52 protein-coding genes, 2 tRNA genes and 2 pseudogenes are annotated in these 56,585 nt (G+C 73.0%); 39 read left to right on the top strand and 17 right to left on the bottom strand.

Features of this window, described 5'->3' with window-relative positions:
* Positions 1-51: 51 nt before the first annotated feature.
* The gene (locus AB0A94_RS28250; protein WP_217135124.1) at positions 52-507 is read right to left on the bottom strand and encodes a DUF6643 family protein; all 456 of its coding nucleotides are present in this window, start codon (positions 505-507) and stop codon (positions 52-54) included.
* 296 nt (positions 508-803) lie between these two features.
* Here AB0A94_RS28250 and AB0A94_RS28255 point away from each other — a divergent pair, with 296 nt between their 5' ends.
* A complete protein-coding gene (locus AB0A94_RS28255) occupies positions 804-2,069 on the top strand; it encodes a TerD family protein (protein ID WP_361748720.1) in 1,266 nt (421 codons plus the stop codon).
* 17 nt (positions 2,070-2,086) lie between these two features.
* Here AB0A94_RS28255 and AB0A94_RS28260 read toward each other — a convergent pair whose 3' ends face one another.
* A complete protein-coding gene (locus tag AB0A94_RS28260; RefSeq protein WP_361748721.1) occupies positions 2,087-3,304 on the bottom strand; it encodes a glycosyltransferase in 1,218 nt (405 codons plus the stop codon).
* A gap of 16 nt (positions 3,305-3,320) precedes the next feature.
* Between AB0A94_RS28260 and AB0A94_RS28265 the strand changes: the two genes are divergently transcribed.
* Positions 3,321-4,115, top strand: coding sequence for an aspartate/glutamate racemase family protein (locus tag AB0A94_RS28265; RefSeq protein WP_361748723.1), 795 nt, complete (start codon positions 3,321-3,323; stop codon positions 4,113-4,115).
* 49 nt (positions 4,116-4,164) lie between these two features.
* Positions 4,165-4,710, top strand: coding sequence for a hypothetical protein (locus AB0A94_RS28270; protein ID WP_361748724.1), 546 nt, complete (start codon positions 4,165-4,167; stop codon positions 4,708-4,710).
* 164 nt (positions 4,711-4,874) lie between these two features.
* Here the strand turns inward: AB0A94_RS28270 and AB0A94_RS28275 are convergent, their stop codons facing one another.
* The gene (locus AB0A94_RS28275) at positions 4,875-5,921 is read right to left on the bottom strand and encodes an O-antigen ligase family protein (RefSeq protein ID WP_361748725.1); all 1,047 of its coding nucleotides are present in this window, start codon (positions 5,919-5,921) and stop codon (positions 4,875-4,877) included.
* Positions 5,922-6,194: 273 nt separating this feature from the next.
* Between AB0A94_RS28275 and lnt the strand changes: the two genes are divergently transcribed.
* From lnt to AB0A94_RS28295, 4 genes are all read left to right on the top strand, one after another.
* Positions 6,195-7,808 (top strand): apolipoprotein N-acyltransferase, encoded by a 1,614-nt coding sequence (gene lnt / locus AB0A94_RS28280; RefSeq protein ID WP_361748726.1) that lies wholly within the window; start codon positions 6,195-6,197, stop codon positions 7,806-7,808.
* 65 nt (positions 7,809-7,873) lie between these two features.
* Positions 7,874-8,353 carry an NUDIX domain-containing protein gene (locus AB0A94_RS28285; RefSeq protein WP_361748727.1) on the top strand — a complete coding sequence of 160 codons (480 nt, stop codon included), beginning with the start codon at positions 7,874-7,876 and terminating at the stop codon, positions 8,351-8,353.
* A 54-nt stretch (positions 8,354-8,407) separates the two neighbouring features.
* Entirely contained in the window at positions 8,408-9,208 is an 801-nt protein-coding gene (locus AB0A94_RS28290) for a 3-hydroxybutyrate dehydrogenase (RefSeq protein WP_361748728.1), read from the top strand.
* Positions 9,209-9,295: 87 nt separating this feature from the next.
* Complete coding sequence (locus AB0A94_RS28295) at positions 9,296-11,296, top strand: GAF domain-containing protein (RefSeq protein ID WP_361748729.1); 2,001 nt, start codon at positions 9,296-9,298, stop codon at positions 11,294-11,296.
* Positions 11,297-11,339: 43 nt separating this feature from the next.
* Here the strand turns inward: AB0A94_RS28295 and AB0A94_RS28300 are convergent, their stop codons facing one another.
* Positions 11,340-12,719, bottom strand: a complete 1,380-nt coding sequence (locus AB0A94_RS28300; protein WP_361748730.1) for an MFS transporter — start codon at positions 12,717-12,719, stop codon at positions 11,340-11,342.
* 237 nt (positions 12,720-12,956) lie between these two features.
* Positions 12,957-14,255 carry a nucleotide disphospho-sugar-binding domain-containing protein gene (locus AB0A94_RS28305; protein WP_361748731.1) on the bottom strand — a complete coding sequence of 433 codons (1,299 nt, stop codon included), beginning with the start codon at positions 14,253-14,255 and terminating at the stop codon, positions 12,957-12,959.
* Between the two features lie 801 nt (positions 14,256-15,056).
* Between AB0A94_RS28305 and AB0A94_RS28310 the strand changes: the two genes are divergently transcribed.
* Positions 15,057-15,971 (top strand): phosphopantetheine-binding protein, encoded by a 915-nt coding sequence (locus AB0A94_RS28310; protein ID WP_361748732.1) that lies wholly within the window; start codon positions 15,057-15,059, stop codon positions 15,969-15,971.
* A pseudogene (locus AB0A94_RS28315) lies at positions 15,853-16,116 on the top strand (NAD(P)-dependent oxidoreductase); the annotation flags it as partial. The gene AB0A94_RS28310 and the pseudogene AB0A94_RS28315, both read left to right, overlap by 119 nt.
* On the opposite strand, the gene AB0A94_RS28320 reads toward AB0A94_RS28315, so the two are convergent.
* The gene (locus tag AB0A94_RS28320; RefSeq protein WP_361748733.1) at positions 16,053-16,364 is read right to left on the bottom strand and encodes a hypothetical protein; all 312 of its coding nucleotides are present in this window, start codon (positions 16,362-16,364) and stop codon (positions 16,053-16,055) included. The pseudogene AB0A94_RS28315 and the gene AB0A94_RS28320 sit on opposite strands and share 64 nt — an antisense overlap.
* Positions 16,365-16,474: 110 nt before the next feature.
* Here AB0A94_RS28320 and AB0A94_RS28325 point away from each other — a divergent pair, with 110 nt between their 5' ends.
* Positions 16,475-19,291 (top strand): SpoIIE family protein phosphatase, encoded by a 2,817-nt coding sequence (locus AB0A94_RS28325; RefSeq protein ID WP_361748734.1) that lies wholly within the window; start codon positions 16,475-16,477, stop codon positions 19,289-19,291.
* 95 nt (positions 19,292-19,386) lie between these two features.
* Here the strand turns inward: AB0A94_RS28325 and AB0A94_RS28330 are convergent, their stop codons facing one another.
* On the bottom strand, positions 19,387-19,782 hold the full coding sequence (locus AB0A94_RS28330; RefSeq protein WP_361748735.1) for a hypothetical protein: 396 nt from the start codon (positions 19,780-19,782) through the stop codon (positions 19,387-19,389).
* Between the two features lie 502 nt (positions 19,783-20,284).
* On the opposite strand from AB0A94_RS28330, the gene AB0A94_RS28335 reads away from it, so the two are divergent.
* The 9 genes from AB0A94_RS28335 (at position 20,285) to AB0A94_RS28375 (ending at position 30,446) form a co-directional block, all read left to right on the top strand.
* The gene (locus AB0A94_RS28335) at positions 20,285-20,797 is read left to right on the top strand and encodes an SRPBCC family protein (protein ID WP_361748736.1); all 513 of its coding nucleotides are present in this window, start codon (positions 20,285-20,287) and stop codon (positions 20,795-20,797) included.
* Between the two features lie 75 nt (positions 20,798-20,872).
* Positions 20,873-23,215, top strand: coding sequence for an FdhF/YdeP family oxidoreductase (locus tag AB0A94_RS28340; RefSeq protein WP_361748737.1), 2,343 nt, complete (start codon positions 20,873-20,875; stop codon positions 23,213-23,215).
* Between the two features lie 332 nt (positions 23,216-23,547).
* Positions 23,548-25,680, top strand: coding sequence for a cellulose binding domain-containing protein (locus AB0A94_RS28345; RefSeq protein ID WP_361748738.1), 2,133 nt, complete (start codon positions 23,548-23,550; stop codon positions 25,678-25,680).
* Positions 25,681-25,860: 180 nt separating this feature from the next.
* Complete coding sequence (locus AB0A94_RS28350) at positions 25,861-26,253, top strand: VOC family protein (protein ID WP_361748739.1); 393 nt, start codon at positions 25,861-25,863, stop codon at positions 26,251-26,253.
* A gap of 360 nt (positions 26,254-26,613) precedes the next feature.
* Positions 26,614-26,775 (top strand): hypothetical protein, encoded by a 162-nt coding sequence (locus AB0A94_RS28355; protein WP_361748740.1) that lies wholly within the window; start codon positions 26,614-26,616, stop codon positions 26,773-26,775.
* Positions 26,776-26,811: 36 nt separating this feature from the next.
* Complete coding sequence (locus AB0A94_RS28360) at positions 26,812-29,034, top strand: nitrate- and nitrite sensing domain-containing protein (RefSeq protein ID WP_361748741.1); 2,223 nt, start codon at positions 26,812-26,814, stop codon at positions 29,032-29,034.
* Complete coding sequence (locus AB0A94_RS28365; protein ID WP_361748742.1) at positions 29,031-29,477, top strand: roadblock/LC7 domain-containing protein; 447 nt, start codon at positions 29,031-29,033, stop codon at positions 29,475-29,477. The genes AB0A94_RS28360 and AB0A94_RS28365 overlap by 4 nt, the downstream gene beginning before the upstream one ends.
* Positions 29,474-29,872, top strand: coding sequence for a DUF742 domain-containing protein (locus AB0A94_RS28370; protein WP_217130952.1), 399 nt, complete (start codon positions 29,474-29,476; stop codon positions 29,870-29,872). The genes AB0A94_RS28365 and AB0A94_RS28370 overlap by 4 nt, the downstream gene beginning before the upstream one ends.
* Positions 29,853-30,446 (top strand): ATP/GTP-binding protein, encoded by a 594-nt coding sequence (locus tag AB0A94_RS28375; protein ID WP_361748743.1) that lies wholly within the window; start codon positions 29,853-29,855, stop codon positions 30,444-30,446. Before AB0A94_RS28370 ends, AB0A94_RS28375 begins: the two co-directional genes overlap by 20 nt.
* 45 nt (positions 30,447-30,491) lie before the next feature.
* Here AB0A94_RS28375 and AB0A94_RS28380 read toward each other — a convergent pair whose 3' ends face one another.
* Positions 30,492-32,234 carry a VanW family protein gene (locus AB0A94_RS28380; protein ID WP_361748744.1) on the bottom strand — a complete coding sequence of 581 codons (1,743 nt, stop codon included), beginning with the start codon at positions 32,232-32,234 and terminating at the stop codon, positions 30,492-30,494.
* A 329-nt stretch (positions 32,235-32,563) separates the two neighbouring features.
* Here AB0A94_RS28380 and AB0A94_RS28385 point away from each other — a divergent pair, with 329 nt between their 5' ends.
* The 14 genes from AB0A94_RS28385 (at position 32,564) to ugpC (ending at position 44,793) form a co-directional block, all read left to right on the top strand.
* On the top strand, positions 32,564-33,148 hold the full coding sequence (locus tag AB0A94_RS28385; RefSeq protein WP_361748745.1) for an XRE family transcriptional regulator: 585 nt from the start codon (positions 32,564-32,566) through the stop codon (positions 33,146-33,148).
* A complete protein-coding gene (locus AB0A94_RS28390; protein ID WP_361748746.1) occupies positions 33,145-33,690 on the top strand; it encodes a GNAT family N-acetyltransferase in 546 nt (181 codons plus the stop codon). The genes AB0A94_RS28385 and AB0A94_RS28390 overlap by 4 nt, the downstream gene beginning before the upstream one ends.
* A gap of 30 nt (positions 33,691-33,720) precedes the next feature.
* On the top strand, positions 33,721-34,080 hold the full coding sequence (locus AB0A94_RS28395; RefSeq protein ID WP_361748747.1) for an MmcQ/YjbR family DNA-binding protein: 360 nt from the start codon (positions 33,721-33,723) through the stop codon (positions 34,078-34,080).
* Positions 34,081-34,324: 244 nt separating this feature from the next.
* Entirely contained in the window at positions 34,325-35,281 is a 957-nt protein-coding gene (locus tag AB0A94_RS28400; protein WP_361748748.1) for a helix-turn-helix domain-containing protein, read from the top strand.
* 103 nt (positions 35,282-35,384) lie between these two features.
* Positions 35,385-36,383: a type I glyceraldehyde-3-phosphate dehydrogenase gene (gap, locus tag AB0A94_RS28405; RefSeq protein ID WP_361748749.1), complete on the top strand. Its 999-nt coding sequence runs from the start codon at positions 35,385-35,387 to the stop codon at positions 36,381-36,383.
* A 127-nt stretch (positions 36,384-36,510) separates the two neighbouring features.
* Positions 36,511-36,584, top strand: a tRNA-Pro gene (locus tag AB0A94_RS28410).
* Between the two features lie 271 nt (positions 36,585-36,855).
* Positions 36,856-37,797, top strand: coding sequence for a hypothetical protein (locus AB0A94_RS28415; RefSeq protein WP_361748750.1), 942 nt, complete (start codon positions 36,856-36,858; stop codon positions 37,795-37,797).
* An 89-nt stretch (positions 37,798-37,886) separates the two neighbouring features.
* Positions 37,887-38,357 (top strand): hypothetical protein, encoded by a 471-nt coding sequence (locus tag AB0A94_RS28420; RefSeq protein WP_361748751.1) that lies wholly within the window; start codon positions 37,887-37,889, stop codon positions 38,355-38,357.
* Between the two features lie 76 nt (positions 38,358-38,433).
* A complete protein-coding gene (locus AB0A94_RS28425; protein WP_361748752.1) occupies positions 38,434-39,654 on the top strand; it encodes a sensor histidine kinase in 1,221 nt (406 codons plus the stop codon).
* Between the two features lie 17 nt (positions 39,655-39,671).
* A complete protein-coding gene (locus tag AB0A94_RS28430; RefSeq protein ID WP_361748753.1) occupies positions 39,672-40,379 on the top strand; it encodes a response regulator transcription factor in 708 nt (235 codons plus the stop codon).
* A gap of 167 nt (positions 40,380-40,546) precedes the next feature.
* A complete protein-coding gene (locus AB0A94_RS28435; RefSeq protein ID WP_361748754.1) occupies positions 40,547-41,830 on the top strand; it encodes an ABC transporter substrate-binding protein in 1,284 nt (427 codons plus the stop codon).
* Between the two features lie 5 nt (positions 41,831-41,835).
* Entirely contained in the window at positions 41,836-42,756 is a 921-nt protein-coding gene (locus tag AB0A94_RS28440; RefSeq protein WP_361748820.1) for a sugar ABC transporter permease, read from the top strand.
* Positions 42,756-43,589, top strand: coding sequence for a carbohydrate ABC transporter permease (locus AB0A94_RS28445; protein ID WP_361748755.1), 834 nt, complete (start codon positions 42,756-42,758; stop codon positions 43,587-43,589). The genes AB0A94_RS28440 and AB0A94_RS28445 overlap by 1 nt, the downstream gene beginning before the upstream one ends.
* A gap of 25 nt (positions 43,590-43,614) precedes the next feature.
* Positions 43,615-44,793 carry a sn-glycerol-3-phosphate ABC transporter ATP-binding protein UgpC gene (gene ugpC / locus AB0A94_RS28450; protein WP_361748756.1) on the top strand — a complete coding sequence of 393 codons (1,179 nt, stop codon included), beginning with the start codon at positions 43,615-43,617 and terminating at the stop codon, positions 44,791-44,793.
* 12 nt (positions 44,794-44,805) lie between these two features.
* On the opposite strand, the gene AB0A94_RS28455 is transcribed toward ugpC, so the two are convergent.
* From AB0A94_RS28455 to AB0A94_RS28475, 5 genes are all read right to left on the bottom strand, one after another.
* Positions 44,806-45,333: an NUDIX hydrolase family protein gene (locus AB0A94_RS28455; protein WP_361748821.1), complete on the bottom strand. Its 528-nt coding sequence runs from the start codon at positions 45,331-45,333 to the stop codon at positions 44,806-44,808.
* Positions 45,334-45,364: 31 nt separating this feature from the next.
* Positions 45,365-46,177, bottom strand: coding sequence for an SAM-dependent methyltransferase (locus tag AB0A94_RS28460; RefSeq protein ID WP_361748757.1), 813 nt, complete (start codon positions 46,175-46,177; stop codon positions 45,365-45,367).
* Between the two features lie 120 nt (positions 46,178-46,297).
* Entirely contained in the window at positions 46,298-46,954 is a 657-nt protein-coding gene (locus AB0A94_RS28465; protein ID WP_361748758.1) for an endonuclease, read from the bottom strand.
* A gap of 5 nt (positions 46,955-46,959) precedes the next feature.
* Positions 46,960-47,292, bottom strand: coding sequence for a DUF3140 domain-containing protein (locus AB0A94_RS28470; protein WP_361748759.1), 333 nt, complete (start codon positions 47,290-47,292; stop codon positions 46,960-46,962).
* Between the two features lie 42 nt (positions 47,293-47,334).
* Positions 47,335-47,817, bottom strand: a complete 483-nt coding sequence (locus tag AB0A94_RS28475; RefSeq protein ID WP_361748760.1) for a DNA starvation/stationary phase protection protein — start codon at positions 47,815-47,817, stop codon at positions 47,335-47,337.
* Positions 47,818-48,141: 324 nt separating this feature from the next.
* Here AB0A94_RS28475 and AB0A94_RS28480 point away from each other — a divergent pair, with 324 nt between their 5' ends.
* On the top strand, positions 48,142-49,329 hold the full coding sequence (locus AB0A94_RS28480) for a thiolase family protein (RefSeq protein ID WP_361748761.1): 1,188 nt from the start codon (positions 48,142-48,144) through the stop codon (positions 49,327-49,329).
* A gap of 76 nt (positions 49,330-49,405) precedes the next feature.
* On the top strand, positions 49,406-50,179 hold the full coding sequence (locus AB0A94_RS28485) for a sulfite exporter TauE/SafE family protein (protein WP_361748762.1): 774 nt from the start codon (positions 49,406-49,408) through the stop codon (positions 50,177-50,179).
* On the opposite strand, the gene AB0A94_RS28490 is transcribed toward AB0A94_RS28485, so the two are convergent.
* The gene (locus tag AB0A94_RS28490; RefSeq protein WP_361748822.1) at positions 50,165-51,568 is read right to left on the bottom strand and encodes a diacylglycerol kinase family protein; all 1,404 of its coding nucleotides are present in this window, start codon (positions 51,566-51,568) and stop codon (positions 50,165-50,167) included. The genes AB0A94_RS28485 and AB0A94_RS28490 overlap by 15 nt on opposite strands.
* A 121-nt stretch (positions 51,569-51,689) precedes the next feature.
* On the opposite strand from AB0A94_RS28490, the gene AB0A94_RS28495 reads away from it, so the two are divergent.
* A complete protein-coding gene (locus AB0A94_RS28495; protein WP_361748763.1) occupies positions 51,690-52,439 on the top strand; it encodes a cobalt-precorrin-6A reductase in 750 nt (249 codons plus the stop codon).
* 136 nt (positions 52,440-52,575) lie between these two features.
* Here the strand turns inward: AB0A94_RS28495 and cobF are convergent, their stop codons facing one another.
* Positions 52,576-53,349 (bottom strand): precorrin-6A synthase (deacetylating), encoded by a 774-nt coding sequence (cobF, locus tag AB0A94_RS28500; RefSeq protein ID WP_361748764.1) that lies wholly within the window; start codon positions 53,347-53,349, stop codon positions 52,576-52,578.
* A 56-nt stretch (positions 53,350-53,405) separates the two neighbouring features.
* Positions 53,406-53,936 carry a DUF309 domain-containing protein gene (locus AB0A94_RS28505; protein ID WP_361748765.1) on the bottom strand — a complete coding sequence of 177 codons (531 nt, stop codon included), beginning with the start codon at positions 53,934-53,936 and terminating at the stop codon, positions 53,406-53,408.
* Positions 53,937-54,035: 99 nt separating this feature from the next.
* Between AB0A94_RS28505 and AB0A94_RS28510 the strand changes: the two genes are divergently transcribed.
* From AB0A94_RS28510 to AB0A94_RS28520, 3 genes are all read left to right on the top strand, one after another.
* A tRNA-Pro gene (locus AB0A94_RS28510) sits at positions 54,036-54,112 on the top strand.
* A gap of 661 nt (positions 54,113-54,773) precedes the next feature.
* Positions 54,774-55,247 (top strand): nucleic acid/nucleotide deaminase domain-containing protein, encoded by a 474-nt coding sequence (locus AB0A94_RS28515; protein WP_361748766.1) that lies wholly within the window; start codon positions 54,774-54,776, stop codon positions 55,245-55,247.
* 17 nt (positions 55,248-55,264) lie between these two features.
* Positions 55,265-55,837: an SUKH-4 family immunity protein gene (locus tag AB0A94_RS28520; protein WP_361748767.1), complete on the top strand. Its 573-nt coding sequence runs from the start codon at positions 55,265-55,267 to the stop codon at positions 55,835-55,837.
* Positions 55,838-56,096: 259 nt separating this feature from the next.
* On the opposite strand, the pseudogene AB0A94_RS28525 reads toward AB0A94_RS28520, so the two are convergent.
* Positions 56,097-56,530 (bottom strand): annotated as a pseudogene (locus AB0A94_RS28525) (transposase); the annotation flags it as partial.
* Positions 56,531-56,585 lie beyond the last annotated feature (55 nt).

Genomic DNA, 56,585 nt, shown 5'->3' on the forward strand with positions numbered 1-56,585 from the left:
GGCTGAGGATCGAGGAGGACTTCGCGCACCGGGTCGGTGCCCCGGGCAGGCTCAGTACCCGCGGTACTGCTGGCTGTTGTACGGGTCCTGGTAGGGAGCGGGACCCGGCCGCGGAGCCGCGGGGCGCATCGCCTCGTAGCCGGCGGGCGGAGCCGGACGCGGCGGCTGCGGCTGGGGGCCGGGGTAGCCGCGCGGCGCGGTCGCCTGCTGCGGGATGTACGCGGCGGGGGCCTGCTGCGGGACGTACGCCGCGGGCGCCTGCTGGAGCGGGGCGGGCTGCGGCGCCTGCGGGTAGCCGTAGGAGGGCTGGGATGGGGCCGCCGGGAGGGCGGGCAACGCCGAGGGGAGGGCGGGCAGATGGCTGGCCGGTGCCTCGTACGCGGCGGGGACCCGGATCGGGGCGATCTGCGGGGTACCACGCTCGGCCACGAGCGAGTCGTAGATCGGGGTGTCCGGGAAGGCAGCGGAGTAGTAGCCGCCGCCATAAGTGGAGCGGGGGGAGGTCATGGCACATAAGTTAAGCCCACGATGTGCTGGTTGGGGAGACCGATAAGAGGGTTGTTTTCCGTGCCCGCCGTGACTGGAGATCCCCAATACGAGCGAACTTGTGGAAAACGGGCACATCGACGGGGGTATTTCGTGTAAAGGCCGAGTTCCGGGCCGGTTACCGGCGGTTGGCCAGGGGGTCCCGCGCGCACCCATGGGCGTTCGCCGCGTGGAGGAATAAGTTGTGCGGACGAGGGCCGACGGATGCCGGGACCCGGCCTGGCGCGGCGACCCGTGAATTGGGGGCGGACATGTCAATGCCGAAGGGATCGAACACACCGGTGCCGACGACGGCACTGCGGGTGGACGTGGGCCGGCGCTCGGGCCCCGGCGTACCCGACGCGGACGCCTCGGCCCTCCTGCTGGCCGGCGGGAAGGTCCGCTCCGACGACGACTTCGTCTTCTACAACCAGCCCGCCCACGCCTCCGGCGCCGTGCGTCACGAGGGCAAGCGGGACGCGGGAGGGCGGGTCACCGACACCCTGCTCGTCGACCTCGCACGCGTGGAGCCCGGCATCGAGGCGGTGATCCTGGCCGCCTCCTGCGACGGCGGCACGTTCGGACAGGTCCCGGACCTGTCCATCGAGGTCAAGGACGCCGGGAACGGCACCGTGGCGGCGCGCTTCGACAGCACGGGCGCGACCACCGAGACGGCGTTCGTCCTCGGCGAGTTCTACCGGCGCCAGGGCGCCTGGAAGTTCCGCGCCGTCGGCCAGGGCTACAGCAGCGGACTCGAGGGCCTCGCCACCGACTACGGCATCACGGTGGACGAGCCGCAGCACACCCCCGCGGCCCCCGCCGTCTCCGCGGCCCCGGTGCCGCCCGTCGCGCCCCCGGTCACCGTGTCCCCGCCGCCCGCGCCGGCCGCACCCCCCGCGCCGGTCCGGCTGACGAAGGTGACGCTCACCAAGGCGGCCCCCTCCGTCTCCCTGACCAAGCAGGGCGCCACCTCGGGCACCCTGCATGTGAACCTCAACTGGGAGGTGCGCAAGCAGTTCTCGGGCTGGGCCGGGAAACTGGGCCGCCCGGTCGCCCTGCACTCCGACCTCGACCTCGACCTGTGCGCCCTGTACGAACTCACCGACGGCCACAGGGGCGTCGTCCAGGCCCTCGGCAACGCCTTCGGGGCACTGCACCAGCCCCCCTTCATCCACCTGGACGGCGACGACCGCACCGGTGCCGTGGCGAGCGGCGAGAACCTCACCGTCAACCTCGACCACAAGCACCTGCTCCGGCGCGTCCTCGTCTTCGTCACCATCTACGAGGGCGCCCGCTCCTTCGCCGACCTGCACGCCACGGTCACCCTCCGGCCGCAGCACGGCGCACCGGTCGACTTCTCCCTCGACGAGTGCACCGTCCCCTCGACGGTGTGCGCGCTCGCCCTGATCACCAACACCGGCGGCGGCGAGCTCGTCGTCCGGCGCGAGGTCCGCTACCTGGTCCCCGAGCGCGGAGTGAGCCCGCAGCGCACCGTCGACCACGCCTACGGGTGGGGCATGAACTGGACCCCCGGCCGCAAGTGAGGTGAGGTGACGCGCGGTCAGCCCTCGTCGGGCACGGCGTCCGGACGCGCGTAGGTGCGGCCCTTCCAGGCCGCACCGCGCCCCCGGTGATGCCGCACCGCCGAGTCCACCGTCATCAGCAGGTACAGGAACGCGGTGAACGGCAGCAGGGGAGCGAGCCACGGCGGCTGCCGGTAGTACCGGAGCATCGGGACGTACGTCCCCGTCATCACCAGCCAGGCCGCCGCACCGAGGACCGCCGCCGTCCCGCTCCCCGTCACCGCGCCCGCGACCACCGCGACGGGCGGCACCAGATACACCAGCGTCAGCCCGGCGACCGTACCGGCCAGCAGCACCGGGCTGTGCCGCAGCTGCGCGTACGCGCTCCGCGCCACCATGCGCCACAGATCGCGCAGCCGCGGATACGGACGCACGCTGTCCACCCGGTCCGCGAGCCCCAGCCAGACCCGCCCGCCGCCCCGCTTCACCGCGCGGGCGAGCGCCACGTCGTCGATGACGGCCCCCCGGATCGCGTCCGGGACCCGCGCCCGCCCGGCCGCCTCGGCGCGCAGCAGCACACAGCCGCCCGCCGCGGCGGCCGTCCGGGTCCCCGCCCGCCCGATCCGGCGGAACGGGTACAGCTGCGCGAAGAAGTAGACGAACGCCGGTACGACCAGGCGTTCCCAGAGGCTCTCCACCCGCAGCCGGGCCATCTGCGACACGATGTCGAACCCACCGGTACGGGCCGCCGCCACCAGCCGGCGCAGACTGTCCGGGGCGTGCGCGATGTCGGCGTCCGTCAGCAGCAGGTACTCGGGGTCACGCGCGCGTGCCAGTGCCATGCCGTGCCGCACCGCCCACAGCTTGCCGGTCCAGCCGGCGGGCGGCTCGCCCGGGGAGTCCACCGTGAGCGGCAGCCCGCCGTGCCGGTCCGCGAGCTCCCGCGCGAGCTCCCCGGTGCCGTCCGTGCTGCCGTCGTCGACGAGGAAGACCTCGGCCCGGCCCGGATAGTCCTGGGCGAGCAGCGAGGGCAGGCTCGCGGGCAGCACCGCCGCCTCGTCCCGCGCGGGGACCACGACACACACCGGCGGCCAGGTCCCCGGGTCGCGGGACGGCGGGAGCCGTACGTCGGTACGCCAGAAGAAGCCCTGGCAGAGCAGTAGCCACCACCAGGCGGCGAGGGATCCGGCGGCACTCCACACGACGGCGCTCACCTGCCGCAGTCTGCCCCACGGCAGGGGCCCGAAGCGGCTCATCGTCTATCGTGGCCGGGTGAAGATCGCGCTCATGGACTCCGGAATCGGTCTGCTGGCGGCCACCGCCGCGGTACGGCGCCTGCGCCCCGACGCCGGTCTCGTCCTCTCCCTCGACCCCGACGGCATGCCCTGGGGACCCAGGACCCCGGAGGACCTCACCGGGCGCGCCCTCGCCGTCGCCGAGGCGGCCGCCGCGCACCGGCCCGACGCGCTGATCGTCGGCTGCAACACCGCCACGGTGCACGCCCTCACCGCCCTGCGCGCCCGCCTCGAGCCCGGCCTGCCGGTCATCGGCACCGTCCCCGCGATCAAACCGGCCGCGGCCGGCGGCGGACCGCTGGCGATCTGGGCCACACCGGCCACGACCGGCAGCCCCTACCAGCGGGACCTGATCGAGAACTTCGCCGACGGCGTCACCGTCACGGAGGTGCCGTGCTGGGGGCTCGCCGAGGCCGTGGAGCGCGCGGACGAGACGGCGATCGACGCCGCCGTCGCCGCGGCCGCCGAGCTCACCCCGGACGACGTGACGACCGTCGTCCTGGGCTGCACCCACTACGAACTGGTCGCCGAGCGCATCCGGGCCGCCGTGCAGCGCCCCGGCCGCCCGCCGCTCGCCCTGCACGGCTCCGCCGGAGCGGTGGCCGCCCAGGCCCTGCGCCGCCTCGGCGAGCAGCCCGACCCCCGGGCGCCGGCGAGCGGCACCCTGACGGTGCTGCTGAGCGGACGCGAGGGCGCGCTCCCCGCGGCCGCCCTCACCTACGCGGAGGGCCGGCTGCTGCGGCACGCCGCCGCCGCCCGGACGGCGCAGTAACGCCGTGCAGCGCGGTACCCGCCGAGCGGATCCTGAGTAACCTCGAATCATGAGGGACCACCGCCACGGCGGGCATGCCCCGCACCCCGAGATCTGGACCGGTCGCGCGACCAACCGCTTCCAGTGGTTCCTGGCGCTGATCGGCGCCGCCTGCCTGGCGCTCGGCATCGTGCTGGCCGTCGACTCCGCGTGGACGTCCGGCATCGCGCCGCTGGCCATGGCCGTGGTCGGCTGCATCGCCGCCGGGCTGCTGGTCCTGTTCGGCACCCTCGCCTTCGTGCACGTCGCGCTGCGGGTCGACGAGGACCACCTGGAGGTGCGCTGCGGCCACATCGGCGTGCCCCGCCGCCGCATCCCGCTCTCGCACGTCGCGGGCGCGGAGTTCGCCCCGCACGTCACCCCGCGGCACTGGGGCGGCTGGGGGTACCGCTGGCGGCCCGAGAAGGGCACGGCGGTCGTCGTACGCCGGGGTGAGGGCATCATCCTGCGCCTGTGGGACGGCCACACCTTCACGGTGACGGTGGACGACGCGGAAGCGGCGGTGACGGTCATCCGCGACCGCCTCCGCCCCCACAAGCCAGGCGCGACCCACTGACCACCGCGTACCCGCGCGCAGTGGTGTCTCCGCCCCGTGCTCCGCGGGCAGTCGTGCCGCTGGGGCGGCACGGGTGGGCGCGACGGCACCCCGTAAGCGCCGGGCCGCGCGAACACCCCCCGCGAGCGCCGGTCACCCGCGCGAGCGCACCCCGCGAGCACCGGTCACCGCACCACACGCCCCCGCGCGGACGGCCCGGCGTCCTCCGCGAACGGCCGGGACGTGGCCAGCCCCGCCAGCACCCCGCCCCCCACGGACACCGCCGTGAAGCTCAACGCATTGCCCACCGCGGCGATCACGGCGAGAGCGGTCAGAGCCGCCCCCGCACTGAGCACCACCGGCGTAGCCCGCGGACTGCGCCACAGCGCGTACAACAGCCACCCGAAGGCCAGCCCCAACAGCACCACCCCCACGACCCCCTGCTCCGCCGCCAGCTGCAGCGGCGCGGAGTGCGGCCTGCCGTCGGACAGCGGTGACCGGCCCGACACCGTGCTCAGCTCCCCGAAACGCCCCGGCCCCACCCCCAGCCCCGCATGCTCCCGGAGCATGCCGAGCGCGTCCCGCCACAGCCCCACGCGGTGCGCGGTCAGCCGCCCCTCCAGCGATGCGGCGAATCCTTCCGGTACGGCGTCACCGGCCACCGTCCAGATCACCCCCGTCACCCCGGCGGCCGCCACGGCCAGCCCGGCGAGCACGGGACCCCGGCGCCGTACCCGGCCCACGGCGAGGGAGCACAGCAGCACCGCCGCGCCGGCGACGCACCCCGGGACGGAGCCCAGTACGGCCGCGGTCGCCACGACCCCCGCGGCCAGCAGAAGCAGCGCCGACCGCACCGCCGGCGCCGAGGCCGCCCAGGCCGCGCAGCAGGCGGCACCGGCCGACAGGGCCAGCATCGCGGCCGTCGCACCGGCGTGCCCCAGCGGAGCGGTGATCTGGGGTCCCGGCACCGGTCGCGGCACCGCCACCGTCAGGCCGACGCCGGCCAGGGCACCCGCGCACGGCGCCGCCACCGGCAGCAGCGCCCCGCCGATCCGGCCCGCCGCGTAGCCCGCGGCCACGGCGAGGACCGCGAGCAGCATGCCCTCGGGGCGGCCGCCCCGGGCCGCCGCCGTGATCAGTGGCCAGGCCGCGCAGATCCCCAGCACCGCGACCCCCGCCGCGTCCGGACCGATCCGTCTCTCGCCGTCCGCATCCGGACCGGCGGAAGCCATCCCCGTGGAACCCACCCCGCACCCCGCACCGCGTCGTCGCCCCCGGCCTGTGACGGGCCCCGGCCGCCGCCGGCGCCGCGACGGGCCGCACGACCAGGGCACCGCGGCACACCGTAGCGGCTGGTGCCCGGTTTGGGGATGTGTGGTGACAAGTCGCGCGGAAACGATGCGGCACGCGGCCCGCGCACCCGGAGGGAGCGCGGGCCCGCCCGGCGTCCCGCGCCCCGCCGACCGTGCTGTCGGCCGCCAGGTCACGCGCCGTAGACTCCCGGAGTGACCGTCACCGCAACCTCCGTCGGCGAGTCGGACCCGATGCCGCCGCAGACCGCGCCACCGGCGCGGGGCAGGCGGCTCGTGCGCCTCCTCCCAGCCGCCGCAGCCGCGCTCTCGGGCCTGCTCCTCTACGTCAGCTTCCCGCCCCGCACCCTGTGGTGGCTGGCCGTGCCCGCCTTCGCCGTCTTCGGCTGGGCGCTGCGCGGCCGGAGCTGGAAGGCGGCGCTCGGCCTCGGCTACCTCTTCGGCCTCGGCTTCCTGCTGCCGCTGCTGGTGTGGACCGGTGTGGAGGTCGGCCCCGGCCCGTGGATCGCCCTCGTGGTGATCGAGGCGGTCTTCGTCGCGCTGGTCGGCGCGGGCGTCGCCGCGGTGTCGAAACTCCCCGGGTGGCCGGTGTGGGCGGCGGCGCTGTGGATCGCCGGCGAGGCGGCACGCGCGCGCGTGCCGTTCAGCGGCTTCCCCTGGGGCAAGGTCGCGTTCGGCCAGGCGGACGGTTTCTTCCTGCCGCTCGCCGCGCTCGGCGGCACCCCGGTGCTGGGCTTCGCCGTCGTGCTGTGCGGCTTCGGCCTGTACGAGATCGTCCGGCTGTCCCTGCGGGCCCGGCGCACCGGGACCGTACGGCGGGCCGCGGCGGCCGTCGGCGTGCTGAGCGTCGCCGTGCCGCTGGTGGCCGCCCTCGCCGCCCGGTCGCTGGTCAGCGACAAGGCCGAGGCCGGCACCGTGACCGTCGCCGTCATCCAGGGCAACGTGCCCCGCCTGGGCCTGGATTTCAACTCCCAGCGGCGCGCGGTCCTCGACTACCACGCGCGGGAGACGGAGCGCCTGGCCGCCGACGTCGCGGCCGGCAAGGCCGAGCAGCCCGACATCGTGCTGTGGCCGGAGAACTCCTCCGACATCGACCCCTTCACCAACCCCGACGCGCGCGCCGTCATCGACAAGGCGGCCAAGGCGATCGACGCGCCCGTCTCGGTCGGCGGCGTGGTCGACAGGGACGGCGAGCTGCTCAACGAGCAGATCCTCTGGGACCCGGCGAAGGGCCCCGTCGACACCTATGACAAACGGCAGATCCAGCCGTTCGGCGAGTACCTCCCGCTGCGCCCCCTCGTGGGGGCGGTCAACGAGAACTGGACGTCGATGGTCCGCCAGGACTTCAGCCGGGGCGGCGAGCCGGGCGTCTTCACCATGAACGGTGCCGGCGTCGGCCTGGTCACCTGCTACGAGGCCGCCTTCGACTGGGCGGTGCGCGACACGGTCACCGCAGGCGCCCAGCTGATCTCGGTGCCCAGCAACAACGCCACCTTCGGCCGCAGCGAGATGACCTACCAGCAGCTCGCCATGTCCCGGGTCCGCGCCGTGGAGCACAGCCGCGCCGTCACCGTGCCGGTGACCAGCGGGGTCAGCGCGATCATCATGCCCGACGGGGAGATCACGCAGAGGACCGGCATGTTCGTCGCCGACTCGCTGGTGGGGGAGGTGCCGCTGCGCACCTCCCAGACCCCGGCCACCCGCCTCGGCATCCTCCCGGAGATCGCCCTCGTCCTGGTCGCCGCGGGCGGACTGGGCGGGTCCGTCGCCGCCGGGGTGCGCGGGCGACGCGCCGGGGACGTGCGGTAGTACGCCCGCCGCACGCCCCCTGAAGTGCCGGGGAGGGCCCTGACCGGCCGGTTAGGGTCGGGGACATGGCTACTCCTGACTTCATCCGCGCCCTGCGTGCCTCCGCCGGTCATCAGCTCCTCTGGCTCCCCGGGGTCACCGCGCTCGTCTTCGACGACGAGGGCAGGGTCCTGCTGAACCGCCGGGCCGACACCCGCAAGTGGTCGGTGATCGGCGGCATCCCCGACCCCGGGGAGCAGCCCGCGGCCTGCGCCGTGCGGGAGGTCGAGGAGGAGACCGCGGTGCGCTGCGCCGTCGAGCGGGTCGTCCTGGTCCAGGCGCTGGACCCGGTGGCGTACGACAACGGCGACGTCTGCCAGTACATGGACATCACCTTCCGCTGCCGTGCCCTCGGCGGCGAGGCACGGGTCAACGACGACGAGTCGCTGGAGGTCGGCTGGTTCGGCGTGGACGCGCTGCCGGAGCTGAACGAGTTCGCGCACTTTCGGATCAAGCAGGCCATGTCCGACGCACCCACATGGTTCGACCCCACTGGACTTGGCTGAACTGTAGGGCCTGACCACATGGGGCGGCGTACGGGTGCTGCCTAGGGTCGAGACATGACCGCGTCCCATGCCCTTCCGGCCCCCCATGCCATCCCGCTCGACCTCGGTGGCCGTACCGCCCTCGTCACCGGCGCCGCCGGCGGCATCGGCCGCGCCTGCGCGCTGCGGCTCGCGGCCGCCGGGGCCGAGGTCAGAGCCGTCGACCGGGACGCCGCCGGCCTGGAGACGCTCGCCGAGGCGGCCCGGGACGCCGCGGGCGCCGTCGAGCCGCACGTCCTCGACCTCACCGACCTGGACGCCGCCGAGCTCGCCGCCGCCGGCACCGACGTACTGGTCAACAACGCCGGGCTGCAGCTGGTCCGCCCCATCGAGGAGTTCCCGCCCGACGTCTTCCACACGGTGCTCACCGTGATGCTGGAGGCGCCCTTCCGGCTCATCCGGGGCGCCCTGCCCCACATGTACGGCCAGGGATGGGGCCGCATCGTCAACGTGTCCTCGGTCCACGGTCTGCGCGCCTCGGCCTATAAGTCCGCCTATGTGGCCGCCAAGCACGGTCTGGAGGGGCTGTCCAAGACCACCGCCCTCGAAGGCGCACCTCACGGCGTCACCAGCAACTGTGTGAACCCCGCCTATGTGCGCACCCCCCTGGTCGAGAAGCAGATCGCCGACCAGGCCCGGGCCCACGGCATCCCCGAGGAACGCGTCCTGTCCGAGGTGCTGCTGCGGGACAGCGCCGTCCGACGGCTCATCGAACCGGAGGAGGTCGCCGAGGCGGTGGCCTATCTGTGCGGCCCGCAGGCGTCCTTCGTGACCGGCACCTCACTGGTCCTGGACGGCGGCTGGACCGCCCACTGAGACATCGGCCGTCAGCGGCCGGCCGTCGGCCGACAGGGTTTTCCACAGGCCTGACGGGGCGGCCGCGGGATGAGGAATCCTGTGGGCATGTCCCGCGATCACGCGCAGTCCGCCGAGCGTCCCGCCCCCGCTGCCGGAGCGCCGGGCCGGGCACATGCCGACGCCGGCCCCGAGCCCGGCCCCGCCTCGGGCAGCGCCGAGGCGCCGTTCCTGGAGCTGCTGGCCCGAGGCGCCTCCGCCGAGGCGTACGAGCAGCCGGTGCTGCTCGCCCGCGCCGAGGGACTGCCCGCCGGGCGGATCGCCGCCCTCCAGCAGGCCAAGGTGCTCGCCCTGCGGGTGCGCGCGGAGCTGGAGGGGCGCCGCCGCCGGGAGGCCGAGCTGTCCGCCCTCTTCGAGACCGCCCACGACCTCGCCGGACTGCGCGACCTGGACGCCGTGCTCCGGGCGATCGTGCAGCGCGCCCGCTCCCTGCTCGGCACCGACGTCGCCTACCTCAGCCTGAACGACCCGGCCAGGGGCGACACCTACATGCGGGTCACCGAGGGCTCGGTCGCCGCCCGCTTCCAGCAGCTGCGCCTCGGCATGGGGGAGGGGCTCGGCGGCCTCGTCGCCCAGACCGCCCGCCCCTACGTCACCGACGACTACTTCCGCGACGACCGCTTCCAGCACACCCACAGCATCGACACCGGCGTGCGGGACGAGGGACTCGTCGCGATCCTCGGCGTGCCCCTGACACTGGGACACCACGTCATCGGCGTCCTGTTCGCCGCGGACCGGCGGTCCCGGGTCTTCGAACGGGAGCAGATCGCCCTGCTCGGTTCCTTCGCCGCCCTCGCGGCGGCCGCCATCGACACCGCCAACCTGCTCGCCGAGACCCGCTCGGCCCTCGCCGGCCTGGAACGCGCCAACGAGATCATCAAGGACCGCAGCGCGGTCATCGAGCGCGCCTCGGACGTCCACGACCGGCTGGCCGAGCTGGTCCTGCGCGGCGGCGGGGTGCACGACGTGGCCGCCGCCGTCTCCCAGGTCCTGGCCGGCACGGTCGAGTTCACCGAGGCCACCGCGGCACCCGACCGGGCCCTGGAGTCCTCGCGGGCGGAGGGCCACGCGGTACGGCACCGGGACGACTGGATCGCCGCGGTGGCCGCCGGCGACGAACTCCTCGGCGCGCTGGTCCTGCGCGGCCACCCCGGCCTCGACCCCGTCGACCAGCGCACGCTGGAACGCGCGGCCATGGTCACCTCACTGCTGCTGCTCGCCCGCCGCTCCGCCGCCGAGGCCGAACAGCGCGTCCGCGGTGAGCTGCTCGACGACCTGCTCGACGCCCGCGACCGGGACCCGCGCCTGCTGCGCGAGCGCGCGGCCCGGCTGCACGCCGACCTCGACGCCACCCACGCCGTGCTCGCCGCCCGCCTCGAGGGCCCCGCCGCCGACGCCGACGAGGAGGCCGCGGCCCGCAGACGGCTGTGGGCCGCGGCCTCCCACCTCGCGGCCACCCGGCAGGGCCTCGCCGCCGCACGCGACGGCGGCACCGTCCTGCTGCTGCCCCTCGCTCCCGGCGACACCGCCACCGAGCTGGCCCGCCGCACCGCCCGCCACCTGGGCACGGCCGTCCACGAACCGGTCACCGTCGGCGCGTCCGCCCCGGTCGAACACCTCACCGGCCGCCCCGACACCGTGGCGTCGGCCTACGCGGAGGCCCGGCGCTGCCTCGACGCCCTGCGCCTCCTCGGCCGCTCCGGTGACGGCTCCGCCGCCGAGGACTTCGGCTTCCTGGGGCTGCTGCTGGCCGGCGAGCGGGACATCGCCGGCTTCGTGACCCGCACCATCGGCCAGGTCGTGGCGTACGACCGACGACGCGGCACCGAGCTGCTGCGCACCCTCGACGCCTACTTCGCCTGCGGCATGAGCCCCGCCCGCACCAAGGACGAGCTCCACGTCCACGTCAACACGGTCGCCCAGCGGCTGGAACGCGTCGGCCGTCTCCTGGGTGACGACTGGCAGAGTCCGGCGCGGGCCCTGGAGATCCAGCTCGCCCTGCGCCTGCACCGCCTGTCGGCGGGCACCCCGCCTCCCGCGCGGTACTGACCCCCGTACGCGGGGCGCGTACGGGGGCCGGTGCCCTGAGGGATCAGACGGTGCGCGCCTCCCGGACCGCCTCGACCGGCTCGCCCGCGCCACCCGACGGGTCCGCGTCCGCCAGGTCCCGGTTCCGGGTCTCCTTGGCGACCGCCACGGCGACGATCGTCAGCAGGCTCGCCGCGATGACGTAGAGCGAGATCGGCGTGGAGCTGCCGTAGTCCGAGAGCAGCGCCGTGGCGATCAGCGGCGCCGGCGCGCCCGCCGCGACGGAGGCGAACTGGGCGCCGATGGAGGCACCGGAGTAGCGCATCCGGGTCGCGAACATCTCGGAGAAGAAGGCGGCCTGCGGCGCGTACATCGCCCCGTGCAGCACCAGCCCCACGGTCACCGCCAGCAGCAGGCTGCCGAAACCGCCGGTGTCGACGAGGGCGAAGAACGGGAACATCCACAGCCCCACCCCGGCCGCGCCGATCAGATACACCGGACGCCGGCCGAGCCGGTCCGACAGCGCGCCCCAGGCCGGGATGACGGCGAAGTGGACCGCCGAGGCGATGAGCACCGCGTTGAGCGCGGTCTGCTTCGAGACCCCGGCGGACGTGGTCGCGTACACGAGGATGAACGCGGTGATCACGTAGTAGCTGATGTTCTCCGCCATCCGCGCCCCCATCGCCACCAGCACGTCACGCCAGTGGTGCCGCAGGACCGCCACGACCGGCATCCGCTCCGTGCCGGTGTCCGCCTTGCGGGCCTCGGCCCGCTCCAGCGCCTGCTTGAACACCGGCGATTCATCGACGGAGAGACGGATCCACAGACCGACGATCACCAGCACCCCGGACAGCAGGAACGGGATCCGCCAGCCCCAGGCCTCGAACGCGGAGTCCGACAGCACGGCGGTCAGCAGCGACAGCACACCGGTCGCCAGCAGCTGCCCCGCCGGCGCACCGGTCTGCGGCCACGAGGCCCAGAACCCGCGCCGCCGGGCGTCCCCGTGCTCGGACACCAGCAGCACGGCACCGCCCCACTCGCCGCCGAGCGCGAACCCCTGGACCAGCCGCAGCACGGTGAGCAGCACGGGCGCGGCGCTGCCGATGGCCGCGTGCGTGGGCAGCAGTCCGATCGCGAACGTCGCCCCGCCCATCATCAGCAGGCTCAGCACCAGCAGCTTCTTGCGCCCGAGCCGGTCCCCGTAGTGCCCGAAGACCAGCGCGCCGAGCGGCCGCGCGGCGAACCCGACGGCGTAGGTGAGGAACGACAGCAGCGTGCCGACGAGCGGGTCGGAGTCCGGGAAGAACAGCTTGTTGAAGACGAGCGCGGCGGCGGAGCCGTAGAGGAAGAAGTCGTACCACTCGATGGTGGTGCCGATGAGGGACGCGGCGACGATGCGCTTGAGGTTGTTCGGGGCGGGTGGAGCGGCTGCGGGCGACGACATCGGCACCACTTCCTGGCGTTTCGACGGGGACGTTTGCGTGTCGCCACACCGTAGGAACACGCAGGTGAGAGGCGTATGTGGTGGGACACCATAGTTCCGGGTACAGGAGTGCGCGCGCCCACCATGGAGAGGGCGTCGAGGTCCCCTCGATGACTTGGATGAGGCCGCGAAGGAGACTGAGCTGTTTCCAACCCGGCGGCGGCGCACGGGGCTCGGTTCGCCCGAGGGCCGATGGGGTCAGCCCGTGGCGGCCCGCTCGATCAGGTCCGCGGCCGTGTGCAGTCCGTCGCGCGCCCGGATCGTCTCGCCGGTCCCGGTGAGGGTGCGCCGCAGAGCCGTGTCGCCGAGCAGGCGGTCGATCGCGTCGTGGAGCCGGGCGTCGGTGAAGCGGTACGGGTCGAGCCGGACGCCGTAACCCAGTTCGGCCATGCGCTGGGCGTTGTCGTGCTGGTCCCAGAACAGCGGCAGCAGGATCATGGGCTTGCCGAAGTGGAGGGCCTCGGTGGTCGTGTTGTTGCCGCCGTGCGTGATGACGAGGTCGACGAGCGGGAGGATCCGGGGCTGCGGCAGGAACTCCTCGCCCCACATGTTCGGCGGCAGCTCGATCTCCTCGTGCAGCGGGCCCTTGGAGACGATGTAGCGGTGCGGGGTGCGGGCGAGCGAGGCGATGACCCTGCGCATGAGGTCCACGTCGGCCGAGCCGAGCGATCCGAGGCTGAAGTAGATCAGCGCGCCGCCGCCGTCGGCCAGGCCGGGCGGCAGCGTGAACCCCTCCCGCGTCTCGCGGACCGAGGAGTCCAGCCGGTGCCAGGTGGGGCCCAGCGGACGGGCGTCCGTGTAGTCGGCCGACTCGGGATAGACGTACAGGTTCAGATCGCCCTCGTGGATGAACTCCAGGTCGGGCAGCGGACGCGCGCCCTGCTCGGTCACCCAGGCGTTGAAGTCGCTCCACAGGCTCCGGTGCGTGCGGTCGTATTCGGCGCGGAACCCGTCCCACTCGCTCCGGTCCCCGGCCGGGTATCCGGAGAACGGCGGCGGAACGCGCTCGCCTTTCACCTCCAGCGGGTTGCACGAGACGATCCGCACGAAAGGAACGCCCGCCGTGGTCAACGCCGGGAAGCACACGACGTTGTCCTCGACTATCACGTCCGGCCGGACCCGGTCGATGATCTCCTTCAGCTGCGGTTCGCAGTACCGGGCGCCGGAGATCAGCTCCTCCCACACCGGCTTGATCCAGGTGCCCAGCTGCTCGATGGTCGGCTTCCGGAACTCGGGCGCGGTGTCGCGTACGAAGTCCTTCCAGAACTGGCCCGCGTCCTGGGGCTGTTCGGGCGGCGGGGCCAGATCGACCAGGTCCTCCTCGAAACCGAACGGCGTGAGACGGCCCTTCCAGGACGCCTCCGCGGCGAACACCACACGGTGCCCCCGGCGGCGCAGGACATCCCCGATCCCCACGCAGTTGTTCGTCGGCCCGTACGCGCTCTCCGGTGCGAAGAGGACGGTCAGGGGCCGTGCCGGCCCTCCCGTAGGCGACAAGCCCAACTCCTTTGCATGTGAAGGACGTTGCGAAGTCTCGCACCGGATCCGGACGCCGGGCAAGACCGCCGGAACCGTCGTCCGGCGGCGGGCCCGGGAGACGCACCCCAGACCGCCGACGGAGAACACGGTCGCCTTCCGGGCGCCGAGCGGGTCCTGCAGCCGGGTCGCCTCCGAGGCCATGAGCGAATCCGGGGCCCGGGATTCGACCACCACGAGGGCCTGCAGGTCGGCGGGGTCCAGGCCGACCTCGGCGAGGACCCGCCGGGCGGCCGCGAGCGCCGGCCCGTCCGCGCCGAGGGCGTCGTCGGCGGTGACCCTCTCGATGTCCAGCGACCGGCAGGTGCGGCCGGCGGGCGGCGAACGCGCGGAGCGCCTGCGTCACCGGCGGGCCGGCGGACTGCGCGGCAGGCGTGGTCAGGAGGCTCGGCGGGGCCTGCTCGGTGTCGCGCGCCAGGTCGGCCAGCCCGCGGTTCGGTTCGCTCAGCACGGCACCGACGAGTGTCACGGACCGGGAGAGCGGAGCGTGCATGGTACGGGAGTCGAAGAGGTCGACGGCGTACTCGGGACAACCGCTCATCGGTCTGTCGGCGTTGTCGTAGATGCCGGGGGCGGCTCGGTCTTGGCCGTGCCGGGCGCGACCCCGGCGAGGTCCTCCCCGGGCACCGGCGTCGGCCCCGGCAGGGCGCGGGGGCGGGACGCGGCGTTCTGACGGGGGCGCGTGACGGTGTACAGGGGGTGCCGGGAGGGATCACGCTGCGGCTTCAGTTCAGCGACGACCTTCCCGGAGGGAATCCTCTCGTGGTCGAGGACGCCGGTCACGGTCCGGGCGCCGCGCCGCACCGGCTCGAGGAAGCCACGGGTGGGATCGACCGGCGTGCGGAAGGGCAGCACGTCGTTGAAGTGGCCGAGCAACTCGTGACCGGCTTCCCCCCGGACGTCCCCGGCGGCGACGAGGCGATGCCGCACCAGGTGCTCACTGCCGTACGGAGCAGTGTGGTGCTGCACCGGGGTTTCCGGCCCTTCCTGGTCCTGCCGCTGCCGAAGGACGCATTCCCCAAGACCGGTCTCGGCGAGATCCAGTGCTCCCTGACGCGTCAGCGCCCGGAGCCGGGCGCGTACGAGACCGAGGCGCACGCCGCCACCGAGCTGACGACCCGCGTGCCGGGCGGCCACACCCCGCCCGAGGACGCCACCGAGCAGGCTCTGTGCGAGATCTACGCGGAGGTACTCGACGTCGCCCCCGGCTCGCTCAGTGCCGGTGCCGCCTTCTTCGACCTCGGCGGCACCTCGCTCGACATCCTCCGCCTGCGCAGCAAGGTCACCGAGCGCCTCGGCGCCACCGACCTGGAGATCAGCACCCTGCTGCGGGCCCTCACGGTCCGCGCTCTCGCGCAGCCGCTCACGCGGGCGGCGGTGTCCGGCACCCCCGAGTACGACCCGGTCGTGCCGATGCAGACGAACGGCACCAAGACCCCGCTCCTCTGCGCGCGTCTCGGGGTCAGCGAGATCCTGGTCTTCGTCAACCTCGTCAAGTGCTTTGTGGGCGGCCGGCCGCCTCATGGCACACTGCCGGACCGCCGGGGCGTTCCTGTACGTGTCCACCGGCGCCCCGTACGCGCGACAGACACCGGCCCACCCCTCCACGGAGGACGACCCGGTCGACGGCGTCGCCGACTGGCTGCCCGCCCGTCCCGGCGGGAAGATCGCGACTGAGGGCCCGGTGCGCGCCTTCAACCAGGTGCTCGGCCTGCCCACCACGATCGCGCGGCTTCACATCGCCTACGGTCCCGGCGGTTACGGAGGCGTCCCGATGCTGTACTTCGAGCGGATGCCGGCGGGCGAGGCGATTCCCGTGCCGGTGGACGGGCAGAACCGGTGCTCCTTGCCGCACACCGGTGACGTCGTGGCGCGGATCCCTCGTCTCTGGCGGGCCGCGGCGACGCCCGCGACGCCGGTCAACCGAGGTGGTGACGAACCGGTCGGCATCACCGACTGCATCGAGTACGTGTCCGAACCCGCGGGATCGGACAGCACGGTGCGCAACTCCTCGTCCTCGGGCCGTCTGCCGTCGAGCACGAGCAGGACGGGGAGACCGGCCGCGGTCACGGCGAGGTCCTTTGTGATCTCCCGGACGTCGCGGGCGCACGCAGGGCCGTCCGGTGTCGGTTCGGGTCCGGCCGTCGCTTCCGGTCTGCAAAGCGAGGTAGAAATTGGTCATGGAAGGAGAGCGGTCATTCCGCCCGAACCGACGGTCGCGAGACCGCTTCGACCAATTCGGGACCGGCGGCTCGCGTCGCGGCCCGAGGCCGGGGCTGCGCTCACTGCTGAGCCCGCGCACCACGGCGGGGCAAGCGTTCCTGCTCCAGATCGTCACCGTGTTGCTGCTGGTCGGAGCCGCGGTGGTGGCCTCGGTGGTCCAGGCCGACGGCGACAACGAGAGAGAAGCCGAGCGCATGTCGGTGACGGCGGCCGAATCCTTCGCGAACGCTCCGGGCACGGCCGAGGCGCTGGACGCCCGGAATCCGACGGCCGTCCTCCAGCCGCGCGCCGAAGAGGTCCGGCAGCGGGCGGGCGTGGACTTCATCGTGGTCATGAACACCGAAGGCGTCCGTCTCACCTACCCCGATCCGAAGGAGATCGGGAAGAAGTTCGTCGGCACCATCGAACCGGCACTGGAAGGCGGCACCGTCGTCGAGCGGGCCGGCGGACCGGCGCTGCCCGCCGGCGAAGGGGAGGCCGTGCAGGCCGTGGTCCCGGTGACCGGTGCCGACGGCTCCGTGGTCGGTCTGGTGTCCGCGGGGATCACGGTGGAGAACGTGGGCGACATGGTCGATCGGCAGCTGCCGATCATCCTCGCCGCCGGCGCGGCCGCCCTCGTGCTGTCCACCGCGGGGGCGGCACTGGTGTCGGGCCGGCTGTGGCGGCAGACGCGCGGCATGGGCCCGGCGGAGATGACCCGGATGTACGAACACCACGACGCGGTGTTGCACGCCGTGCGGGAGGGCGTACTGATCACCGGGGCGGAAGGGCGGGTGCTGCTGGTCAACGACGAGGCCCGACGGCTGCTGGACCTTCCGGCGAACGCGGAGCGGCGCCGGGTGGCGGACCTGGGGCCGGACGAGGAGACGGCGCGGCTGCTGGCGTCGGACGAGCCGGTCACGGACGCGGTGCGTCTGGTCGGGGACCGGCTGCTGGCGGTGAACAAACGGTCCACGGCCCCGTACGGGGGCCGGGCGGGCAGCGTGGTGACGCTTCGGGACACCACGGAGCTGGCGACGGTGACGGGGCGGGCGGAGGTGGCACGGGAGCGGCTGAAGCTGCTGTACGAGGCTGGGGTACGGATGGGCACCACGCTGGATGTGACGCGTACCGCTCAGGAACTGGCGGAGGTGTCCGTGCCGAGGTTCGCCGACGTCGTCACCGTGGAGCTGTGGGATTCCGTCCTGCGGGGCGAGGAGCCGCCCGGCGGGGGCACCGAGTTGCGGCGCATCGTCGTCCACGGCCGGGAGGGCGACTACGGCCTTGCTCCCGCCGGCGAGCTGATCCGGTTCTCGCCCGCCGGCCCCGGCGGTGCCGCGGCGGCCGACTGCCGGGCGGTCCTGGAGACGGATCTGAGGACGTCCGACGGCTGGTGGGCACAGGACCCCGAGCGCGGGCGGCGGGTGCTGGAACAGGGGGTCCATTCCCTCGTCGTGGCGCCGATGCGGGCGCGGGAGGAACTGCTGGGAGTGGCCCACTTCTGGCGGGCGGACGCCTCCGCACCGTTCGAGGAGGAGGACAAGTCCTTCGCCGAGGAGCTGACCGCCCGTGCGGCGACCGCCATCGACAACGCCCGCCGTTACACCCGCGAGCACACCATGGCCGTCACCCTGCAGCGCAGCCTCCTGCCCCGGGGCATGCCCGAGCAGAACGCGCTGGAGGCGGCCTACCGGTACCTGCCGGCCCGGGCGGGGGTGGGGGGCGACTGGTTCGACGTCATCCCCCTGTCCGGCGCCCGTGTGGCGCTGGTCGTCGGCGACGTCGTCGGCTACGGCCTGCACGCCGCGGCCACCATGGGCCGGCTGCGCACCGCCGTGTACAACTTCTCCACCCTGGACATGCCGCCCGACGAGCTGCTGAGCCATCTGGACGAGCTGGTGGCCCACATCGACACCCACGAGGCCGCCGCCGCGGAGCAGGACGGGCAGGAGATCACCGGGGCCACGTGCCTGTACGCCGTCTACGATCCCGTCTCCGGTCAGGTGACCGCCGCCACCGCAGGCCACCCGGGGCCCGCGGTCGTCCGCCCGGACGGGAACGTGACCTTTCCCCGCCTGCCGGTCTCCCCGCCGCTGGGCCTGGGCGCGGCCCTGCCCTTCGAAGCGGCGGAGCTGACCCTGCCCGAGGGCTCGAAACTGGTGCTCTACACCGACGGGCTGATCCGGGACCGGAACCGCCACCGCGACCCGGACGCCGGCCTGGAGGCACTGCGCGCCGCCCTGACCGGGCCCGACCGCACCCCGGAGGCCCTCTGCACGGCGGTGATCGAGGCCATGCTGCCCGACCGGCCGAGCGACGACATCGCGTTGCTCGTGGCCCGCACGCGTCGCCTCGCCCCCTCGGACTTCGCCGAGTGGGACGTGGCCCGCGACCCCGCGGCGGTGGCGCCGGTCCGCGCCGCCTGCGCCCGGCAACTGGCGGACTGGGGTCTGGAGGACATCAGCTTCACCACCGAGCTGATCCTCAGCGAGCTCATCACCAACGCCGTTCGCTACGGCGGCGACCCGATCACCGTGCGGCTGGTGCGCGGCCGGAACCTGATCTGCGAGGTGTCCGACGGCAGCAGCACCTCACCACGCCTGCGCCGGGCCAAGACCACCGACGAGGGCGGCCGCGGCCTGTTCCTCGTCGCCCAGTACGCCGAGCGCTGGGGCACCCGCTACACCCCTGCGGGCAAGGTCATCTGGACGGAGCAGTCCCTTCACGGCGGTGCGGCGGAACCCAGTGACTTCGGCGCCACCCTGCTCGACCAATGGAACGACGAAACCCTCTGACGAGGACGGTCCCCGGGCCGGACCCCGGGGTTTTCGTGTGCCGGCACGCGCCCGGTGCCCGTCCGCGGTGGACGGGCCGCCGCCGTACGGCTCCGTCACGAGGGCCTGGGCGTCGGCGGACCCCGCACCCGGCCCGCCACCGGCACCGGCACTGGCCCGCCACCGGCACCGGCCCGGAGCGCGGCCGCGCGTGAGGGCTGTGCGCGCCGGACCCGGGGCACCACGCCGCTGACGCCGGTGGTGGCGTCGAGCCACAGCGCCCGGGTACCGGCCGCGGCCGACGGCTGCTCGTCCCGGCCGCAGGACACCCGGTGCGGCGAATGGCCCGCCTCCCGAGTCAGCAGGAACTGCCGCAGGACGACGAACTGCTGCCGCACGACGAGGAACTGCCGCACGACGAGGAACCGCCGCACGACGACGAACTGCCGCAGGACGAGGAACCGCCGCTGGAGCAGCCGCTCGACGAACCTCCGCCCGCGCCCGTCTCCCACCAGGACGAGTGGGCGAAGGAGCTGCCGGCGTCGTGCGCCGACGTTCCGCCGCGCGGGCCGGGCCCGGTACCCGGGCCGAGCACGGTCGCCCGCGTGCCCAGATCGTCCCAGGCGCGGCGCCACGCCCGCCGCACCATCCAGGTGACCACCGTGACGAGCGCCAGTACGCACCCGCCCACCCACACGAACACGATCAGCATGACGTCCCCCCTTCCGCCGGGCCTGCGCACCGGCTGTCCGCAGGATGCCCCGCGTTCCGGCGGCCCGAAGCGGCCTTTGAGCAAGTCCAGAGCTTCGGCTCCCTCCCCGCGGCGACGCGGTCCGCCGTCCGCTGTCCGGGGCAGCACGGCGGAGCGCGCCCCGGTCACCCGTATGCCATGCGGTCCAGGGGCTTGAGACGGTGCTTCCCGGATACTCGGTGGGGCGAGCGCGGACGAATGCGCCCGGTGCCGCGCCACGCGACCACCGGTGACGGCGAGGAGACGGGCAGGGTCCTGAGTCCATGAGCACCACCGAAGAGTCGATCGACATCGACGTGCCGGTCCAAGTGGCGTACAACCAGTGGACGCAGTTCAGGACGTTCCCCCGCTTCATGGACGGCGTCAGACGCGTCGACCAGATCCAGGCGGCGACGACCCACTGGGTGATCCGGCTCGGCCCGAGGACGTACGAGTACGACGCGGAGATCGTGGAACAGGTCCCGGACCGGCTGGTCCGCTGGGAGGTCCGCGACGAACCCCGGCACACCGGCACGGCGACCTTCGAAGGACTCGACGCGGGCCACTGCCGGGTGACCCTGCGCATCGACCTGCGGCCCGGGGGAGTGGTGAGGCGGGCGGCGGCCGCACTCGGCGTCGCCCGCCGTGCGGTCCGCACCGCCCTGACGTCCTTCAAGGAGTTCACCGAGGGGCAGGGCCGCGAGACCGGCGCCTGGCGCGGCGAGATCAGCAAGGGCCACGTCCGGCCCACCGAGGGCCGGAGCCGTCCCCACGTACCGACCTGGCCGACCGGCTGACCGGCCCGTCCGCCCGGCCGGATCGGGGGCCGCGTGCGGGCGCCGGGGGGCACGACACGGAGCGAGGAGAGCACGTTGCAGAAGCCGTCGAGCGAGGAACCGGCCGACGACCGCCTCGAGGTCACTCCGCCCGAGACCTGGGCCGCGGGCGTACCGGCGGTGTACCACGCGATGAAGTACTCCCTGGACCAGACGTCGGCCCGGCGCACGGGGCTCACGCTGCTGAACCTCAACCAGGTCCGGGGCTTCGACTGCCCCGGCTGCGCGTGGCCCGAGCCCGAGCCGGGACACCGCGCCATGAACGAGTACTGCGAGAACGGCGCCAAGCACACCAATGACGAGGCCACCTCACGCCGTGTCACACCCGATTTCTTCCGCAGGTACCCGATCAGCGAGCTGGCCGGGAAGTCCGACCGGTGGCTCAACCAGCAGGGCCGCCTCACCCGGCCCGTGGTCAAGCGACCCGGCTCCGACCACTACGAGCCCATCAGCTGGAGCGACGCCCTCGACCTGCTCGCCGACGAGCTGAAAGCGCTGGACTCCCCGAACGAGGCGGTCTTCTACACCTCCGGCCGGGCCAGCAACGAGGCCGCGTTCGCCCTGCAGCTCTTCTCCCGCGCGTTCGGCACCAACAACCTGCCGGACTGCTCCAACATGTGCCACGAGTCCAGCGGCACCGCGCTGAACGAGACCCTCGGCACGGGCAAGGGCGACGTGTCGCTGCGCGACATCCACCACGCCGACCTCATCCTGACCGTCGGCCAGAACCCGGGCACCAACCACCCCCGGATGCTGTCCGCGCTGGAGGAGTGCAAGCGCCGCGGCGGCAGGATCGTCGCCGTCAACCCGCTGCCCGAGGCGGGGCTGGCCCGCTTCAAGAACCCCCAGCGCCCCCGCGGCGTCGTCGGCCGCGGCACACGGATCGCCGACCGCTTCCTCCACATCAGGCTCGGCGGCGACCTCGCGCTGTTCCAGGCGCTCAACCTCCTGCTCCTGGAGGCGGAGGAGGCCGCGCCCGGCACCGTCCTCGACCGGGACTTCATCGACGCCCACACCGAGGGTTTCGAGGAGTTCGCCCGGCACCTGCGCGCCACCGTCTCCTGGCCCGAGGTCGAGAAGGCCACCGGGCTGGCCCGCGCCCGGATCGAGGAAGTGCGCGACATGGTCCTCGGGAGCGAGCGGGTGATCGTCTGCTGGGCGATGGGCCTGACCCAGCACAGGCACGGCGTGCCCACCATCCGCGAGGTGGTCAACTTCCTGCTGCTGCGCGGCAACGTCGGCAGGTTCGGAGCCGGTGCCTGCCCCGTGCGCGGTCACAGCAACGTGCAGGGCGACCGGACCATGGGCATCTGGGAGCGGATGCCGGACCACTTCCTCGACGCCCTCGCCCGCGAGTTCCGCTTCGAGCCGCCCCGCGAGCACGGCTGGGACTCCGTCGCCTCCGTCCGGGCCATGCGCGACGGCCGCGCCAAGGTCTTCCTCGGCCTGGCCGGGAACTTCGTCCGTGCCATCTCGGACAGCGAGGTCAGCGAGGCCGCCATGCGCACCTGCCGGCTGACCGCGCACATCTCCACCAAGCTCAACCGCTCCCACGTCGTGTGCGGCGAGACCGCCCTGATCCTGCCCACCCTCGGCCGCACCGAGCGGGACGTGCAGGCCACCGGCGAGCAGTTCGTCACCGTCGAGGACTCCATGAGCCGGGTCCACGCCTCCCGCGGCGTCCTCGAACCGGCCTCCAAGCACCTCCTCAGCGAGGTCGCCATCCTCAGCCGGCTGGCCCGCCGCACCCTCGGCGACAAGGTCCCCGTCCGCTGGGAACGCTTCGAGGCCGACTACGACTGCGTCCGCGACCACATCTCCCGCGTCGTCCCCGGCTTCGAGGACTTCAACACCCGCGTCCGCCGCCCCGGCGGCTTCTGCCTGCCCAACCCGGTCAACGAGGGCGTCTTCCCCACCCCCGCCGGCAAGGCCCTCTTCAGCCGCAACGACTTCGAGGCCCTGACCGCCCCGCCCGGCCATCTGATCCTGCAGAGCCTGCGCTCCCACGACCAGTGGAACACCGTTCCGTACACGGACGACGACCGTTACCGCGGCATCCACGGCTCCCGCCGCGTCGTCCTCGTCAACCGGTACGACATGCGCGAACTGGGTCTGGAGGAAGGCGCGCCGGTCGACCTGGTCGGTGCCTGGGAGGACGGTGTCGAACGCCGGGCGGAGAACTTCCGGGTGGTCGGCTACCCGACCTCACGGGGCTGCGCGGCGGCCTACTACCCGGAGACCAACGTGCTGGTGCCGCTGGAGAGCGTGGCGTACCGGAGCAACACGCCGACGTCGAAGGGGATCGTGGTGCGGCTGGAGCCCCGGGAGGGGGCGGCCCGTGCGGCGGCGTCGGCGGTGGGAGAGGGCGCGCCGTCCTGATCCCGGCCGCACCGTCCGGCGGTGGGCGCGTGCCGGAGGACCCGTACGTCCCGGCCCGCGCCGACGCGGTGCGGTGCGGTGCGGACGGGACGGCGTCGCCACCGGGTCCGCCGTTCTGTTGACAGGACGTCACACCACTCTCATCATGGGAGCGCTCCCATCGGCGGGTTCCGCCGCGCGACGCCCGTGCACGACCGCACCGCATCCACGCACCGTTTCCTGTGCCGCCGGCGCGGAACGTCCTGCTGCCGCACCGGTGTCCAGCCCGTCCGGCCGCAGGGTCCGGCACCCGCCGCCCCGCCCGCGCCGCCGGACCCCGAGGGAGGATCCCCATGTCCTTGCCGCAGAGACCCGGCCGGCCGGCCGGTACCGGTCCCCGCCACCTCGCGCGCGCCGCCGCCGCCCTGGCTGCCGCGCTCGCCCTGCTGGCGCCACTGAACACCGCCGGTGCCGCGTCGGCCGCCGCTCCCGAGGCCGCCGCCGCGGACGTCGACGTCCGGGTCAACACGCAGGCGTCGCTGGGCCGCATGCCCGACACCGCACGCGGGGTCAACGCGGCCGTCTGGGACTCGCACATGAACGATCCCGAGGTCGCCGACCTGATGAAGGCGGCCGACGTCGGGGCGATGCGCTACCCCGGCGGCTCGTACGCGGACATCTACCACTGGGAGACGCACACCGCGCCCGGCGGATACGTCGCCCCCGGCACCGGCTTCGACGCCTTCATGGGCACCGTCCGCGCCGCCGGCGCCCAGCCGATCCTGATCGCCAACTACGGCTCCGGCACGCCCGAGGAGGCGGCCGGCTGGGTCCGGTACGCCAACGTCACCAAGGACTACGACGCGAAGTACTGGGAGATCGGCAACGAGATCTACGGCAACGGCCACTACGGCAACGGCTGGGAGCACGACGAGCACGAGGACAAGAGCCCTCGGGAGTACGCCCGTCAGGTCCGCGCCTACGCCGAGGCCATGAAGGCCGTCGACCCCACCATCAGGATCGGCGCGGTGCTCACCACCCCGGGCCACTGGCCGGACGGCGTCGTCGGCGAGGGCGATCCGGGCGACTGGAACCACACCGTGCTCTCCGAAGTCACCGACGTCATCGACTTCGTGAGCGTCCACTGGTACGCGGGCGGCGCCGACACCACCGCCGAGGACGCCATGACGAGGCTGACCAGGCTGCCCGGCGAGCTGCGGGAGGTGCGCAACCAGATCGACCGGTACGCCGGCGCCGACTCACCGCGCATCGGCATCGCCCTCACCGAGATCAACACCAACACCGGCGGCGCCCTGCTCACCGCCCGTCCCAACGGGCTGTTCGCCGCCGACGCGTTCATGACGGCCCTGGAGAACGGCGTGTTCACCGTGGACTGGTGGAACACCCACAACGGCGCGGGCCGGATCACCACCGTCGACGGCGAGACCGACTACGGGGACATGGGGATGCTCTCCAGCGGCGCCTGCACCGGTGACGTCTGCGAGCCGGCGCCCAACACGCCGTTCCACCCCTACTACGGCATGAAGATGACCAGCGAACTGGGCACCGCGGGCGACACCCTGGTCGCCGCCGCGTCCTCCGCGCAGGACGTCTCCGCCCACGCCGTGCACCGTCGCGACGGACGGCTGAGCGTCCTGCTCGTCAACAAGGACCCGGACGCCGCCCGGACCGTGGACCTCGCGTACGCGGGCTTCACCCCGTCCGCCGCCGCACCCGAGGTCAGCCGTTACGCGCGCGGCGACGGCGACATCACCGACGTCACCGACGGCGCGGCGTCCGCCTCCCGGGTCACCGTGCCGCCGTACGGGATGCTCACGCTCACCCTCACCCCGCAGGCCGGCACCGGGTCCGGCGCCTCCGGCGCCGAGGCGCCGGGGACACCGAGGCTGGAGACGGTGACCGACACCACCGCGCGCCTGTCCTGGGAGGGCGCGGCGGGCGCCACCCGCTACCTGGTCCAGGCGCGCGACGGCGCGCACACCCACGTGGTGGGCGAGACCACCGGCACGTCCGTGACCCTGCGGAACCTGCCTCCGGGCAGCACCCACACGGTCAACGTGCTGGCGGCCGACGCCGCGGGCCGGCTCTCCGCGCCGTCCGCTCCGCTGACCTTCACCACCGGCACCCCGCCGGACGCCCCCTGTGCGGTGACCTACCACCACGACACGAGCTGGGGCAACGGCTTCGTGGCCACGGTCACCGTCCGGAACCTCTCGGACACCCCGGTGACCGGCTGGACCGTGGACTGGGACTGGCCGACCGACCGCCAGTCGGTCTCCTCCGGCTGGAACGCCACGTTCCACCAGACCGGCAGGCATGTACGGGTGACCGCCTCCGAGGGGGCCGGGCCGCTGGCCCCGGACGGCGGGTCGGCGGCCTCGTTCGGCTTCGTCGGCGCCAACGACGGGCCCAACCCGCAGCCGACGGTCTTCCGCCTCAACGGCGCCGTCTGCTCGGGAGGCTGACGCCCGGCCCGCCCGGGGCCGGCGGCAGGGCGACCTGCCCCCCCGGGCGGGCGGGTCTCCCCGCGGGGTGAAGGGCGTACGGCCATCCGGCGGCCGTCCGAGTGGTGCGCCCGGCGCGGTGGTGTGCAGGGTGTGGTCCGGGACGTGCGGGACGGCCCACCCACGGAGGAGGCACGGAGCGTGTTCGGTCAGGCGCAGGCGTTCAGCGGTTTCTCGGTCGACGACCTCGGAGAGGCCCGCCGGTTCTACGGCGAGACCCTGGGCCTCCCGGTGGAGGAGAGCGGGCAGGGGGACATGCGGGTGCTGACCCTCACGCTCGGCAGCGGTGCGCGGGTCTTCGTCTACCCGAAGGAGACACACGCTCCCGCGACGTTCACGATCCTCAACTTCCCCGTCGACGACATCGTGTCCGCCGTCGCCGAACTGGAGCGGCGCGGCATCACCCTGGAGCGCTACGCGGAATTCGACCACGACGAGAAGGGCATCGTCCGGGTCGGCGGCGACGGCCCCGCGGCGATCGCGTGGTTCACCGACCCGGCCGGGAACGTCCTCTCCGTGATCCAGGAGGACTGACCGGGAGCCGCCGGACGGTACGGTGCGGACGGTGCGCGCCTTTCCCCGGCCCACGGTGTGCGCCTCCCCCCGGCCCACGACGCGCGCCTTTCCCCCGCCCGTGGAGCATCCGCCGATCCCGCGGTACGGCCGCGGAGCCCTTCCCCGGCCGGCCACCGGCCGTTGTGACGAGAACACCGGAATCTGATATTCCGTTACGGGCCGACAGGTCCGGTTTCAGCGGGCCGCGCGCGCCCGCTCCGTCGAATGCGTTTTCGACCTTCGTGCACCGCATGGCTAAGATCAGGCCACCAACCGCTACTGTCTGGCGCGTTCTCGTCGCAGGTGCGGCTGACCGGTGACGAGGAGAGTGGCCTGCGGGTGAGTGGAACGAACACGGACGGACGACGCGGAACGGACAGCGTGCGGGCCGTCCGCCGACGGAGGGGCACGACGGACAAGCAGCCGTGGGCGGCCGGCGAACGGCGCCTGCCGCTGCGCACGGTGCTGCTCGTGCCGAGCGCGGCCCTGGTCTCGCTGTAGGGCCTGGCCACCTACGAACTGGGCAACGAGTACCGGGTGCAGGCCGCCCAGCTCGACCTGAAGACGACCGTGGGCCCGCGCAACGCGGCCCTGTTCAACGCCCTGCAGCGGGAGCGGCGGCTGACCCAGGAAGCGCTGGCCTCGCCCCGGGCCTCCCGGGCCGACCTGACCCGGCAGCGCACGGTCACCGACCGGGCCCTGGCGGACTTCCGGCCGCTGGCCTCGGCGGACACCAGCGACGGCCAGCAGGGCCTGGCCGCCGCGCTCTCCCGGACCGTACGGGTGGCCGACCGGCTGGCGCAGGAGCGCCGCGCGGTGGACACGGGGACCGCCGACGAGGACCGGGCGTTCACCTACTACACCGAGGCCGTCGGAGCCAGCACCGAGGTCTTCGCGGCGATCTCCCGCGGTGCCAACGGTGAGGTGACCGGCCTGTCACAGGTCCTGTTCGACCTGAACGGGGCCGTGGACATGATCGGCCGCGAGGACGCGGTGCTGGCGCGCGGCTGGGCCTCGGGCCGGCTGTCCGCCGAGGACTACGACCTGGTCACCGACGCCGTCGGCACCCACGAGTACCTCCTCACGTCGCGCGTGGCACCGAACCTCAACGCCGAGGAGAGCCGGCTGTACACGGCGATGACCCGGAGCAGGGAGTGGCAGACGCGGGTCGAGCTGGAGGAGTGGCTGCAGGCCGCCGGAGGCGAGGGCGTCACGCTGTCGCCGGCCCGCGCCGAGCAGTGGCGGACCGCGGCGGACACCTCGGTCGCCCGGCTCGAGGAACTCATCGGCGCGCACAGCCGGATCTCCAACGCCGCCGGCGCCGACGCCGTGCGGAAGCTGGAGCTGTACCTGTACTCCGTGGCCGCCCTGGGCCTGCTCGCCGTCCTCCTGGTCGTACTGATGACCTGGCGGCTGACCGCGGTCCTGCGCCGGCGCGTCCTGGCCGTGCACGACCAGGCACAGGACCTGGAACAGCGGCTGCCGCAGGTCGTCACCCGGCTCGAACAGGGCGAGGACGTGGACGTGGACGCCGAGGTCCCGGAGCTCTCCCCGGCCTCGGACGAGTTCGGCGAGCTGAGCCGGGCGCTGAACCTGGCCAGCCGCACCGCGGTGCACACCGCGGTGCGCCAGGCTGAGCAGCACCGGGGTTTCGAGCGGCTGCTGCAGCGCATCGCGCGCCGCACCCAGCTGCTGATCGGCCTGCAGCTGAAGAAGCTGGACGAGCTGGAGCGCCGGCACGAGGACCCGCAGGTGCTGGAGGGCCTGTTCGACCTGGACCACCTCACCGCCCGGCTGCGCCGCTACGAGGAGAACCTGGTGATCCTCGCGGGCGGCCAGCCCCGGCGCCGCTGGCGCAAGCCGGTGCCGCTGCTGGACGTCCTGCGCGCCGCGCAGGGCGAGGTCCAGGACTACCGGCGCATCGAGATCGACGTCGAGGGCCGGCCGTGGATCTCCGAGCGGGCGGTGGGACCGCTGATCCACATCCTGGCCGAGCTGATGGAGAACGCGACCGCCTTCTCCAAGCCGCCGGCGCCGGTCGAGATCAAGGCGGCGCCGGTCAGCCGGGGCGTCGCGGTGGAGATAGAGGACCGCGGACTGGGCATGGAGGCCGAGCAGTACGAGGCCGTCAACGCCCTGATGCAGGCGCCCCCGCAGATGGACGTGGTGACCCGCGCCGACGACGTGCGCCTGGGCCTGTACGTGGTGGCCCGGCTGTCGGCGGGCCTGGGCCTGCAGGTGGAACTGCGGCCGTCGGCGTTCGGCGGCACCCGCGTCATCGTCCTCGTCCCGCAGGACCTCGTGGCCGAGCGGCCCCGGTCGGTGCCGGACGCGGCCGGCGGCCCGTCGCCCGACGACGTCGGCACCCCCCACCTCCCGCCGCGCCGGCACACCGGTCCCCGTCCCGTGGACGGATCCCGCCGCACGGACGGCCCGGACGGCCTGCCGGTACGGTCGCGGGGACAGGCGATGGCCGACGTCACCGCACCGGTGCCGGCCCCCGCGGGTCCGCCGGACCCGCAGGACGGACCCGCACCGCTGCCTCGTCGGACGCGTCAGGCCAGCCTGGTGGCCGAGCTGCGCGCACCGGCTCCGCAGGACTCCCCGGCCGCCCAGGCCCCGCCCGGCGCCCCGGCCCGCTCCGGCGCCACCATCGGCGCCTTCCAGCGGCAGTCCCGCAAGAACCGCGCCGCCGGCGCGCGGCCGTCCGCGCCCGGCACCGACCAGACCGAACCGCCCACGAGGGAAGACCGAGGATGACTCAGCGAACCACCGCCACCGACGCAGACCTGGACTGGCTCCTCGACGGGCTGGTCGACCAGGTGGCCGGTACCCGGCACGCCGTCGTGCTGTCCGACGACGGCCTGGTGATCAGCCGCTCGAAGACCATCGAGCGCTCCGACGCCGAGCGCCTGGCCGCGATCGCCACCGGTCAGCAGAGCCTGGCCCGCGGCGTCGGACAGCTCTTCCAGGGCGGTCCGGTCCACCAGGTCATCGTCGAGATGGCCGACCTGTGGCTGTTCGTCACCGCGGCCGGCCGGGGCACCCACCTGGCCGTGGTCACCTCCCAGGAGGTCGACGCCGAAGTGATGGCGGTCGCCATGCACACCCTGGTCCAGCAGGTGGGCCAGAAACTGGGCACCGACGCACGCACCCCGCGGTCCGACCCGTCCCCGCCCGCCGGCCCCGGGGCCGGCGCATGAGGCACTGGACGGACGACCTGGAGGACGACGCCGACGAACCGCTGGTCCGTCCCTACACCATCACCGGCGGCCGTACCACCGCCGGCCGTGACGACCTGACCCTGATCACCCTGATCACGGTACGGACCACGGCGGGCACGGACACCGCGGCCGGCCGGCCCGCACTGCAGCCGGAACACCGCACCGTCCTGCGCCTGTGTGCGCGCAGGCCCGTCGCGGTGGCCGAGATCGCCGCCGAGCTCGACCTGCCGGTGTCGGTGACCAAGATCCTCATCGGCGACCTGATCGACGCCGGCCGGGTACGGGCCCGGCCGCCCCTGTCCTTCGCGCACAACGGGACCCTCCCCGACATGACGATCCTTGAGGCGGTGAGAGATGGGCTCCGCGGGCTCTGATCCGGCACAGACGGCCCAGGCCGTGAAGATCCTGATCGCCGGCGGCTTCGGTGTGGGCAAGACCACGCTGGTCGGCGCGGTCAGCGAGGTCGCCCCCCTGCACACCGAGGAATACCTGACCCGTGCCAGTGTCGGCGTGGACGACCTGGTCGGCGTCGACGGCAAGACCACCACCACCGTCGCCCTGGACTTCGGGCGCATCACCATCAGCGACGAACTGGTGGTCTACCTGTTCGGGACCCCCGGCCAGGAACGCTTCTGGTTCATGTGGAACGACCTGGTGCTCGGAGCCCTGGGAGCGGTGGTACTGGTCGACACCCGCCGCCTGGAGGTCAGCTTCGCCTCCATCGACTTCTTCGAAAGCCGCGGCGTCCCGTTCGTCGTCGCGGTCAACTGCTTCCACAACGTCCGCGACCGCACGCCCGAGGAGGTCCGCACCGCCCTGGACCTGGACCCCCAGGTCCCCCTGGTGATGTGCGACGCACGCGAGCGGACCGAAGGCCGGGACGTCCTGCTCACCCTGGTCGAACACCTCATGGCCCGCAGCTCCGCGCCCCGGTCGGCCGGGAGGTGAGACGGTGCGGCGGCCCGCGCCGTCACTCCCGACGGGGCCGCCTCCTCAGGGCCGGCGCCCGGTCGGCGCCGCTTCGCAGATGATCTCGTCACGCGGGGTGTAGTGCGTGCGGAACGGTTCCCGCCGCACTTCCCGGCCGTCGTCGTGGAAGACCCGCTCGACGGTGACGTCGAAGCCCTCGAGCGGGGTCTGCGGCACGCACTGCTCAGCGGTGCTCACCCGCTTCGCCGGCTGCCGCACGTCGGTGCGCGGCCCCTTGACCGACGTGATCCGGTCGTACTTCTTCGTGCCGAGGAAGCTGACGGTCAGCGAGGTGTCGGTGGACTCGGCCTGGATGTAGACGGCCTTGCCGGAGTCGTTGGTGAACCTCAGGTCCAGGCTGCCCCAGGCGACCGTCGCCTCACGGCCCTCGGGGTAGCGCTCGATGTAGAAGGAGTGGGCGCCGTACTCGACGGGCTGGACCCCGGCGAAGAACATCGCGTTGAAGACGGTCGTGGCCACGGCGGAGACACCGCCGCCGGGGGCCTTCCGGTACTGGTCGTCGTAGATCATGACGCCGTCGACGAAGCCGTTGGCCTCGGTGCGTTCGCCGACGGTCCGGTTGAAGCTCCAGGTCTCGCCCGGCATGACGACGGAGCCGTCGATGAGTTCCACGGCCCGGCCGACGTTCGTCGTGCGGTAGGCGGCCGGCTCGAAATCGACGGTGAAGGAGGACATCTTCTCGGTGAGCCCCAGCCGGGCCGCGTTCTCGCGGGTGACCTCCGGCTGGATCAGCCGCGCGTCCACCTCACCGGTGCGGGCGGCGCCCGACTCGGTGAGCAGGGGCAGGACGGCCTTGCCCAGGGCCTTGTCGGTGACCTGCACGCCGGGCCTGGCGTCGGCGGTCACCACGACCTTGTCGCCCTCGAGCCCCAGCCGGGCGTTCCGGGGGGTGGTGGGCAGGCCGTTCAGGACGTCGGCCACCGCGGGCGCGGCACGCAGGCCCTTGCTGTCGAGTTCCGGTGTGAGCCTGCCGGCCTCGTCCGGCCGCATCGTCAGGTGATCGTCCAGCACGGCCGGGGTGATCGTGAACCGCTTGCCGCCCGCGGTGAGCGTGACCGGCGCCGACATCGCCGGCTGCGCGAACTCGCGCACCGCCCGCCGCACCTCGGCCGCCGTGACCTCTGGCTCGGTCTCGTGTGCGGGCAGCGCCGTGACCGAGTCCGCCGCGCCGCGCAGGAAGGGGGCGCGCAGGGCGCCGATCGCGGCGTCCACGTCCAGCGCGTACCCGGTGCGCGGGGCGGTCTGCTCGACACGGCCGTCGGCGAAGGAGACGGCGCCGTCGCGGACCTTCTCGTCGAGCGTCGTCGCCAGCTTCCCGAGGGCGGCACGGGCCTTGTCCTCGTCGACCCGCACGACCGGCTCGATCTCACCGCCGGAGCGGAACAACCCGCCGATCACACCGACCGGACCGGTGCCCGTGGACGTCGCCCGGTCCAGGGTCTCCCGGATGCCGAAGGTGAGCCCCGCCTGCCGCGGATCGACCGCACCCTCGCGGTCGCCGACCTTCACCGCCAGCTTCCGCGGGCCGGCCCCCACCAGGTGCTCCTCCAGCTTCCGGGTGGCCTCCTCGCGGGTCAGGCCCCCGATGTCCACGCCGCGCACCGTCGTGCCCGCCTCGATCTCACCGCCGGTGAGCAGCAGCCCGGCGAGATACAGACCGCCGATGCCCACGGTCAGCGCACCGCCCGCCAGGGCGAGGGGTGGGAGAGCGGGTATGCGGGGGACGGTGGGTACGCGGGGGCGCATGGGTCTCCTGAACGATCGACGGGGCGTGCCCTCGATGTCACGGCACCGTGCGCGAGAGCCGTCGGCCAAGCTAGGCACAACCAGGCGTCAAAGGGTATATCCCAGGTCACGTCGGACGTTGTGGATCAGCGGCCCGACGGACGGGCGGACCGGGACCCGGCAGGCCCGGCCGCCCGGCCCTCCCCGTGACCGGGCGGCCGCTCCGGGGCTGCCCGCTCACGGTCCGCCGTGACGCTTCTCTCTTGCTGTCGTGCTCATGCCGTATGAAGGGCGTACGGCCGCCGACCGCGACGCACGGGCGATCCCGGATACGGGATACTCTCCCTGATATGAAACGCGATGAACCGGGGCCGTCCCCGGACCCCGTCGATCTCCGGCTCGGCGCGCGACTGGCCGAGCTCAGGGCCGAGCACGGCTGGTCCCTCGGAGAGCTGGCGGAGCGCAGCGGTGTCAGCCGTTCCACCCTGTCCAGGGCCGAGCGGGCGGAGACGAGCCCCACCGCCTCCCTGCTGAACCGTCTCTGCGCCGTCTACGGCCGGACCATGTCCCAGCTGCTCAGCGAGGTCGAGGCGGCCCCCGCGCCGGTGGTGCGGGCCGCCGACCAGCCGGTGTGGGAGGACAGGGCGTCCGGATTCGTCCGCCGGTCCGTGTCCCCGCCGCACGACGGACTGCGCGGCGAACTCGTCGAGGGACGGCTCGCGGCCGGTGCGGACATCGCCTACGACCGGCCGCCCGTGCCCGGCCTGGAACAGCACGTCTGGGTGCTGGAAGGAGCCCTCGCCGTGACGGACCGGGACGTCGAGCACCGCCTCGGCGGCGGCGACTGCCTCAGGCTCCGCGTCTGGGGGCCGACCCGGTTCCGCTGCCCCGGCCCCGAAGACGTGCGCTACGTCCTGGCGGTGGTGCGGCCGTGAACGTCATCTGGCTCGATGCCACTCGACTGACCGGCCTGACAACGGAGTTGGCCGAACTGCTGGCCGACACGGTGGACGGTGGCGCCTCCGTCGGCTTCCTCGCCCCGCTCGACCGCGCGGAGGCGGCCGCCTGGTGGAGGGAACGGTCCACGGCCGTCGCCGCCGGCCGGCTCGCGGTGTGGGTGGCGTACGAGGAACCCGGACGGGTGCTGGGCACCGTGAGCCTCGCCCTTCCCGACAAACCCAACAGCACCCACCGCGCGGAACTGGTGAAGCTGATGGTGCACCGTGCGGCCCGTGGCCGGGGCCTCGGCCGGCGGCTGCTGGCCGTCGCGGAGGAGGCGGCCGCCGCGCGGGGCATCACCCTGCTGCACCTGGACACCGAGACCGGCAGCCCGGCCGAGCACCTCTACCGCTCCTCCGGCTGGACCCCCGTCGGGGCCATCCCCGACTACGCGGCGGACCCCGCCGGGGTGCTGCGGCCGACGACGATCTACTACAAGCGCCCGGGAGCGGGCCCCGCACCGGCCGGCACCGGGTGAGTGTCAGTGCCGGCCGATACGGTGCCTGCCATGCCGGATGCCGAAGACGTACGACGGATCGCCCTGTCCCTGCCGGACACCACGGAGAAGGTCGCCTGGAGCATGCCCACGTTCCGGGTCGCGGGGAAGATGTTCGCCACCCTGCCCGAGGACGAGACCTCCATCGCCGTGCGCTGCCCCAAGGAGGAGCGCGACGAACTGGCCCTCGCCGAACCGGAGAAGTTCTGGATCGCCGGCCACGAGGCGCAGTTCGCCTGGGTCAGGGTCCGCCTCGCCGCCCTGGAGGACGAGGGCGAACTGCGCGACATCCTCGCCGACTCCTGGCGTCAGGGAGCCCCGCCGCGGCTCCTCGAGGCGCACCCCCGGCTGGGCCTGCCGCCCGCGGCCTGAGGAACGCCCGGCCGTCGCCGGACGGCGGCCCACGCCCGCGATCGCGCCGGGCCGGGCCGCAGGGCGTGCGTCAGCCGGGAGCGGTCGTGAACCGGCTCAGCGACGCGGTGCACGACCGCGCCCGCGCCGTCCGGCCCGGCCCCCGGGCCGGGCACGTCGAGGAGCGGGCCCCGGCGAGCCGGTGCCGTCCGCCCGGTCCACGCGGTGGGCGTGGCAGGGCCACGCCCCGCGTAACCTCTCTCCCGTGCCAGCCACACGTCTTCGTCGCGTCGCCGTCCTGATCCTCGAGGGGGCGAAGCCGCTCGACGTCGGCATCCCCGCCCAGGTGTTCACGACCCGCGCGAGCATGCCGTACGAGGTGCGGGTGTGCGGGGCCGCACCCGGTCCCGTCACCGGCGGCGACGGCCTGTCGTACCACGTCGCCCACGGCCCGGACACGCTCGCGTGGGCCGACACCGTCTTCATCCCCGGCTACCGGTTCCCGGACCGCGACGACCCGCCGGAGGCCGTCGTCGACGCGCTGACCGCCGCCCACGCCCGGGGCACGCGGCTCGCCGCCATCTCCACGGGCGCCTTCGCGCTCGCCGCCACGGGTCTGCTCGACGGCAGACGGGCCACGACGCACTGGCACTACACGCGGGCGCTGGCGGCGAAGCACCCGCGCGTCCGGGTCGACGAGAACGTCCTGTTCGTCGACGAGGGCAGCGTGCTGACGTCGGCCGGCGCCGCGTCGGGCATCGACCTGTGCCTGCACATCCTGCGCGGCGACCTCGGGGTGGCCGCGTCCAACCACGCGGCCCGCCGCCTGGTCGCGGCCCCCTACCGCAGCGGCGGTCAGGCGCAGTACGTGCCGCGCAGCGTGCCCGAGCCCCTCGGCGAGCGGTTCGCCACCACCCGCGAGTGGGCGCTGCACCGGCTCGGTGAACCCCTCACCCTGGAGCTGCTCGCCCGGCACGCGGCGGTCTCGCCGCGCACGTTCTCGCGGCGCTTCGTCGAGGACACGGGCTACACGCCGATGCAGTGGGTCATGCGTGCCCGCGTCGACGTGGCCCGCGAACTGCTCGAACGTTCGCAGCGGAGTGTCGAGCAGATCGCCGCCGACGTCGGGCTCGGCACCGGTGCCAATCTGCGGCTGCACTTCCAGCGCATCCTCGGCACCACGCCGAGCGAGTACCGGCGCACCTTCGCCCGGGGCGAGTAGCCGCCGGGCACGTGGCACGATCCTTGCGAACCGTGGCGATCACGCCGCTGTCAGGGGTGGGTGCCGCACGCGACGCTGGTGGCGAACCGAAGGGACACCACTCATGACTCGTATCGCGATCAACGGATTCGGCCGCATCGGACGCAACGTGCTGCGCGCACTGCTCGAACGCGACAGCGCCCTCGAGGTCGTCGCCGTCAACGACCTCACGGAGCCCGCCACCCTCGCCCGGCTGCTCGCCTACGACACGACGGCCGGTCGGCTCGGCCGCCCGGTGAACACCGACGGCGACGCCCTCGTCGTCGACGGCCGCCGCATCACGGTGCTCGCCGAGCGCGAACCGGCACGGCTGCCCTGGGCCGAACTCGGCGTGGACCTCGTGCTCGAGGCGACCGGCCGCTTCACCTCGGCCGGGGCCGCCCGTGCCCACCTCGCCGCCGGCGCGAAGAAGGTGCTGGTCGGCGCACCGTCGGAGGGCGCCGACGTCACCCTCGCGTTCGGGGTCAACACCGACGCGTACGACCCGGCCGCGCACACGATCGTCTCGAACGCCTCGTGCACGACCAACGCGCTCGCGCCGCTGGCCGCGGTGCTCGACCAACTCGCCGGCATCGAGCACGGCTTCATGACGACGGTGCACGCCTACACGCAGGAGCAGAACCTGCAGGACGGTCCGCACCGCGACGCCCGCCGCGCCCGCGCCGCCGCCGTCAACATCGTGCCGACGACGACGGGCGCCGCCAAGGCGATCGGACTCGTGCTGCCCGGTCTCGACGGCAAGCTGTCGGGCGACTCGATCCGGGTGCCCGTTCCGGTGGGCTCCCTCGTCGAACTCAACACCACCGTCGCCCGCGAGGTGACGCGCGACGACGTGCTGGCGGCGTACCGCGCCGCGGCTCAGGGGCCGCTCGCCGGGATCCTCGAGTACTCGGACGACCCGCTGGTGTCGTCCGACATCACGGGAAACCCGGCGTCGTCGATCTTCGACTCGGCCCTCACCCGCGTCGACGGCCGTCACGTCAAGGTGGTCGCCTGGTACGACAACGAGTGGGGTTTCTCTAACCGCGTGATCGACACCCTCGAGCTCCTCGCCGCCCGCTGACCGGGCACCGGAGCGGCACCCCCGGCCTCGGCGGCCGCGCCCGTAAACGCGTGCGCGATCACCGCCCCGAGTGCGGTATGGTTTCCGTGCACGTTCGGCCGGGGGAAACCCCAGGTCAGACGGGCAACGGGACGTGGCGCAGCTTGGTAGCGCACTTGACTGGGGGTCAAGGGGTCGCAGGTTCAAATCCTGTCGTCCCGACTTGCTGAACAGCAGGCCGGAGGCCGCATCGGGGACACCCGAGGCGGCCTCTCCGTCGTTTTCCGTGTTCCGGCCGTTTCCCCGTGTTCCGGCCCGTGGGTCTCCTGCAACCACGGTTGAGTCCGCCCGGCGGAGTACCGCCGAGGTTTACCGCGATCGTCAACCGGCGGACTGACGATCCGTCCGGGCCGGCGGCGTAGCTTCTGTTCTCGAGCGGGGAGCACCCCGCGAGACCACGGGGGCAGCAGGGGGAGCGGGCATGAGTTCACCCATGACCAGGAACGGTCACGGCAGGACGGGAGCTCTGTTCGCCTCCCTCTGCGCGGCGCTGACCGCGGCCACGGCCGCGGCGGTCTCGGGCTGCGCCTCGCCCGCGGAACCGGAGCCGGCGCGGTACACGGGAAAGCCGCGCGACCTGACGCACGCCGAGCAGGTCACGGTCGAGCGCGGGGAGGAGATCCTCGTCGAGAAGTGCATGAAGGAGAAGGGCTTCCCGTACTGGACCGGCCCGGTCGCGAGCGTCGCCGACCGGCAGGGCAACGGATACGTGCTCACCGACGTCGCCTGGGCGAAGGAGTACGGCTACGGCCGGGAGCTGGACGAGCGGGCGGAACGGGCACGGCGGGAGGACCGCAACACCGCCTACGCCGGGACGCTGGCCGAGCGGGACCTCGTCCGCTACAACACGGCCCTCGACGGCACGCCGTCCAACGGCGTGGTCACGGTCGACCTGCCGCTGGGCGGCACGGTGTGGACCCCCCGCGACGGCTGCCGGGCGACGGCGATGAAGGAGCTGTACGGCGACCTGCCGGCCTGGTTCCGTGCCAAGAAGACGGTCCAGAGCCTCACCGCTCTCTACGCACCGGAGATCGTCGCCGACGCCCGCTTCAAGCGCGCGGTCGAGGACTGGGCCGCCTGCATGCGCGAAGCCGGTCACTCCTACGGCACTCCGCTCGAGATCCGTGAGAAGCGGTCCGCGATCACCGAGGGGATGAGCCCGGCCGCCGCGCGGGCCACCGAGGTGCGGCTGGCCGTCGCCGAGGCGACCTGCGCCAACAGCACCGCGCTGGCCCGCACCGCCCGCACCCTGGAACACCGGCTGCGGAGCGAGAAGCTCCGCCCCTACCGCGACGACATCGCCGCCTTCCGGCGCATGAACCTCACCGCGCTGGCCCGTGCCGAGGCCCTCGGGGCAGGCACCGCGTCGCCCTGACGCGACGCGCCGACTTCCGCGGCCCCGAGCCGCGGAACGCACCACCACCGACCCACCCGTCCACACCCGAGCAGAAGGAGCGATCCACCATGCGCAAGATCCCCGCCGTACTGACGACACTCGCCCTCGCGGCCCTGGGAGCGGGAGTTCCCGCGACGGCCGCACACGCCACCGCGCAGCCGGCCGCCACCTGCAGCGGCGCGTGGTCCGGCGCGACACCCGGCTACTTCTACGCCTACGACAGCGTCAACTGCGCCGGTTTCCTCGGAAAGGCCGCGGGTGACGACTCCAACTGGGGCAACAGCGCGGGCTCCTTCCAGGGCGGCGACACCAACAAGGCGAGCTCCGTGCTGAACAAGGGCACCTCGGGCATGGCCGTCGCGGTCTACAACGGCACCGGAACCGACTGGGGCGGCGGCTACAGCTGCCTGGCCCGCTCCGAGTACTACGCGAGCAACCTCAGCGACAACTACTTCACCAGCGGTGCCGGGGTGAACAACGGCATCAGCTCGCACCGGTGGGCCTGGAACTCCGAGTGCTACGGCAACTTCCTGACCTGATCCGAGCCGGGGGAAGGGAGCCCCGGCCGTCGGGAAACCGGCGGTCGGGGCACCGCCGTACCCGTACGCTGCGGCCGTGCACAGGATCACACGGCTGCTCGAACGAGGAACCCCGTGGCTGGACGCCACGATCGCGGTGGCCTTCACCGTGGTGGCCGTCCTGCTCGGCCGCGAGCCCGAACCGGGGACGGGCTGGCAGCCCCAGGACGGCCTCGGCATCGCCGTCACCTGCCTGGTCAACGCACCGCTCGCGGTCCGCCGACGGGCCCCGCTCACCGTCTTCGCGATCAGCGGCTCGACGTGGGCGCTGTTCATCACCCTCGACTACTGGCCCGTCGTGAACTCGATGGGCCCCTTCCTCGCCCTCTACACGGTCGCCGCCCTGCGCTCCGTGCGCCCGGCGGTCGTCTGCACGGCGGTGGTGGGCGTCGTCTGGGTGTACGCCGGCTGGCGGGCCGGCCAGCCCACGCCCGCCGTCGTCGCCCAGGCGGTCGTCTTCCCGGCCGTCGGCTGCCGGTTCGGTGTCGCCGCCCGCGTCTCGGCCCGCCGCGCCGACCGGCTCGCCGAACTGGCCGGGCAACTGCGCCGCGAACAGGCGGACCGGATGCGCCGCGCGGTCGCCGAGGAGCAGCGCAGGATCGCCCGCGAGCTGCACGACGTGGTCGCCCACCACATGTCGGTGATCAACGTGCAGGGAGGGCTGGCGCGTTACGTCTTCGACTCCGAGCCCGACACCGCCCGCGCGGCCCTGGACACGATCAACGAAACCAGCCAGGAGGGCCTCGGTGAACTGCGCCGCATGCTGACGCTGCTGCGCACCGGTCCCGACGACACCACGGGTGCCGGCCCGGACGGTCCGGACGGGGCGGGGACGACGCCGTACGCGCCGATGCCCGGCCTCGCCCGGCTCACGGAGATGGCCGAGCGGGTCAGGGCTGCCGGGGTCCCGGTGGACCTGCGGATACAGGGCACCGCCCGGCCGCTGGCGCCCGGTGTCGAGCTGTGCGCGTACCGCGTGGTGCAGGAGGCCCTGACCAATGTGATCAAACACGCCCGCCCCGCCGACGCCACCGTGGTCGTCGCGTACGGTCGGCAGGACCTGACGGTGACGGTCACCGACGACGGGACGCGGGAGCGATCGCTTCCGGACAACGTCCCGCCGTTGTCCGGTCACGGCTTGATCGGCATGCGGGAACGCGCCAGGCTCTACGGCGGCACGGTGGACGTCGGTCCGCGCGCCGACGGTGGATTCCGCGTGTGCCTCACTCTTCCCACCTCGGCGCGGGCCGGGAAGTGAGGGAATCGATTACGGGGATGATCAGGGTGCTCGTGGTCGACGACCAGGACCTGATCCGCGCGGGGCTCGTCGCGCTGCTGCGGGCCGCGCCGGGGGTGGAGGTCGTGGGAGAGGCGACCGGCGGCGAGGAGGCCGTGGCCCGCGCGGCGGACACCCGGCCCGACGTGGTCCTGATGGACATCCGCATGCCCGGCACGGACGGCATCACCGCGACCGAACGCATCCTCGCCGAGGCCGCCGAGTCCCCGCCCGGACCGGGGACGCGGGCGGAGCGGCCGCCCCTGCCGCGCGTGCTGGTGCTCACCACCTTCGACCTCGACGAGTACGTGTACGCGGCCCTGCGCGCCGGCGCGTCCGGCTTCCTCCTCAAGGACACCGGGCCCGAGCGGCTGCTGGAGGCGATCGGCGCCGTCGCGCGCGGGGACCTGCTCTTCGCGCCGAGCGTGACCCGCAGGCTCATCGAGGCGTACGTGCAGCGCTCGGAGCCGGTACCGGACTCCCCGGCGTCCCTGGAGGCGCTCACCGCCCGGGAACGCGAGGTGCTGCTGCTCACGGCGAGAGGGCTGTCCAACGCCGAGATAGCCGAACAGCTCTTCATCAGCGAGGCGACTGTCAAGACCCATCTGAACCGCACGATGACCAAGCTCGACCTCGACAGCCGCGCCCAGGCCGTCGTCGTGGCCTACGAGACCGGTCTGGTGGTGCCGGGCGGCTCCACGGGCTGAACCGGCACCGGTGTCGGCGCCCGCACGCCGAGCGCCGTGGTGAGTCATGGCGAGCCACGGATGAATGTCCTTGATATCAGCCTATGTCCCGTTTAGCGTTCGCCGGGTAGGCACCGCCGCGGGATCGGACACCCGCGCCGCGATCCCGGAAGCGAGGTGTGGAGCGCGTGCACGCGAGGCGCGGACGTACCGGAAGGCCGCGACGGACGCGGGCGCTGGTCGCGCTGACCCTGCTGGCATCGACGCTCGCCGCCTGCGGCGGCGACGAGGACACCGCACGCCCCACCCTCAACTGGTACAACTTCCCCGACGACTCCGGCGCCCTGCAGAAGGCCGCCGACCGCTGCAGCCGGGCGTCCGGCGGTCGCTACCGGATCAGCTACCACAAACTGCCCCGGGCCGCCGACGGCCAGCGCCAGCAGCTGGTGCGCAGGCTCGCCGCCGAGGACGACTCCCTCGACATCCTGGGCCTGGACGTCACCTGGGCCGCGGAGTTCGCCGAGGCCCGCTGGATCCGCGAGTGGACGGGGGAGGCGAAGCGCCGGGCCACCGAGGGCACCCTCCGCGTCCCGCTGCAGACGGCCACCTGGAAGGGCCGGCTCTACGCCGTCCCGTACAACACCAACACCCAGCTCCTGTGGTACCGCGAGGACCTGGTGCCCACCCCGCCGAAGACCTGGTCCGAGATGCTGAACATGTCCCGCGGCCTCGCCCGGCAGGGCAGACCGCACTACGTGGAGATCCAGGGCGCCCAGTACGAGGGCCTCACCGTCTGGTTCAACTCGCTGGTCAACAGCGCGGGCGGCACCATCCTGAACCCGGGCGCCACCGAGCCCTCCCTCGGCCCGCCCGCCGTACGGGCCGCCTCGATCATGCGGGAACTCGCGAACTCCCCGGCCGCCGACCCCTCCCTGCCCAACCAGATGGAGGACCAGAACCGCCTGGCCATGGAGTCGGGCGTGGCGGCCTTCGAGCTCAACTACCCGTTCGTCTATCCGTCGATGAAGGCGAACAACCCGCGGCTGTTCGAGAACTTCCGCTGGGCGCCCTACCCCCGCGTCGACGCCGACCGCCCCGCCCGCCCCACCATCGGCGGCATCGACCTCGCCGTCAGCGCCTACTCCCGCCACCCCGGCCTGGCCTTCGAAGCGGCCCTGTGCCTGCGCGACCGGGAGAACCAGCTCACCGCCGCGCTCGAGGGCGGACTGCCGCCCACCCTGCGCGCCCTGTACGACGAGCCCGCCTTCATGAAGGAGTACCCCTTCTCCGAGGAGGTGCTGGCCGCCCTGGAATCGGCGAGCGTACGGCCCCTCACCCCCGCCTACCAGAACGTGTCGATCGCCGTCTCCCACACCTTGTCCCCGCCGTCCGGGATCCGGCCGGAGAGCGCGGTCGACACCATCGGGGAACAGATCGACCAGGCCCTGCGATCCGAGGGTGTGATCCCGTGAGCACGATGGCGGAGCCGGCGAAGGGCAGGACCCGGGGCAGGAAGGAGCCTTCCGCCGGCGCCAGACAGGAACGCCGCCTGGGCTGGCTGCTGTGCGCACCGGCCGTCCTCGTCATGACCGCCGTGACCGCCTACCCCATCGGCTACGCCGTCTACCTGTCCCTCCAGCGCTACGACCTGCGCTTCCCGGCACGGGCCGAGTTCGTGGGCCTGAGCAACTACGGCGCGGTGCTGTCCTCCCCGTTCTGGTGGGACGCCTTCTGGGTCACGGTGTTCCTGACCGCCGTGTCCGTGGCCATCGAGCTCGTCCTCGGCATGGGCCTCGCCCTGGTGATGCACCGCACGCTCTTCGCGCGCGGCACGGTGCGCACCGCCGTCCTCGTCCCGTACGGCATCGTCACCGTCGTCGCCGCCTTCTCCTGGCAGTACGCCTGGACCCCCGAACTCGGCTACCTCGCCGAGCTGTTGCCCAGCGGCGACGCCCCGCTCACCGAACAGTGGCCCGCGCTGTGGCTGATCGTCCTCGCCGAGGTGTGGAAGACCACCCCCTTCATGGCGCTGCTCCTGCTGGCCGGCCTCGCCCTCGTCCCCGAGGAGACCCTGAAGGCGGCCATGGTCGACGGCGCCACCCCCTGGCAGCGGTTCACCAAGGTCATGCTGCCGCTGATGAAACCCGCCATCCTGGTCGCCCTGCTCTTCCGGACCCTGGACGCGTTCCGGATCTTCGACAACATCTACGTCCTGACCTCGGGCGCCCAGGGCACCGGCTCCCTGTCGATCCTCGGCTACGACAACCTGTTCACCGCGCTGAACCTGGGCATCGGGTCGGCGATCTCGGTCCTGATCTTCCTCTGCGTCGGGATCATCGCCTTCACCTTCGTCAAGCTGTTCGGCGCCGCCGCACCGGGCGCGGAGGTGAAGCGCTGATGACCGCCGTCGGCAAGTCCCACGCCACCCGCTGGGGCGTCGTCAACGTCGTGGTGGTGCTGTACGCCCTGTTCCCGGTGTGGTGGATCGCCGCACTGTCGTTCAAGGACCCCGGCACCCTCACCGACGGCAACTACATCCCCCGGGACTGGACCCTCGAGAACTACCGGGGCATCTTCCAGACCGCCGAGTTCACCCGGGCGCTGGTCAACTCGATCGGCATCGCCCTGATCGCCACCGTGATCGCGGTGATCCTCGGCACCATGGCCGCCTACGCGGTGGCCCGGCTGCGGTTCCCCGGCAAGCAGCTCCTCATCGGCATGTCACTGCTCATCGCCATGTTCCCGCCGATCTCCCTGGTCTCCCCCCTGTTCAACATCGAGCGGATCATCGGGATCTTCGACACCTGGCTCGGACTGATCATCCCGTACATGACCTTCTCGCTGCCGCTGGCGATCTACACCCTGTCGGCGTTCTTCCGGGAGATCCCCTGGGACCTGGAGAAGGCCGCCAAGGTGGACGGGGCCACGCCCGCGCAGGCCTTCCGGCTGGTCATCGTGCCGCTCGCCGCGCCCGGCGTGTTCACCACCGCCATCCTCGTGTTCATCTTCTGCTGGAACGACTTCCTGTTCGCGATCTCGCTGACCTCCACCGAGTCCGCGCGCACGGTCCCCGCCGCCATCGCGTTCTTCACGGGCAGCTCGCAGTTCCAGCAGCCCACCGGGTCGATCGCCGCCGCCGCCGTGGTGATCACCATCCCGATCATCATCTTCGTCCTGCTCTTCCAGCGGCGGATCGTCGCCGGACTGACCTCCGGGGCGGTCAAGGGATGAGCGTGAAGGCAAGGAGGCGCCGCCCATGGCCGAGATCGTCCTAGAGGGAGTCACCAAGCGTTATCCGGACGGGTCCCTCGCCGTGCGGGACGTGGACCTCGACATCGCCGACGGCGAGTTCGTGATCCTGGTCGGCCCGTCCGGCTGCGGCAAGTCGACCACCCTGAACATGATCGCCGGACTCGAGGACATCACCGAGGGCACCCTGCGCATCGGCGGCCGGGTCGTCAACGACCTCGCCCCCAAGGAGCGGGACGTCGCCATGGTGTTCCAGAGCTACGCCCTGTACCCGCACATGAGCGTGCGGGAGAACATGGGGTTCCCGCTGCGGCTGGCGAAGGTGGACAAGGCCACCGTCGACAGCAAGGTCGAGGAGGCCGCCCGGGTGCTCGACCTGAGCGGGTTCCTGGACCGCAAGCCCGCCAACCTCTCGGGCGGCCAGCGCCAGCGGGTGGCGATGGGGCGGGCCATCGTCCGCGACCCCAAGGCGTTCCTCATGGACGAACCGCTGTCCAACCTGGACGCCAAGCTGCGGGTGCAGATGCGCACCCAGATCTCCCGGCTGCAGCGCCGCCTGGGCACCACCACCGTGTACGTCACCCACGACCAGACCGAGGCGATGACGCTCGGCGACCGGGTCGTGGTGATGCGGCAGGGCCTGGTCCAGCAGGTCGGCACCCCCGCGCGGCTCTACGACATGCCGCGCAACCTGTTCGTCGCGGGCTTCATCGGCTCCCCGGCGATGAACTTCGTCAGCGCCTCCCTGTCCGGCGGCGTCCTGCGCACCCCGCTGGGCGACCTGCCGCTCGACGACCGTGTGCGCCGGGTGCTGGAACGGCGGGACGCGCCGCGCGAGGTGATCGTCGGGCTGCGCCCCGAGGCCTTCGAGGACGCGAGCCTGGCGCACGGGGCGGGCGGCCCCGTCGTCACCGCCACCGTGGACGTGCTGGAGTCGCTGGGCTCCGACGCGTACGTCTACTTCAGCGCGGAGGGCGGTCCGGTGACCACCGCCGAACTGGAGGAACTCGCCACGGACTCGGGCGCGCGCGACACCGGGGCCCGGGGAGCCCAGCAGATCGTGGCCCGGCTGAACGCCGCCACCCGGGCCCGCGAGGGCGCACCCGTCGAGCTCCGGATCGACATGGGCAAGGCCCATGTCTTCGACCCGTCGACCGGCACCAACCTCACCCACGCGGAGAGCTGACGCCCTCCCGTGTCAGATCACGCAGCCCGCGTGGGCCAGCGCCTGCTTCAGCAGCACCCCGTGACCGCCCGGCATCTCGCTCTGCACCGCCTGCGACAGGGCCTCGTGCGGGCTGAACCACACCAGGTCGAGGGCGTCCTGCCGGGGCCGGCAGTCACCCGTCACCGGCACGATGTACGCCAGTGACACCGCGTGCTGCCGGGGGTCGTGGAAGGGGGTGATGCCCTGTGTGGGGAAGTACTCCGCGACCGTGAACGGCTGCAGCGACGCCGGGACGCGCGGCAGCGCCACCGGGCCGAGGTCCTTCTCCAGATGGCGCAGCAGGGCGTCACGGACCCGTTCGTGGTGCAGCACCCGGCCGGAGACCAGAGTCCGGCTGACCGTTCCGTCGGGCCCGATGCGCAGCAGCAGACCGACGCTGGTGACTTCACCGCTGTCGTCGACGCGCACGGGCACGGCCTCGACGTACAGGATCGGCATCTGGGCGCGTGCCATCTCCAGATCGTCGGAGGACAGCCAGCCCGGCGTGGTTTCGGTCATGTCAGACATTGCTTGATCATACTTTCAGCGGTCAGGGCTTCACGGCCACCGCGCCGTACTGCGGCACCGCGGCGGCGGAGTCGGAGGCGGCGTGCCACAGCGAGCAGGACACCAGGCCGGGCTCGACCAGGTCCAGTCCCTCGAAGAACGCGGTGATGTCCGCGGCACTGCGGGCGGTGATCGGGGGAGTGGCGTTCTCGTTCCAGAACTCCATGGCCGGAACCTGCAGTTCGCCACCGACCTCGGGGTCGAACGTGGGGTGCGTGAGGGCCAGGAAGCTGCCGGAGGGCACCGCCGCCATGATCCGGCGGACGATCTCCCGGGCCTCGTCGGTGTCGAGCACGAAGTTGAGGATCCCCAGCATCATCACCGCGACGGGCCGCGTGACGTCCAGGGTCCCGGCGGCGCGTTCCAGCAGGGCGTCCGGGTCGTGCACGTCGGCCTCGACGTAGGCGGTGGCGCCCTCACGCGTGCCGGCCAGCAGGGCACGGGCGTGGGCGAGCACGATCGGGTCGTTGTCGACGTAGACGATCCGCGACTCCGGCGCGATCCGCTGCGCGATCTCATGGGTGTTGTCCGCCGTCGGCAGGCCGGTGCCGATGTCGAGGAACTGCCGCACGCCGCGCTCGCGGGCCAGATACGTCACCGCCCGGCCCAGGAAGGCCCGGTCCGCGCGGGCGATGTCCCGGACGACCGGGTTGATCGAGGCGACGTGGTCGCCGACCTGCCGGTCGACCTTGTAGTTGTCCCTGCCGCCGATCCAGTGGTTCCACACGCGCGCGTTGTGCGCCACACCGGTGTTCAGCCGTGCCGAGCCGCTCGGTGGGGTGTGGCTCTCCCTCACGGTCCCTCCCTCTCCCTCGCCCGTACGGCCGTGGCCGGGCCGCCGCGGTCATTGTGCCGCGTGGTGATCACGTTGTCCCGCGAACGGGGGAGGAGGGGGAGAAGCCCTGCTGACGGAGGGTCACGGGGAATCGGCCCGGCGCAGCGAGTCCTCGGCCACGTGCCTGTCGATCGCCGCACGGACCAACGCCGCGGCCAGGACGGCCGGTTCGGTGCGCCCCGCGAGGCCGAGGAGCCGGTCCGGGTCCTGCGGCAGCCCCAGCCGCTGCGCGCCCTGGAGGGCCTTGGCGTCCAGCCACGGCGCCGTCTCCGGCCAGACGCGCTGGACCTCGCGCAGGAAGATGTCGGCACCGGCCGGCCCCACGCCGGGGAACTCCTGCAGCAGACGGCGCAGTTCACCGACGTCACCGTCCGCGTCCTTGCGGAGCCCGCGCAGGTCACCGCCCCAGCGCTCGATCAACAGCTCGGCCCCGTCGCCCAGTTGGGTCGCGGTGCGTTCGTCGTAGCGCCGGTAGCCGCCCCGGCCGAGCGCGTCCACCCGTTGCTGCCAGCCGGCCTCCGCCATGCGGCGGGGATCGCGCAGCCCCGCCTCGTGCAGGGCACGGGCGGAGGCCACGGCGATCGACCCCTTGATGCGGGCGCTGAGCAGATGGGCCAGCACCAGCAGCCGGTACAGCGGCTGCGGGGTGTCCTTCAGCCCGATGCCGGCCTCCTCCGCGTACGTCCGGCCGTACGCGCCGACGAGGGCACGGACCACCCGCTCGTCCCGGCCTGCCACGGCTGTTACGGCTTGAGCGGGTCGTGGCCGAGGGCCATCAGGCGGTGCCGGCGGGGCGTGTCCTCGGCCACGGGCTCGTTCTCCGGGTCCGTCTGCGCCGTGACGGTGTTCACGACCTCCGCCATCACCCGCAGGTCGTCCTCGGTGAGGTCGGTGCGGCGTTTCTGCAGGATGGCGAGGACGTGCTGCCCGGTCTCGGAGCCGGCCCGGTCGGGCAGCGGCTCGGTCGTCTCGCCGGCGTCGCTCACCCGCAGCCAGGCCGCCAGTTCCGCCGAGGTCATGTTCACCACGCGGTGGAAGTCGTCCCACAGCGCGTCCATCTCGAGGGCGTCGCTCATGATGTGCCCCTTACGTGCGTGCCTTTGCCGGTGCCGGGGCGGTCAGGACTCGCCCGGGAAGTTCTCCGCCTCGAACATCCAGCGCTGCTTCTCCAGGTCCGCGGTGATCGAGATCAGCAGGTCCTGGGTGACCAGGTCCGCCTTCTCGGTGGCGTCGATGCGCTCGCGCAGGCGCGTGACGGCCGTGCCGAGCGCCTCCGTCATCACTTCCACGGCCTCCGAGTCGTGCAGCCAGCCCTCCTTCGGGGCCGGCAGCGAGAAGACCTTGGCGATGGTCTCCGGGCGGCCGTCCGGCGGCACACCGAGCGCCGCGGCCCGCTCCGCCACCGTGTCGGCGTGGGCGCGCGCGGCGGAGACCACCTCGTCCAGCTGGAGGTGGACGGAACGGAACCGCGGGCCCACGACGTTCCAGTGCGCCTGCTTCCCGATCAGCGACAGTCCGAGCAGGTCCACCAGGGTGTCCTGGAGGGCCTCGCAGGAGACCCGGCGGGCCTCGTCGGGCAGGGTGCTCCTCACAACGGTCATGGAGTGCTGTTCCTCCTTCTCGAGTCGTCCGTGGTACTGCGGAGCGGTGCCGCGCGCCCGTCCTCGCCGGAGGTGAGGTCCCGCGACGCCGGCCCCGCCGGTCCGACGGGGAAGAACAGCTCTGGGTCCTCTCCCGTACGGGCCGCGCTCCGCAACCACTGCATGAACGCGCGGGTGCCCCCGGCCCTCCGGCGCAAACACGGCCCCGGAGCGGGCGGCTTCCCAGGGAGCCGCCCCGCGGTCTATAGTCCGAAACTAGCGGTGCTAATTAATGGTGCCGCAGGTCACACAGCACAGCCATCGGCATCGGTCAGGAGTCCTGTCGTGCGTCCCGTCCACTTCGCGGCCGCCCGCCGCACCCCCATCGGCAAACTGCGCGGAGCCCTCTCCACCGTCCGGCCCGACGACCTCGCCGCCGCCGTGATCCGCGGCCTGGTCGCCGACGTGCCCGCGCTGGACCCGGCCCGCGTCGACGAGGTCTACTGGGGCGCCGCCAACCAGGCCGGTGAGGACAACCGCAACGTCGCCCGCATGGCCGCGCTGCTCGCCGGGCTCCCCGAGTCCGTCCCGGGCGCCACGGTCAACCGGCTGTGCGCCTCCGGCCTCGAGGCCGTCACCACCGCCGCCCGCACCATCGCGGCCGGCGAGGCCGACATCGTCATCGCGGGCGGCTCCGAGTCGATGAGCCGCGCCCCCTTCGTGCTGCCCCGCCCCGACGAGGCCCTGCCGCACCGCATGGAGACCTCCGACACCCGCCTCGGCTGGCGGCTGGTCAACCCCGCGATGAAGGAACTCCACGGGGTGCTGGCCATGGGCGAGACGGCCGAGGAGGTCGCCGCCCGGTACGGCGTCCCGCGCGAACGCCAGGACGAGTTCGCCCTGCGCAGCCACCAACGGGCCGCCGACGCCCGCAAGAACGGCCACTTCGACGACGAACTCCTGCCCGTGACCCGCCCGGACGGAGTGGTCGTCGACGCCGACGAATGCGTCCGCGAGGACACCTCCCTCGAGAAGCTGGCCCGGCTGAAGCCGGTGTTCCGCGCGGGCGGTTCGGTCACCGCGGGCAACGCCTCCCCGATGAACGACGGCGCCGCCGGTCTGATCCTGGTCAGCGAGGAGGCCCTGAACGAGCTGGGCCTGGAGTCGCTCGGCCGCTACGTCGCCGGCGCCTCCGCCGGCGTCCACCCGGACGTCATGGGCATCGGCCCCGTCCCCGCCACCCGCAAGGTGCTCGCCCGCGCCGGCTGGACCGTCGGCGACCTCCAGGAGGCCGAGTTCAACGAGGCGTTCGCCGCCCAGGCCCTGGCCTGCGTCGACGAGCTCGGCATCGACCCCGGTCTGGTCAACCCCAGCGGCGGCGCCATCGCGCTCGGCCACCCGCTGGGCTGCTCCGGCGCCCGCATCCTCACCACCCTGCTGCACCGCATGCGCCGCACCGGAGCCGAACGCGGCCTGGCGACCATGTGCGTGGGCGTGGGGCAGGGCAGCGCGGTGCTGGTCGAGCGGCACTGACCACCACCCCGGGGCGCCATCAGGCGAGACGGTCCTTACCCGCGTCGATCGCCTGCACATAGCATCTGTCCTCGCAATGAACATGATGACGCTCTGGCACCTCGACGGCTGGGAATTCGCCGCGCTCGCCTTCGCGGCCCTGCTCGTCGGCTTCTCCAAGACCGCCGTCAGCGGGGCCAACACGGTCAGCCTCGCCGTCTTCGCCGCCGTGCTGCCCGCCAAGGCCTCCACCGGCGTCCTGCTGCCCATCCTGATCGCCGGGGACCTGCTCGCCGTCCTCACCTACCGCCGGCACGCCCACTGGCCCACACTGTGGCGGCTCTTCCCGGCGGTCGCGGCGGGCGTCGCCGCGGGGACCCTGTTCCTGGTGTGGGCGGACGACCGGATCGTACGGTCCTCCATCGGGGCGATCCTGCTGCTGATGACCGGGGTGACGGTGTGGCGGCGGCGGACGGCCGACGCGGACAGGGAGCCCGACGGGGTCGCCACCCGGGCCGGCCGCGCCAAGGCCCGCTCCTACGGCGTCCTCGGCGGCTTCACCACCATGGTCGCCAACGCGGGCGGCCCGGTGATGTCGCTGTACCTGCTCTCCACGGGCTTCCGGAAGCTCGGCTTCCTGGGGACCTCGGCGTTCTTCTTCCTGATCGTCAACACCTCCAAGCTGCCCTTCAGCGCCGGTCTCGGTCTGATCGACGCCGACTCGCTGCTCCTCGACGCGGCGCTCGTGCTGTTCGTGGTGCCCGGCGCGTTCCTCGGCAAGTGGGCCGTGAACAGGATCAACCAGCGGCTCTTCGAACGGCTGGTGATCGCGGCGACGGTGGTGGGCGGCGTGCAGCTACTGCTGCCCTGAGCGGGGCCCGGCCGGCTGCTGCGGTTCGCGGGGGGCCTCGTGGAAGTGGTGCAGCCGGCTCGGCGCGGCGGTACGGCCGACCGTCGCCGCCAGCTTGCGCAGCCGCCGCCAGTCCAGCCGCGGCGGAGCCTGGGTGACGCCGGGCCGCCTGCGCGGGACCCGGACGCGCAGCGCGCCGGGTGCGATGTGGCAGTGGACGGGGGCGGGCAGGACCATGGCCTCCCCGTCGATCCCGGCCTCGATCTCCGCGCGGTCCGCCTCGATGACGACCTCGGTGGCGGTCACGATGGTGAGCCCGCTCGGCTCGGGGTTCAGCAGCAGGGCGGCGGCGCTGATGGCGCCCTCCAGCTTCACACCGAGGACGCCGAGCGCGGCGGAGTCGAGCCGTTCCCGCCGCCCGAGGCCGAAGGGGTCGCCGGTGCGGTACGGATTGTTGCTGACCAGCACGGCCTGCGGCGCGATGAGCGTGGTGTCCCCCGCGCGGGCGACCAGCCGGGGCCCCTGCTGCCCGGTGAGCAGACCGGGCAGCATCTCCAGGCTGGTGCCGATCTTGTCGTCGCGGTAGGCGGGGCTCTGCACGATCGCCGCGTACGCGCCGAAGGAGGCGTTGTTCACGAACGGCTGCTCACCGGCGAAGCCCAGGTCGACGCGGAGCTCGACGCCGTCCGTGAGCGCGTCGAGACAGGCGGCCGGGTCACCGCGGTCGAGACCGAGGTCCAGGGCGAAGTGATTGCGCGTCCCGGCACTGATCACCAGGAACGGGATGTCGTGCTCCGCGGCCACGGCCGCCACCAGCGCCTGCGTGCCGTCACCGCCTGCGGCGCCCAGCAGATCCGCGCCGTCCGCGACGGCGGCCCGGGCCAGTGCGGTGACGTCGTGCTGCTTGCCGGGCTCGAGCAGCACCACCCGGGCGCCCAGGCGCTCCGCCTTCTCCCGCAGCCGGAACCGGCCCACCTTGCCGCCGCCCGACCGGGGATTCATGATCAGCACCGGCTTCCGGGGCGGCGGCAGCCGCCGCTCGCGCACCTGTGCCTGCCCGCCGCCCGTGCCGCGCAGCGCGAACCTGCCGCTCCACACCGCCAGCCCCCACAGGCCCAGGGACACCAGCAGCGCCCAGAACAGCGTCACCGCGAACAGCGCGAGCAGACCCGCCGGCACGCACACGGCGACCAGCGCGGACACCCACCGCAGCGGTCCCCGCAGGGTCAGCGTCCACCACACGGCGGCCGCGCTGAGCCCCAGCCCCGCGACCCCGCACACCAGCAGCAGCAGACCGCGCAGCCCGCCGTAGACGAGGGGGGTCGCCACCGCGAGCGCGGCGGCGGCCAGCGCCCCCCGCGCCGCCCATCGCTGGGCGTGATAGCCCCGCCTGCTCCAGTCCACGGCCATGCTTCCTCCAGTCACCCGGCGTCATCGTAGGGCGTGTGCGTACGGGTGTGCGGCCGGATGCCGATCTTCGTCGGGCGGGCCGGTGCCGGACCCGGCGTCCGGGCCTCGTACGCTCGGCGCCATGTCCCCCCACGTCCTGGTCCTCGGCGGCACCACCGAGGCACGCGCACTGGCCGCCGAGCTGTCCGTCCGCCCCGGAACCAGGGTGACCACCTCCCTCGCCGGACGCGTGACCCGGCCGGGCGCGGTCGCCGGTGAGCTGCGCGTCGGCGGTTTCGGCGGCGCGGAGGGGCTGGCGGACTGGCTGCGCGAGCAGCGCGTGGACGCGGTGGTGGACGCCACGCACCCCTTCGCGCAGACCATCACGGCGAACGCGGCACGGGCCGCGACCGCCACCGGGCTGCCCCTGGTGGTCCTGCGCCGCCCCGGCTGGCGGCCGGGCCCCGGCGACCACTGGCACCCGGTCCCGTCACTGGCGGCGGCGGCCGGTCTGCTGCCCCGGCTCGGACACCGGGTCCTCCTCACCACCGGCCGCCTCGGCCTCGCCGCCTTCGCCCACCTGACGGAACAGCGCTTCGTTGTCCGGTCGGTCGAGCCCCCCGAACCGCCGATGCCGCCGCACACGCGGGTCCTGCTGGCCCGGGGGCCCTTCACCGTGGCCGACGAGACGGCCCTCCTGCGCGAGCACCGCGTCGACGTGCTGGTGACGAAGGACAGCGGCGGAGCGGCGACCGCCGCCAAACTCACCGCGGCCCGCGACCTCGCCCTCCCGGTCGTCGTCGTACGCCGCCCGCCCCTGCCGGACGGGGTGACCCCGGTCCCCGACGTGCCGGCGGTCCTGAGCCGGCTGGACGCCCTCGGCCGGCCGTGACGGGCGACCCGGTCTGCCGTGACCGGTTTGCTCGGTCCACGCCCTGCCGCTCGGCCCGCGGCCGACCGCGCTCGGCGGCCCGGTACTCGCCCGGCTGCGCTCCGGCGGATGGTCGCCGGCCGGCCGGACGGGCCGCTCAGTCCTCGGTCGGCCTGCGGCGCAGCAGATACGTGTCCATGATCCAGCCCTTGCGCTCGCGGGCCTCCGCGCGGAGCCGCTCGATACGGGGAGCCGCCTCGGCCAGCGGCCCGGAGACGAGGATCTCGTCCGGCGTGCCGATGTAGGCGCCCCAGTAGATGTCGACGTCCTGGTCGGCGTACGCGCGGAAGGCCTGGTGGGCGTCGAGCATCACCACCACGTCGTCCACGCCCTCCGGGAACCCCTCGGCGAGCCGCCGCCCCGTGGTGATCTGCACCGGGCGGGCGACCCGGTTGAGCCCGGTCCGGTGCCGGGCGACGAGCGCCGACACACTGCTGATGCCCGGCACGACGTCGTAGTCGAAGACGACACGGCCCCGCTCCAGGATTTCCTCGAGGATGCCGATCGTGCTGTCGTACAGCGCCGGATCCCCCCACACCAGGAACGCCCCGGTCTGGTCCTCACCCAGTTCCTCGGAGATCATCCGCTCGTAGATGTCCGCGCGGGCACTGCGCCAGTCCCCGACGGCGGGGGAGTAGGCCGAACCTCCGGCCGCCCGGTCCCGCTCCGGGTCACGCGCCTCGACGACGCGGTAGGCACCCCCCGGTATGTGCGCGTCGAGCATGTCCCGGCGCAGCCGGGTCAGGTCCGCCTTCGCCTCGCCCTTGTCCAGGATGAAGAACACGTCCGTGCTCCGCAGTGCCTTGACCGCCTGCAGGGTCAGCTGGTCGGGGTCGCCCGCGCCGATACCGATGACATGAATCTCTCGCACGCCCCCGAGTCTGCCGCACGGCACTGACAGCGCGTGCACCGCACCCGATCCCTCCGTCAGGAGACCCCGCGCAGCCGGGGCGCCCGCGCGCCCGCGTCCACGGGAACGCCGCCCTCCACCTCGGCCGCCAGTTCCCGGGCCCAGGCGATCACACCGGGAAGATCGATCCCGTGCGGCCGACGCACGTCCCCCGCTCCCGCGGCCCACTCCTCCACCGCACCGGCCCCCCGCCGCAGCAGCCGCGCCCCACCGGTGACGTTCCCGCGCGCGGCATGGGTGAGCCCCACGGCGAGCTGGGCCAGCCCCCGCCACAGCTCGCGCTCGCCCTCCGGCCCCGACTTCCAGGCGTCCTCGAACACCTCGTGCGCGTGGAACGGCTTCCCCTCGTCCAGCAGCCGCTGCGCCTCCGCGACGCTCTCCTCCGGCCGCCGCACCACCCCCTCCGGCTGCCGGGGCACCCCCGGCGCTCCGTACGGCAGGGGCCGCCCGAGCCCGTCCCGCGGCCGGGCGTTGCGCGCCCGCCCCTCACCGTCCCGGTCCCGCGCGTCGGCCGTCCGGCCCGAAGAAGTGCTCTCCGTGCTGCCCATACGCCGATTGTCCCGCGCCCGGTCCGATTCGGGTCGGCCCGGGCGCGTGGGGTAAAGTGCTGTTCGCGCGATCACGCGGTTCACCGCACGTGAGCGCACCGGGACGTGGCGCAGCTTGGTAGCGCACTTGACTGGGGGTCAAGGGGTCGCAGGTTCAAATCCTGTCGTCCCGACCACGCGGAGACGCAGGTCGGAGGTCGTTCTCTCATCCATGGGAGAGCGGCCTTTCGTGCGTCCGGGGGCGTGGCGGTCGCAGTGTGGTCGCACGCCTGGACCGGGGCTGGTTCGCCGTGCCGGTGGTGGGTGGTGCGGGGAGCGGAGCTTGTGGAGGGCTGCGCGGAGGATGTGGTCGATGGTGCCGACGGCTTGGCGGGCGGCCCGTCGGGTGAGGTGGCCGTAGGGGTTCGCGGTGGTCGACCGGGTGGAGTGCCGGAAGGTCCTGGAGACCACGGCGGGCGGGACGCCGGCGATCACGGCGGTGGCCAGGCGGCGCAGGTCGTGGACCGTGGTTCCCGGAGCACCGGCTTCCCCGGGCAGCCGGTGGAGACGGTCCAGCACCCGGTGTGGTCCGAGCGGGCGGCCGTCGGGTCGGCGGAGGGCCGGCCCGCTGAACCGGTCACCGGGGGCGCCGTGGGGTCGGGGCGCCGATCGTGCCCGGTGCCGGAGGGCTGTGGCGACGCGGGGCGGGAGGGCGTCCCGCCCCTGCTCGACCGGGTCCTGGGCGTGGTGACGACCGGGCGGTCGTTGTCGACGGCGGAGAGCGTGCGGCGCACGTGGAGCACACTTCGGTCGAGGCGGACGTCGTCCCGGCGCGGTCCGAGGACCTCGCCCTCACGCATGCCGGTGCCGATCAGCACTTCGAACGGCAAAGGCCCCAAGGTCAGTTCCACGAAAATCAGTCCGGGCAGCACTCCTCTGTCGCGTGCCACGGAGGTGGCCCGCTTCGCTAAAAAGGACTACGGCGGCACCAACTTTGCGGCTGCCGAGTACCTGCCCTCCGGCAGTGAGAAGCCCATCATTCTCGTAGGCGACAGTGAAGGTCCACACTCCGAGCGCCTCATAGGATATCCGGTCCTCCGGCACGGTGAAGAGGGGAACATCAAAAAGATATACACCGAGAGAGAACCGTGTCAATTGTCCCCGAAGTGTGATCAATGGCTGGATGAGTACTTCAAGTCCAAGAATCCCAAGCTGGAGGTGGAATATGCCAACGACTACGACCAGAAAGACAGAACCAGCGGCAGGGACAAGGAGCACCGCGACTACATGAGGGACCTGGAACGCGCGCACAAGCAACAAGGACACCCTTAGCAGGAGACGCGGAATTGTTGATCAGCATCACACCACGCCAGGTAGTCGACAGCTTCGGTCTTGCCTGCGTCACGTACTTCCCTCGTTCCGCTGAAAGTCACCTGCGAAGCGAGGTGGCACACTTCCTGTCGGATGTCGGCTTGCCCGAGGGTTCGTTCTTCTCGAGCCGCTTCGACCTTGAAGACGAGTCCCTGGAAAGAATCGACGACAGGCCGACGCTGAAGGCCGCTTTCGAGGCGGACGGCGCCGAATGCCCACCCGAATCCGAAGGGTGGGAGATTCTGGGAGTCTTTAACTACGCAACGATCGCCATCGATCCGAGCGATGGGCGGATCTACTCCTTCCCCGAAGGGGAAGAGAATTATACCGCCATGAACGCGGACATTTCCTCGTTCGTTCATTCCCTCATTGTCCTGGAGCAGGGGAAGAGTGAGTACAAAGGGCTTCCGGTGGACGAGGGAGGTGAACGCGCTCGCGTCGTGGAGCGTATCAGGCAGCAGATTTCCGAGGTCGACGAAGTCCCTTTCGCTGATGAGGACAGTGAATGGAGCAGGCTCTTCGAAGAAATCGGCTTCGGAATGTGGGGCTGACACGGATACCGGCGGCGATCGGCGTCTCCTTTCCCGAGCCCCGGACCGGCACGTGCCCTCGGCTCAGGGCTCTGCCGCCGCTCGGGCCTGTCTTCCAGGCTCTGCCCGCCGGATCCCGTGTCCCGGGACCGGCCGCCCTCCTGGCGGCAGCGACGTGTGTGCACGCCACGGCTCGGGACCCGCGGTCCGCGGTGCGGTCGCCGCACATGCTTCCGACCGAGGTGCGGCCGGAGTGGTTCGGCGCAGCCGGCTGATCGCTTCAGGACGAGGTTCGTGGGCGGCGCGGGCACATGAGGCCGCAGGCCGGTCCGAGCCGAGCGGACCCTGATGGGGATCGGCGCGTCGCTCGCAGCGGATGCGGAGCCGCTTGAACCGGTGCGGCCGGGCGAAGGCGCGCTCGACCACCCGGCGCGCCTCGCCCGGTCCGGAACCGTGCGCGATGCCGCGACGGGCGAGCAACGGCTTGATGCCCCGCTTCCACAGCGGGCGGCGGTACTTGTCGAAGTCGTGGCCCCGGTCGGCATACGGACACCGGGGCTTGCCGCGGGGACGTCTCCGCGGTCCCTGAATCGCTCGGACGGCGTTCAGCAGCGGCAGGAACCGGATGACGTCGTGCCGGTTGCCGCCGGTGAGGACGACGGCGAGCGGGGGTCCCTGGCGGCCGACGATCAGGTGGCGTCCCGAGCCGGGGCGGTGGACTTCGGAACGACCGGAGCGCCTGGTGGTCCCGGCACCGCGCGAGGAGACG

This window comes from Streptomyces sp. NPDC044984, assembly GCF_040646935.1.
In the GTDB taxonomy this organism is placed as follows: domain Bacteria; phylum Actinomycetota; class Actinomycetes; order Streptomycetales; family Streptomycetaceae; genus Streptomyces.

What these genes read in the sequence shown, in the direction of transcription:
- AB0A94_RS28335 (WP_361748736.1), top strand. Translation starts at nt 20,285, where the DNA reads ATGAGCACCACCGAAGAGTCGATCGACATCGACGTGCCGGTCCAAGTG.
- AB0A94_RS28485 (WP_361748762.1), top strand. Translation starts at nt 49,406, where the DNA reads ATGAACATGATGACGCTCTGGCACCTCGACGGCTGGGAATTCGCCGCG.
- AB0A94_RS28370 (WP_217130952.1), top strand. Translation starts at nt 29,474, where the DNA reads ATGAGGCACTGGACGGACGACCTGGAGGACGACGCCGACGAACCGCTG.
- AB0A94_RS28455 (WP_361748821.1), bottom strand. Translation starts at nt 45,333, where the DNA reads ATGACCGAAACCACGCCGGGCTGGCTGTCCTCCGACGATCTGGAGATG.
- AB0A94_RS28505 (WP_361748765.1), bottom strand. Translation starts at nt 53,936, where the DNA reads ATGGGCAGCACGGAGAGCACTTCTTCGGGCCGGACGGCCGACGCGCGG.
- AB0A94_RS28375 (WP_361748743.1), top strand. Translation starts at nt 29,853, where the DNA reads ATGGGCTCCGCGGGCTCTGATCCGGCACAGACGGCCCAGGCCGTGAAG.
- AB0A94_RS28395 (WP_361748747.1), top strand. Translation starts at nt 33,721, where the DNA reads ATGCCGGATGCCGAAGACGTACGACGGATCGCCCTGTCCCTGCCGGAC.
- AB0A94_RS28275 (WP_361748725.1), bottom strand. Translation starts at nt 5,921, where the DNA reads ATGGCTTCCGCCGGTCCGGATGCGGACGGCGAGAGACGGATCGGTCCG.
- AB0A94_RS28385 (WP_361748745.1), top strand. Translation starts at nt 32,564, where the DNA reads ATGAAACGCGATGAACCGGGGCCGTCCCCGGACCCCGTCGATCTCCGG.
- AB0A94_RS28420 (WP_361748751.1), top strand. Translation starts at nt 37,887, where the DNA reads ATGCGCAAGATCCCCGCCGTACTGACGACACTCGCCCTCGCGGCCCTG.
- AB0A94_RS28260 (WP_361748721.1), bottom strand. Translation starts at nt 3,304, where the DNA reads ATGAGCCGCTTCGGGCCCCTGCCGTGGGGCAGACTGCGGCAGGTGAGC.
- AB0A94_RS28515 (WP_361748766.1), top strand. Translation starts at nt 54,774, where the DNA reads ATGCCGGTGCCGATCAGCACTTCGAACGGCAAAGGCCCCAAGGTCAGT.
- AB0A94_RS28495 (WP_361748763.1), top strand. Translation starts at nt 51,690, where the DNA reads ATGTCCCCCCACGTCCTGGTCCTCGGCGGCACCACCGAGGCACGCGCA.
- AB0A94_RS28475 (WP_361748760.1), bottom strand. Translation starts at nt 47,817, where the DNA reads ATGACCGTTGTGAGGAGCACCCTGCCCGACGAGGCCCGCCGGGTCTCC.
- AB0A94_RS28430 (WP_361748753.1), top strand. Translation starts at nt 39,672, where the DNA reads ATGATCAGGGTGCTCGTGGTCGACGACCAGGACCTGATCCGCGCGGGG.
- AB0A94_RS28445 (WP_361748755.1), top strand. Translation starts at nt 42,756, where the DNA reads ATGACCGCCGTCGGCAAGTCCCACGCCACCCGCTGGGGCGTCGTCAAC.
- AB0A94_RS28300 (WP_361748730.1), bottom strand. Translation starts at nt 12,719, where the DNA reads ATGTCGTCGCCCGCAGCCGCTCCACCCGCCCCGAACAACCTCAAGCGC.
- AB0A94_RS28490 (WP_361748822.1), bottom strand. Translation starts at nt 51,568, where the DNA reads ATGGCCGTGGACTGGAGCAGGCGGGGCTATCACGCCCAGCGATGGGCG.
- AB0A94_RS28285 (WP_361748727.1), top strand. Translation starts at nt 7,874, where the DNA reads ATGGCTACTCCTGACTTCATCCGCGCCCTGCGTGCCTCCGCCGGTCAT.
- AB0A94_RS28255 (WP_361748720.1), top strand. Translation starts at nt 804, where the DNA reads ATGCCGAAGGGATCGAACACACCGGTGCCGACGACGGCACTGCGGGTG.
- AB0A94_RS28415 (WP_361748750.1), top strand. Translation starts at nt 36,856, where the DNA reads ATGACCAGGAACGGTCACGGCAGGACGGGAGCTCTGTTCGCCTCCCTC.
- AB0A94_RS28345 (WP_361748738.1), top strand. Translation starts at nt 23,548, where the DNA reads ATGTCCTTGCCGCAGAGACCCGGCCGGCCGGCCGGTACCGGTCCCCGC.
- AB0A94_RS28295 (WP_361748729.1), top strand. Translation starts at nt 9,296, where the DNA reads ATGTCCCGCGATCACGCGCAGTCCGCCGAGCGTCCCGCCCCCGCTGCC.
- AB0A94_RS28325 (WP_361748734.1), top strand. Translation starts at nt 16,475, where the DNA reads ATGGAAGGAGAGCGGTCATTCCGCCCGAACCGACGGTCGCGAGACCGC.
- AB0A94_RS28250 (WP_217135124.1), bottom strand. Translation starts at nt 507, where the DNA reads ATGACCTCCCCCCGCTCCACTTATGGCGGCGGCTACTACTCCGCTGCC.
- AB0A94_RS28270 (WP_361748724.1), top strand. Translation starts at nt 4,165, where the DNA reads ATGAGGGACCACCGCCACGGCGGGCATGCCCCGCACCCCGAGATCTGG.
- AB0A94_RS28440 (WP_361748820.1), top strand. Translation starts at nt 41,836, where the DNA reads ATGGCGGAGCCGGCGAAGGGCAGGACCCGGGGCAGGAAGGAGCCTTCC.
- AB0A94_RS28380 (WP_361748744.1), bottom strand. Translation starts at nt 32,234, where the DNA reads ATGCGCCCCCGCGTACCCACCGTCCCCCGCATACCCGCTCTCCCACCC.
- AB0A94_RS28290 (WP_361748728.1), top strand. Translation starts at nt 8,408, where the DNA reads ATGACCGCGTCCCATGCCCTTCCGGCCCCCCATGCCATCCCGCTCGAC.
- AB0A94_RS28470 (WP_361748759.1), bottom strand. Translation starts at nt 47,292, where the DNA reads ATGAGCGACGCCCTCGAGATGGACGCGCTGTGGGACGACTTCCACCGC.
- ugpC (WP_361748756.1), top strand. Translation starts at nt 43,615, where the DNA reads ATGGCCGAGATCGTCCTAGAGGGAGTCACCAAGCGTTATCCGGACGGG.
- gap (WP_361748749.1), top strand. Translation starts at nt 35,385, where the DNA reads ATGACTCGTATCGCGATCAACGGATTCGGCCGCATCGGACGCAACGTG.
- AB0A94_RS28365 (WP_361748742.1), top strand. Translation starts at nt 29,031, where the DNA reads ATGACTCAGCGAACCACCGCCACCGACGCAGACCTGGACTGGCTCCTC.